General features: G+C 64.5%; 49 protein-coding genes and 1 pseudogene (1 of these 50 only partly in view). 21 read left to right on the forward strand and 29 right to left on the reverse strand.

The genetic code is table 11. From position 1 onward, the window contains the following. Together JQ592_RS13295 and JQ592_RS13300 are read right to left on the reverse strand one after the other, a co-directional pair. Positions 1-3 carry the 5' end (the start) of a hypothetical protein gene (locus JQ592_RS13295; protein WP_165405372.1) on the reverse strand. The gene continues 165 nt to the left of window position 1, outside the view, so 3 of the gene's 168 nt are visible here — the first part of the coding sequence; its start codon is at positions 1-3; its stop codon lies off the left edge, out of view. A gap of 184 nt (positions 4-187) precedes the next feature. Further along, entirely contained in the window at positions 188-418 is a 231-nt protein-coding gene (locus JQ592_RS13300; RefSeq protein ID WP_211403298.1) for a DUF6894 family protein, read from the reverse strand. Between the two features lie 196 nt (positions 419-614). Here JQ592_RS13300 and JQ592_RS13305 point away from each other — a divergent pair, with 196 nt between their 5' ends. Next, positions 615-818 carry a hypothetical protein gene (locus tag JQ592_RS13305; RefSeq protein WP_211403299.1) on the forward strand — a complete coding sequence of 68 codons (204 nt, stop codon included), beginning with the start codon at positions 615-617 and terminating at the stop codon, positions 816-818. A gap of 41 nt (positions 819-859) precedes the next feature. Here JQ592_RS13305 and JQ592_RS13310 read toward each other — a convergent pair whose 3' ends face one another. Then, positions 860-1,093: a hypothetical protein gene (locus tag JQ592_RS13310; RefSeq protein ID WP_211403354.1), complete on the reverse strand. Its 234-nt coding sequence runs from the start codon at positions 1,091-1,093 to the stop codon at positions 860-862. A gap of 177 nt (positions 1,094-1,270) precedes the next feature. Here JQ592_RS13310 and JQ592_RS13315 point away from each other — a divergent pair, with 177 nt between their 5' ends. Then, positions 1,271-1,426: a hypothetical protein gene (locus JQ592_RS13315; protein ID WP_183243145.1), complete on the forward strand. Its 156-nt coding sequence runs from the start codon at positions 1,271-1,273 to the stop codon at positions 1,424-1,426. Positions 1,427-1,441: 15 nt separating this feature from the next. Here JQ592_RS13315 and JQ592_RS13320 read toward each other — a convergent pair whose 3' ends face one another. Continuing rightward, positions 1,442-2,071 (reverse strand): ParB-like protein, encoded by a 630-nt coding sequence (locus JQ592_RS13320; RefSeq protein ID WP_211403300.1) that lies wholly within the window; start codon positions 2,069-2,071, stop codon positions 1,442-1,444. Between the two features lie 325 nt (positions 2,072-2,396). On the opposite strand from JQ592_RS13320, the gene JQ592_RS13325 reads away from it, so the two are divergent. The 6 genes from JQ592_RS13325 (at position 2,397) to JQ592_RS13350 (ending at position 7,168) form a co-directional block, all read left to right on the forward strand. After that, positions 2,397-2,738, forward strand: a complete 342-nt coding sequence (locus JQ592_RS13325) for a hypothetical protein (RefSeq protein ID WP_211403301.1) — start codon at positions 2,397-2,399, stop codon at positions 2,736-2,738. 222 nt (positions 2,739-2,960) lie between these two features. Then, on the forward strand, positions 2,961-3,248 hold the full coding sequence (locus JQ592_RS13330) for an acyl carrier protein (protein ID WP_007592476.1): 288 nt from the start codon (positions 2,961-2,963) through the stop codon (positions 3,246-3,248). A gap of 10 nt (positions 3,249-3,258) precedes the next feature. Beyond that, the gene (locus JQ592_RS13335; RefSeq protein ID WP_211403302.1) at positions 3,259-3,729 is read left to right on the forward strand and encodes a 3-hydroxyacyl-ACP dehydratase FabZ family protein; all 471 of its coding nucleotides are present in this window, start codon (positions 3,259-3,261) and stop codon (positions 3,727-3,729) included. Further along, positions 3,726-4,928, forward strand: a complete 1,203-nt coding sequence (locus JQ592_RS13340; protein WP_211403303.1) for a beta-ketoacyl-ACP synthase — start codon at positions 3,726-3,728, stop codon at positions 4,926-4,928. The genes JQ592_RS13335 and JQ592_RS13340 overlap by 4 nt, the downstream gene beginning before the upstream one ends. Before the next feature lie 21 nt (positions 4,929-4,949). Beyond that, positions 4,950-6,227 carry a beta-ketoacyl-ACP synthase gene (locus JQ592_RS13345; RefSeq protein ID WP_211403304.1) on the forward strand — a complete coding sequence of 426 codons (1,278 nt, stop codon included), beginning with the start codon at positions 4,950-4,952 and terminating at the stop codon, positions 6,225-6,227. An 8-nt stretch (positions 6,228-6,235) separates the two neighbouring features. Then, positions 6,236-7,168 carry a lipid A biosynthesis lauroyl acyltransferase gene (locus JQ592_RS13350; protein WP_211403305.1) on the forward strand — a complete coding sequence of 311 codons (933 nt, stop codon included), beginning with the start codon at positions 6,236-6,238 and terminating at the stop codon, positions 7,166-7,168. Between the two features lie 130 nt (positions 7,169-7,298). On the opposite strand, the gene JQ592_RS13355 is transcribed toward JQ592_RS13350, so the two are convergent. The 8 genes from JQ592_RS13355 to JQ592_RS13390 all read right to left on the reverse strand — a co-directional run bounded on the left by JQ592_RS13355 (position 7,299) and on the right by JQ592_RS13390 (position 17,120). Further along, complete coding sequence (locus JQ592_RS13355) at positions 7,299-8,411, reverse strand: polyamine ABC transporter substrate-binding protein (protein WP_211403306.1); 1,113 nt, start codon at positions 8,409-8,411, stop codon at positions 7,299-7,301. Positions 8,412-8,417: 6 nt separating this feature from the next. Continuing rightward, complete coding sequence (locus JQ592_RS13360; RefSeq protein WP_211403307.1) at positions 8,418-9,596, reverse strand: aminotransferase; 1,179 nt, start codon at positions 9,594-9,596, stop codon at positions 8,418-8,420. Between the two features lie 8 nt (positions 9,597-9,604). After that, a complete protein-coding gene (locus JQ592_RS13365) occupies positions 9,605-9,931 on the reverse strand; it encodes a rhodanese-like domain-containing protein (RefSeq protein ID WP_080138282.1) in 327 nt (108 codons plus the stop codon). A gap of 294 nt (positions 9,932-10,225) precedes the next feature. After that, positions 10,226-12,154 carry a potassium transporter Kup gene (locus JQ592_RS13370; protein ID WP_211403308.1) on the reverse strand — a complete coding sequence of 643 codons (1,929 nt, stop codon included), beginning with the start codon at positions 12,152-12,154 and terminating at the stop codon, positions 10,226-10,228. Positions 12,155-12,308: 154 nt separating this feature from the next. Next, positions 12,309-14,207: a potassium transporter Kup gene (locus JQ592_RS13375; protein WP_211403309.1), complete on the reverse strand. Its 1,899-nt coding sequence runs from the start codon at positions 14,205-14,207 to the stop codon at positions 12,309-12,311. Between the two features lie 255 nt (positions 14,208-14,462). Continuing rightward, positions 14,463-15,293 carry an OmpA/MotB family protein gene (locus JQ592_RS13380; RefSeq protein ID WP_211403310.1) on the reverse strand — a complete coding sequence of 277 codons (831 nt, stop codon included), beginning with the start codon at positions 15,291-15,293 and terminating at the stop codon, positions 14,463-14,465. A gap of 25 nt (positions 15,294-15,318) precedes the next feature. Beyond that, on the reverse strand, positions 15,319-16,092 hold the full coding sequence (locus JQ592_RS13385; protein ID WP_080138159.1) for a motility protein A: 774 nt from the start codon (positions 16,090-16,092) through the stop codon (positions 15,319-15,321). A gap of 203 nt (positions 16,093-16,295) precedes the next feature. Beyond that, complete coding sequence (locus JQ592_RS13390; RefSeq protein ID WP_211403311.1) at positions 16,296-17,120, reverse strand: SDR family NAD(P)-dependent oxidoreductase; 825 nt, start codon at positions 17,118-17,120, stop codon at positions 16,296-16,298. Between the two features lie 100 nt (positions 17,121-17,220). Between JQ592_RS13390 and JQ592_RS13395 the strand changes: the two genes are divergently transcribed. Continuing rightward, on the forward strand, positions 17,221-17,514 hold the full coding sequence (locus tag JQ592_RS13395) for a hypothetical protein (RefSeq protein WP_211403312.1): 294 nt from the start codon (positions 17,221-17,223) through the stop codon (positions 17,512-17,514). Between the two features lie 16 nt (positions 17,515-17,530). On the opposite strand, the gene JQ592_RS13400 is transcribed toward JQ592_RS13395, so the two are convergent. From JQ592_RS13400 to JQ592_RS13415, 4 genes and pseudogenes are all read right to left on the reverse strand, one after another. Continuing rightward, on the reverse strand, positions 17,531-18,250 hold the full coding sequence (locus tag JQ592_RS13400) for an RraA family protein (protein ID WP_018645539.1): 720 nt from the start codon (positions 18,248-18,250) through the stop codon (positions 17,531-17,533). Between the two features lie 120 nt (positions 18,251-18,370). Next, positions 18,371-19,252 carry a CDP-alcohol phosphatidyltransferase family protein gene (locus JQ592_RS13405; protein ID WP_211403313.1) on the reverse strand — a complete coding sequence of 294 codons (882 nt, stop codon included), beginning with the start codon at positions 19,250-19,252 and terminating at the stop codon, positions 18,371-18,373. Positions 19,253-19,337: 85 nt separating this feature from the next. After that, positions 19,338-20,048: pseudogene (locus JQ592_RS13410) on the reverse strand (phosphatidylserine decarboxylase); the annotation flags it as partial. Positions 20,049-20,122: 74 nt separating this feature from the next. Continuing rightward, on the reverse strand, positions 20,123-22,081 hold the full coding sequence (locus JQ592_RS13415) for an ABCB family ABC transporter ATP-binding protein/permease (protein WP_211403315.1): 1,959 nt from the start codon (positions 22,079-22,081) through the stop codon (positions 20,123-20,125). Between the two features lie 201 nt (positions 22,082-22,282). Here JQ592_RS13415 and JQ592_RS13420 point away from each other — a divergent pair, with 201 nt between their 5' ends. Then, positions 22,283-22,888 (forward strand): TIGR00730 family Rossman fold protein, encoded by a 606-nt coding sequence (locus JQ592_RS13420; protein WP_211403316.1) that lies wholly within the window; start codon positions 22,283-22,285, stop codon positions 22,886-22,888. 83 nt (positions 22,889-22,971) lie between these two features. On the opposite strand, the gene JQ592_RS13425 is transcribed toward JQ592_RS13420, so the two are convergent. The 4 genes from JQ592_RS13425 to cysS all read right to left on the reverse strand — a co-directional run bounded on the left by JQ592_RS13425 (position 22,972) and on the right by cysS (position 27,050). After that, positions 22,972-23,349 (reverse strand): VOC family protein, encoded by a 378-nt coding sequence (locus tag JQ592_RS13425; RefSeq protein WP_211403317.1) that lies wholly within the window; start codon positions 23,347-23,349, stop codon positions 22,972-22,974. Positions 23,350-23,465: 116 nt separating this feature from the next. Continuing rightward, positions 23,466-25,064: a citramalate synthase gene (gene cimA, locus JQ592_RS13430; protein WP_211403318.1), complete on the reverse strand. Its 1,599-nt coding sequence runs from the start codon at positions 25,062-25,064 to the stop codon at positions 23,466-23,468. Further along, positions 25,061-25,552 carry a GNAT family N-acetyltransferase gene (locus JQ592_RS13435; RefSeq protein ID WP_211403319.1) on the reverse strand — a complete coding sequence of 164 codons (492 nt, stop codon included), beginning with the start codon at positions 25,550-25,552 and terminating at the stop codon, positions 25,061-25,063. The genes cimA and JQ592_RS13435 overlap by 4 nt, the downstream gene beginning before the upstream one ends. 115 nt (positions 25,553-25,667) lie before the next feature. Continuing rightward, the gene (cysS, locus tag JQ592_RS13440) at positions 25,668-27,050 is read right to left on the reverse strand and encodes a cysteine--tRNA ligase (RefSeq protein WP_211403320.1); all 1,383 of its coding nucleotides are present in this window, start codon (positions 27,048-27,050) and stop codon (positions 25,668-25,670) included. 283 nt (positions 27,051-27,333) lie between these two features. Between cysS and JQ592_RS13445 the strand changes: the two genes are divergently transcribed. After that, positions 27,334-27,639 (forward strand): hypothetical protein, encoded by a 306-nt coding sequence (locus JQ592_RS13445; RefSeq protein ID WP_211403321.1) that lies wholly within the window; start codon positions 27,334-27,336, stop codon positions 27,637-27,639. A gap of 141 nt (positions 27,640-27,780) precedes the next feature. Next, entirely contained in the window at positions 27,781-28,986 is a 1,206-nt protein-coding gene (locus tag JQ592_RS13450) for a DUF2865 domain-containing protein (protein WP_211403322.1), read from the forward strand. Positions 28,987-29,039: 53 nt separating this feature from the next. Here the strand turns inward: JQ592_RS13450 and JQ592_RS13455 are convergent, their stop codons facing one another. After that, complete coding sequence (locus JQ592_RS13455) at positions 29,040-29,948, reverse strand: DUF2189 domain-containing protein (protein ID WP_211403323.1); 909 nt, start codon at positions 29,946-29,948, stop codon at positions 29,040-29,042. Between the two features lie 532 nt (positions 29,949-30,480). Between JQ592_RS13455 and JQ592_RS13460 the strand changes: the two genes are divergently transcribed. The 5 genes from JQ592_RS13460 to JQ592_RS13480 all read left to right on the forward strand — a co-directional run bounded on the left by JQ592_RS13460 (position 30,481) and on the right by JQ592_RS13480 (position 35,009). Continuing rightward, on the forward strand, positions 30,481-31,314 hold the full coding sequence (locus tag JQ592_RS13460) for a cytochrome c oxidase subunit II (RefSeq protein ID WP_211403324.1): 834 nt from the start codon (positions 30,481-30,483) through the stop codon (positions 31,312-31,314). A 66-nt stretch (positions 31,315-31,380) separates the two neighbouring features. Next, complete coding sequence (locus tag JQ592_RS13465; RefSeq protein ID WP_211403325.1) at positions 31,381-33,165, forward strand: cbb3-type cytochrome c oxidase subunit I; 1,785 nt, start codon at positions 31,381-31,383, stop codon at positions 33,163-33,165. Beyond that, the gene (locus tag JQ592_RS13470; protein WP_211403326.1) at positions 33,162-33,869 is read left to right on the forward strand and encodes a cytochrome c oxidase subunit 3; all 708 of its coding nucleotides are present in this window, start codon (positions 33,162-33,164) and stop codon (positions 33,867-33,869) included. Before JQ592_RS13465 ends, JQ592_RS13470 begins: the two co-directional genes overlap by 4 nt. 15 nt (positions 33,870-33,884) lie before the next feature. Next, a complete protein-coding gene (locus JQ592_RS13475) occupies positions 33,885-34,607 on the forward strand; it encodes a heme-copper oxidase subunit III family protein (protein WP_211403327.1) in 723 nt (240 codons plus the stop codon). Between the two features lie 9 nt (positions 34,608-34,616). After that, positions 34,617-35,009: a cytochrome C oxidase subunit IV family protein gene (locus JQ592_RS13480; protein ID WP_211403328.1), complete on the forward strand. Its 393-nt coding sequence runs from the start codon at positions 34,617-34,619 to the stop codon at positions 35,007-35,009. Positions 35,010-35,247: 238 nt separating this feature from the next. On the opposite strand, the gene JQ592_RS13485 is transcribed toward JQ592_RS13480, so the two are convergent. The 3 genes from JQ592_RS13485 to JQ592_RS13495 all read right to left on the reverse strand — a co-directional run bounded on the left by JQ592_RS13485 (position 35,248) and on the right by JQ592_RS13495 (position 38,966). Further along, positions 35,248-37,005: an NAD+ synthase gene (locus JQ592_RS13485; protein ID WP_211403329.1), complete on the reverse strand. Its 1,758-nt coding sequence runs from the start codon at positions 37,003-37,005 to the stop codon at positions 35,248-35,250. Positions 37,006-37,219: 214 nt separating this feature from the next. Then, positions 37,220-37,573, reverse strand: coding sequence for a diacylglycerol kinase (locus tag JQ592_RS13490; RefSeq protein WP_211403330.1), 354 nt, complete (start codon positions 37,571-37,573; stop codon positions 37,220-37,222). Positions 37,574-37,577: 4 nt separating this feature from the next. Next, positions 37,578-38,966, reverse strand: coding sequence for a class II 3-deoxy-7-phosphoheptulonate synthase (locus JQ592_RS13495; RefSeq protein ID WP_211403331.1), 1,389 nt, complete (start codon positions 38,964-38,966; stop codon positions 37,578-37,580). Between the two features lie 181 nt (positions 38,967-39,147). Between JQ592_RS13495 and JQ592_RS13500 the strand changes: the two genes are divergently transcribed. Further along, a complete protein-coding gene (locus tag JQ592_RS13500) occupies positions 39,148-40,044 on the forward strand; it encodes an alpha/beta hydrolase family protein (protein WP_211403332.1) in 897 nt (298 codons plus the stop codon). 4 nt (positions 40,045-40,048) lie between these two features. Here JQ592_RS13500 and JQ592_RS13505 read toward each other — a convergent pair whose 3' ends face one another. Further along, complete coding sequence (locus JQ592_RS13505) at positions 40,049-40,312, reverse strand: hypothetical protein (protein WP_211403333.1); 264 nt, start codon at positions 40,310-40,312, stop codon at positions 40,049-40,051. A gap of 186 nt (positions 40,313-40,498) precedes the next feature. Beyond that, positions 40,499-41,983 (reverse strand): aldehyde dehydrogenase family protein, encoded by a 1,485-nt coding sequence (locus JQ592_RS13510; protein ID WP_211403334.1) that lies wholly within the window; start codon positions 41,981-41,983, stop codon positions 40,499-40,501. Between the two features lie 113 nt (positions 41,984-42,096). Between JQ592_RS13510 and JQ592_RS13515 the strand changes: the two genes are divergently transcribed. Continuing rightward, complete coding sequence (locus tag JQ592_RS13515; protein ID WP_211403335.1) at positions 42,097-43,179, forward strand: substrate-binding domain-containing protein; 1,083 nt, start codon at positions 42,097-42,099, stop codon at positions 43,177-43,179. 78 nt (positions 43,180-43,257) lie between these two features. Next, the gene (locus JQ592_RS13520; RefSeq protein WP_211403352.1) at positions 43,258-43,632 is read left to right on the forward strand and encodes a winged helix-turn-helix domain-containing protein; all 375 of its coding nucleotides are present in this window, start codon (positions 43,258-43,260) and stop codon (positions 43,630-43,632) included. Between the two features lie 6 nt (positions 43,633-43,638). Here JQ592_RS13520 and JQ592_RS13525 read toward each other — a convergent pair whose 3' ends face one another. Together JQ592_RS13525 and JQ592_RS13530 are read right to left on the reverse strand one after the other, a co-directional pair. Next, positions 43,639-44,016 carry a hypothetical protein gene (locus JQ592_RS13525; RefSeq protein ID WP_211403336.1) on the reverse strand — a complete coding sequence of 126 codons (378 nt, stop codon included), beginning with the start codon at positions 44,014-44,016 and terminating at the stop codon, positions 43,639-43,641. A 101-nt stretch (positions 44,017-44,117) separates the two neighbouring features. Continuing rightward, on the reverse strand, positions 44,118-44,696 hold the full coding sequence (locus tag JQ592_RS13530; RefSeq protein ID WP_211403337.1) for a hypothetical protein: 579 nt from the start codon (positions 44,694-44,696) through the stop codon (positions 44,118-44,120). Positions 44,697-44,860: 164 nt separating this feature from the next. Here JQ592_RS13530 and JQ592_RS13535 point away from each other — a divergent pair, with 164 nt between their 5' ends. Continuing rightward, the gene (locus tag JQ592_RS13535; RefSeq protein ID WP_211403338.1) at positions 44,861-45,799 is read left to right on the forward strand and encodes a LysR family transcriptional regulator; all 939 of its coding nucleotides are present in this window, start codon (positions 44,861-44,863) and stop codon (positions 45,797-45,799) included. 12 nt (positions 45,800-45,811) lie between these two features. On the opposite strand, the gene JQ592_RS13540 is transcribed toward JQ592_RS13535, so the two are convergent. Then, positions 45,812-46,754 (reverse strand): IS630 family transposase gene (locus JQ592_RS13540; protein WP_211403339.1). Its coding sequence is split into 2 segments (ribosomal slippage): positions 45,812-46,417 and positions 46,419-46,754, totalling 942 coding nucleotides; the frame shifts between segments, so codons are not numbered across the junction. Positions 46,755-46,845: the final 91 nt, after the last annotated feature.

The raw sequence follows: 46,845 nt of genomic DNA on the forward strand, positions 1-46,845 counted from the left end.
CATCGTGGCGTCTCCAGGTCGGCATGATCCGGAGTCCATTTGCCTACGCGGGCGCGCAACGCTGGTTCGGCAGTCATGCAGGCAGACCTTAGCGGCCGCCGGCGGGGTCGCTTTGCGATACGTCAAGATTGTATGCGCCGCTCTGCCGCAGGTGCGAACCGGCCACGTTCCAGGCGACACCGCACGCCTACGCTTCGTCGACCTCGAGCGTGATCGACACCTTCAGGAACGGCGCGCCCTCCTCGCGAACGTCGACGACGACGTGCCGTGCGCTGCCCGAGACGAAGGCATCGCGGGCGATGGAAGCGCCGCTCATGACCGCCTCTTTGCGAGCGTCGTTCTCGTTCGCAAGATCCTGCCCGTCTTCGTCGGGAAACACCCGGCCGTTCTCGTGAATGTCGAAATGGAATCGCGGCATCGGGCGCGCTCAGGGCGTTGGCGACTGTTGGGTAACGGCCGTCGAAATCCGCCAGTTCCTAAACTTTCCGCTCATCGAGCACCGTGCCAGGCCCGATGCAGCTCGACGGAACGCCTGCGGTCGGTCGGCAGCCCCAACAAAAGTTAAGGACAGAGCTCGCGCGGCCATGGTTGTCTTTGCACCGGAAAGGCAATTCATGACCAGGAAACGCAACCGAACGCGACCGGCCCTCTCGCTCCAGGAGCGCTTGAACAAATTCACCCGGGAGGCCCGCGCCGCCGCGAGCAAGCTGCCGGCCGGCGCAGAGCGCCACACGTTGCTGCAAAAGGCGCGCGACGGAGAGGCCGCTGCGGAGATCGAACGGCTACTCTCTTCACCCGGCCCGCAAGATCCGGAGTGATCTCACCGCTGCACGGCCTGCGGCTGCGAAGCGCGAGGCCGCTATTGCTTCGCCATCAAGTCGAGCGCCGGGGCAAAGCGCTCGGCAAACGTCAGTGTCTTGGCGTGGTGAACTGCGGCAAACGAGGCCGAGATCCCTGCTGAGGCAACGGCGAGCAAGGCAATTGCGAAAAACAGACGGCGCATTCCTGCCTCCTGTGTGAGCTCGATACCCACATAGTTGGGACGGCTCTGTTTCAGGACGGTTTCGTCGGCGCGGAAAATGATGTCGCTCAAGCGGCTGTGATGAGAGCCGGCTTATCGGGCCGCATGCCGTAACCAACTAATAATAGTCGCCGTAGCCTTGTAGCGGACGGAATCGGGAATTTTGCACCCGTGATCGTGATCCTCAATCGCAGGGCCGCCGCGACAGGCAGCACTTGCCGGAATACGCAGTCGTCGAGGACTACTCAAATGAAAGTCGTCATTCAGAAGCTCAATGGTCTATGGCACCTCATCATCGGATCGAGCCGGATCCGAACGCCCTTCCTGGCAACCCAGGACCGCGCGCTGGTGGTCACTTATGCGCGGCGCGCTTATCCAGGCGCCAAGATCTTCCAGCGCGACTGATATGAGCGGTTGCGCTCAATCATCCTCCGCCGGCCCGCACCAGCCGGGCAGGTAGATCGCATCCTTGCTCTTGGCCGCGGCCAGGGCCTTCTCCAGTGCCATGTCGAAATTGGCGTCGACCGCCTTGCGCGACAGCTTCCGGCGCAGGAAGTCCGCCCACAGGAATTCGGAGAACGGCGTGGTGTCCTTGGCGAAGCCACCCATGCGGCGTAGCTCGCCGGCAAGGCTGCGGAAGGGATCGTCCTTGAGATCGGCGACCGATTTCGGCAGATCACGGAACGACCGCCGCTCGCCCTTGGAATCGTAAGGATAGACCCAGCGCTTGTTGTCCATCACACCCCAGAACGCCTCGCGCTCGACCATGCGGAGGTCGCCGACCACGGTCACCAGCACCTCCTTGATGCCCTCGTCGTGCAGCGCGCGGCCGAGATGATGATGGTCGATGACGTAATAGCGCTCGTCAGGCCCGCGCACGACGGGGATCATGTGGGTGCCGAGCAGATCGGCTTGCTTCTTCTTGCCGTGCTCGCGCCAGCGCTTGCGCTTCTCCTTGACCTCGCGCATGCCGACCGTCATCTGCGTCGGCCGAAGCGACAGGATCGGCACCGGATGCACTCTCGGCTCGCGCGCGTTGGTCGTGGTCATGGTCGAAGGGCCCCTCACATCGTTGCAACCGGTCGCCCGGGTTCCCCGGATTATGCCATGGGCCCCATGGCGGTAAATGCGTTCGACCTGCACGGGGAGATCACAAGCCGATGTTCACGACGCCGGACGCGGCACCATCTTTCATTGCTGCAATGCAACCCGCGTCTCCTGCCCGGGGCATCACGACCCGCCTCCGCGATCTCTGGGCGTCCGCGAGGGAGGCGTGCAATAGGCACAATGCACGTACGCGTTGAGAAGATTTTCTGCCAACGCTTTCACCACGTGTGCTATCTAAAAATCGCTGCTTCGGAGTGATCCTCGCCCCATGAAAACCCAGCGGCCCATAAGCTCGGATGACGAGCACCGGGTGCTCCAGTTCAGGCCGCGCACCTCGCCCACCCCGCCGGTCCACCGGGGCAACGGCACCGTGCAGCCTCTGCGCGTCACGCCCGCGCCGCTCGACCTGTCGCGCTACGAGCAGCCCCGCACCGAGCCCGACGATTTCCGCCACCGCATGCTCGCCAACATCGCCGCGCTCGCCTTCACCATCGCGCTGACCGCTATCGGGATCTGGCTCGCGGTCAGCATCGCCGACCTGCGCCGGACCCAGGATTGTGTGCTGATGGGCCGCCGCGACTGCGCCAAGATCACGACCCCGCACATCTAGACCCCACCTCCGGCCTGAGACCCTGCCGGCAGCGTCCCCAACCCTGTTCGTTGCTGTCCCCTTGGCCCGCCCGGCTCCATTGAACTCAGGGCGGCGCTCCGATATACGGGCTTTCGACCCGGCCAGAGGGGGGTTTGAGGGCGTCATCAGGGGCGCGATGCCCTCCCATCGCGCCACTCTGGAACATCTGACAAATATCCGCAATATATCAAAGGCTTAGTGATGTCTTCCACATTCGATCAGGTCGCCACGATCATCGCTGAAACCTGCGACATCCCGCGCGACACGATCACGCCGGATAGCCACGCCATCGATGACCTCGGCATCGACAGCCTCGATTTCCTCGATATCGCCTTTGCGATCGACAAGCAGTTCGGCATCAAGCTGCCGCTGGAGAAGTGGACCCAGGAGGTCAACGACGGTAAGGCGACCACCGAACAATATTTCGTGCTGAAGAATCTGTGCGCGCGCATCGACGAGCTGGTTGCCGCCAAGGGCGCGAGCGCCTAATCGGGCGGTCATGCAACTCGAATACTTCCACATGATCGATCGCATCGTCGACCTCAACGTCGACGAGAAGAAGATCGTCGTCGAAGCCCAGGTTCCGAAGGAAAGCACCGTCTTCGAGGGGCACTTTCCGGGCTATCCCTTGATGCCCGGCGTGCTCTTGATCGAATCGATGGCGCAGGCCTCGGGCTGGCTTCAGCTCGGTGTGTTCAAGTTCGAGCGCATGCCGATCCTGGCCGCCGTGAAGGAAGCCAAGGTGCGCGGCTCGGTCTTCCCCGGCGATCTCATGAGCATCGAGGCGAGCCTCGCCCATGAGGGCTCGGGCTACGCCATGACCGAAGCCAAGATCAGGGTCGGCGGCAAGCTGCGCGCCAATTCGGCGCTGACCTTCACGCTGATCCCCTTCCCCAATGCGGACATGCGCGGATACATGGCGAAAGTCGCCGAGCGCGTCGGCTTTCCGCAACAGGCCGTATCACCATGACTGACACCGCTTCGAAGCCCGGCCAGACGGAAGTCTGGATCACCGGCATTGGCCTTGCCACCTCGCTCGGCGAGGGCCTGGACGCCAACTGGGCCGCGCTGCAGGAGAAGCGCATCAATGTCGACGAGAAGGGCTTTGCGCCCTACGTCGTGCATCCCCTGATGCCTGTGACCTTCGACAGCCAGATTCCGAAGAAGGGCGACCAGCGCCAGATGGAAGCCTGGCAGCGCATCGGCACCTATGCGGCTGGCCTCGCGCTCGACTCCGCCGGCATCAAGGGCAACAAGGACATCCTGTCGAAGATCGACATGGTGATCGCCGCCGGCGGCGGTGAGCGCGACCTCAACGTCGACACCGGCGTGCTCACGGCCGAAGCCAAGGGGGCCAACGCGCCCGGCTTCCTCAACGAGCGCCTGATGAGCGATCTCAGGCCGACGCTGTTTCTGGCCCAGCTCTCCAACCTGCTCGCCGGCAACATCGCCATCGTGCACGGTCTTGGCGGCACCTCGCGCACCTTCATGGGCGAAGAGGTCGCCGGCGCCGACGCCGCCCGCATCGCGCTTGCGCGTATCGCCTCGGGCGAGAGCGACATTGCGCTCGTCGGCGGCTCGCACAATGGCGAGCGCAAGGACTTGCTCGTCCTCTACGAATTCGGCGACTTCAACCTCAAGGACAAGTTCGCGCCGGTATGGGCGCGCAAGGACCACGCCGGCTTCGCGCTCGGCTCGGCCGGCGCGTTCCTGGTGCTGGAATCGAAGGCCCACGCCGAAGCGCGCGGCGCAAAGCCCTATGCAAAGCTGTCGAGCGTCGTTGCCGATCTCGCCCGCCGCAAGCAGCCCGGCGACATGACCGCAACGCTGGAGAAGCTCTGGGCCAAGCTACCGAAGCGCGAGGGCAAGGGCGCGATCATCACGGGGGCAACCGGCGCGGAGCCTGCGACATCAGAGGAGCGCGGCTTCCTGAAGAGCCATGCCGACTTTCCGGTGCGCTCGACCGGCACGGTGTTCGGCCACGCCATGGAGACGCAATTCCCGCTTGGAATTGCGCTCGCCGCGCTGTCGATCTCGCGCGGTGCGCTGTTCCCGCCGAACGATTCGACCGGGACCGAGATTGAAATGCAGGGTGCGCCCACCCAGATCGTGGTGGTGGGAGCCGGACACTGGCGCGGCGAAGGCATGGCGCTGGTCGAGGCGGTTTAGTTAGCTCAAGCGGGGATCGACATGACTGCACCACGCGACAAACTCGGGCGTCCCGTCGTCGTCATCACCGGCATGGGCATCATGACCTCGCTGGGTGCCGGCAAGGCCGACAATTGGGCGAAGCTCGTCGCCGGCGAATCCGGCATCCGCACCATCACGCGCTTTCCGATCGACGGCCTGAAGACCACGATGGCCGGCACCGTCGATTTCGTCAGCGTCGATCCGTTCTCCTCCACCGCCCTGTCCGAGCGGATGGCGGAGCTCGTGACGCAGGAAGCGCTCGAGCAGGCCGGCATCGGCGCCAAGGCCGATTTCCCGGGTCCCCTTTTCCTTGCGGTTGCGCCGGTCGAGGTCGAATGGCCGCAGCGTCGCGAGCTCGGTCGCGCCGTCGGCCAGCTCGACATCACCTATGACGATTTGCTGCGCATTTCCGGCGGCGGCAAGTACAGCGCCTACCATCATCGCTTCATGTTCGGCTCGGTCGCCGCGCATCTCGCCGAGACGTTCGGCACCAAGGGCTCGCCGATCTCGCTGTCCACGGCCTGCGCCTCGGGCGCGACCTCGATCCAGCTGGGCGTCGAGGCGATCCGCCGTGGCGAGACGGATGCTGCGCTGTGCGTCGCGACCGACGGCACGGTGAACCCCGAAGCGCTGGTGCGCTTCTCGCTACTTTCGGCGCTGTCGACCCAGAACGATCCGCCGCAGGCGGCCTCCCGCCCCTTCTCGAAGAACCGCGATGGTTTTGTGATGGCCGAAGGCGCCGGCGCCCTGGTGCTCGAAAGCTACGAGGCAGCGACTGCGCGCGGCGCAAAGATCCTCGGCGTGATCGCCGGCTGCGGCGAGCTCACCGACTCCTTCCATCGCACCCGCTCCTCGCCCGACGGCAAGCCGATCATCGGCTGCATGAACAAGACGCTGGCCGATGCCGGCATGACCCCGGACCAGATCGACCACATCAACGCGCACGGCACCTCGACACCCGAAAACGACAAGATGGAGTTCAACACGACATCGGCGGTGTTCGGCGAGCTCGCGCAGAAGATTCCGGTGACGTCCAACAAGTCGATGGTCGGCCACACCATCTCGGCTGCAGGCGCGGTGGAAGCGATCTTCTCGCTGCTCACGCTCGAGCACCAGCGCATCCCGCCGACGATCAACTACGAGACCCCGGATCCCACGATCCTGTTCAACGTCGTCGGCAACAAGGCGCGCGATGCCCGCGTCACCGCTGTCATGTCGAACTCGTTCGGCTTCGGCGGCCAGAACGCCTCGTTGATCCTGACCCGCGAACCGGCCTGACCGGACGCATGGCGCTGCTGACTGCGAGCACGAAGGCCCGCGCGCGGGCGGCTGCCAAATCGATCGGCGGCAGCCTGATCGGCGCTGCCACGGTCGGCATGCTGCGCACCACGCGCTATTTCGATCCGGTCAAGACCTCGGACTTTTTCGCACGCGTCGTGAAAATGATCGGCCCGCGCCTGCGCGAGCACCGCATCGGCCGCGCCAATCTCACCGCGGCCTTTCCGGAGAAGTCCCCGGAGGAGATCGAAAGCATCCTGATGGGCGTGTGGGACAATCTCGGCCGCGTCGGCGCCGAATTCGCCCATATCGACCACGTCTGGGACTACGACCGCGATCGCCCGGAAAAGAGCCGGATCGAATTGTCGCCGCGCAGCATCGAGCTGTTCGACCAGATCAGGGACGACGGCAAGCCGGCGCTGATCTTCGCAGCGCATCTGGCCAATTGGGAATTGCCGGCGCTTGCCGCCGTCGCGCACGAGTTGGATACCGCGATCCTCTACCGCCGGCCGAACATTGCGTCTGCCGACCGCATCATCCAGGAGATGCGCCAGGTCAACATGGGCACGCTGATCCCGGCCGGCCGCGACGCGCCCTTGCGCCTTGCGCAGGCGCTGAAGGACGGCAAACACGTCGCCATGCTGATCGACCAGTATCTGACCGCCGGCGTCGAGGTCAGCTTCTTCGGCCGCAAGACCCGCGCCAATCCGATGCTGGCGCGCCTCTTGCGTCAGGTCGAATGCCCGATCCACGGCGTCCGCATCATCCGCCTGCCCGGCGGCCGCTTTCGCGGCGAGCTGACGGAAGAAGTCCAGCCGGTGCGCGACGTCGACGGCAAGATCGACATCCAGGGCACGACGCAGGCGATCACCAGCGTCGTGGAGAGCTGGGTGCGCGAGCATCCCGAGCAGTGGCTGTGGCTGCATCGCAGGTGGCGGTAGTTGCGCCTTCATTGCGAGGAGTGAAGCGACGAAGCAATTCGAGCGCCCCCGCGAAGAGATTTTGGATTGCTTCCGCCTTCGCCAAGGCTTCGCGGACAAGTCGCTTCGCTCGCAATGACGGATGCGCGCCTCACCGCCCCGTCTTCACCTTGGTCCACAGCCGGTTGATGATGCGCTGGGTCGCCGGCTCGCGCGCCGTGATGACGAACAGTTTTGCGAGCGTCGCCTCGTCCGGATAGATGTTCTTGTCGTTCAGGATTTTTGGGTCGACCAGCTTCTGGCTGGCGAGGTTGCCGTTGGCGTAGGACAGGAAGTCCGAGTTCTTGGCCGCGACATCAGGACGGTAGAGATAGTTGATCAGCTCGTAGGCTTCCTTGACGTTCTTGGCATCCGCGGGGATCGCGAGATTGTCGAAGAACATCTGCGCGCCCTCCTTCGGGATCGTGTAGCCGATCTCGACGCCGCTCTTGGCCTCCGCGGCGCGGGCGCGCGCCTGCATGATGTCGCCGGACCAGCCGACCACGAAGCAGATCTCGCCGGTGGCGAGCGCGCTCAGATATTCGGACGAGTGGAATTTGCGCACCGACGGGCGGACCCTGGCGACGGCATCGGCGGCCTTCTCGAGGTCCGCCTGCTTGGTCGAGTTCGGGTCGAGCCCGAGATAGCTCAGCGCCGCCGGGAAGATGTCGTCGGCGGAGTCGAGCATGTGCACGCCGCAGTCTTTGAATTTTGCCAGGTTCTCCGGCTTGAAGACGATGTCCCAGCTGTCGATCTTCGCGTCCGCCCCGAGGATCTGCTTCACCTTGGCGACGTTGTAGCCGACGCCCGTCGTGCCCCACATGTAGTTCGCGGCGTAGACGTTGCCGGGGTCGTAAGTCGCAAGGCGCTGCGTGACGACCGGCCAGGCATTGCCAAGGTTCGGCAGCTTCGACTTGTCGAGCTTCTGGAAGATGTTCGCCTTGATCTGGCGCTGCAGGAAATAGGCCGTGGGCACCACGACGTCATAGCCGGACTTGCCGGCCATCAGGCGCGTCTCCAGCGTCTCGTTGGCGTCGAAGGTGTCGTAGACCACCTTGATGCCGGTCTCCTTGGTAAAATTCTCAAGGACATCCGGCGCCATGTAGTTGGACCAGTTGTAGAAGTTGACGACGCGCTCCTCGGCGCCTGCGGGAGCGGAGAGCAACGTCAGCGCGGCGGCGATTGCGAAACCGAGGCCAAAGCCCGAGCGGCTGACGTTCGTCATCTCTGACTACCTCTTGCGTCCACGCACCGCGTCCGACAGCCGCTCCAGTGCGGTGTCGAGCGTCTCGTCCTTCTTGGCAAAGCAGAAGCGCACCACCGAGGTCACCGGGTCCTGCTCGTAGAACGCCGAGACCGGAATCGCCGCGACCTTGTAGTCCTTCACGATACGCCAGCAGAACTCGGTGTCGCTCTCGTTGAGCCCGAGCGGCGACAGGTCGACGGTGAGGAAGTAGGTGCCTTGCGACTTCAGCACGGGGAAGCCGAGGCTCTCCAGCCCCTTGGTCAGGCGGTCCCTGCTCCGGGTCAGGTCCTTGCGCATCGACAGAAAGTAGTCGTCGGACTTGCCGAGGCCGTAGGCGACGGCGGCCTGCAGGTTCGGCGCGGTGGTGAAGGTCAGGAACTGGTGCACCTTGGCGGCGACGCGCAAGAGCTGTGGCGCGGCGCAGACGAAGCCGATCTTCCACCCCGTCAGCGAGAAGATCTTGCCGGCCGAGCCGACCTTGATGGTGCGCTCGCGCATGCCCGGGATGGTGATCAGCGGGATGTGCTTATGCTCGTCGAAGGTGACGTGCTCCCAGACCTCGTCGCAGATCGCGATGACGTCGAACTCCTGGCAGTAGCGCGCCAGCAGCTCGAGGTCCTCGCGCGGATAGACCACCGCGGAGGGATTCAGAGGATTGTTGAATAGCACCGCCTTGGTCTTTGAATTGAAGACGCTTTTCAGCATGTCCTCATTCAGCCGCCAATGCGGCGGCTCGAGCCGGACGAGGCGCGGAATGCCGCCGGCCTGGCGGATGATCGGCAAATAGGAATCATAGACCGGCTGGAAGCAGACCACCTCGTCGCCGGGCTGGACCACCGCGAGGATCGCCGAGGTCAGCGCCTCGGTGCCGCCGGAGGTCACCATCACCTCGCTCATCGGATCGAGCTTGAGGCCGTGCCAGTGACCGTAATGGGTCGCGATCGCCTGGCGCAGCTCCGGCAGGCCCATCATCGAGGGGTACTGGTTGTAGCCGTTCAGCGAGGCCTCGGCCGCGGCACGGCGGATGTCCTCGGGGCCGGGATCGTCAGGAAAGCCCTGGCCGAGATTGATGGCATTGTTGTCGCGCGCGGCCTGCGACATTGCCTCGAAGATGGTGACGGGAAGGTCGGCGAAGACCTTGTTCAGGGACGAGCTCTTGGACATCGGGCCGATCAGCCACCGACCTTGCTGGGCAGACCCGCCGCCTTCCAGCCGAGCATGCCGCCGGCCAGATGCTTGTCGTAAGGCAGGCCCGCCGCTTGCGCCGCCAGCGAGGCCGTCACCGAGCGCTTGCCCGAGCGGCAGGCGAACACGACCTGCTTGCCCTGGGGATCGGGGATCGCCTTGGGATCGAAGGTCGAGAGCGGAACCACGACGCCGTAGGGATAGGCCTCGGCCTCGACCTCGTTCGGCTCACGGACGTCGACGAGCAGATAGCGCCCTTCCGCGACACCCTTGGAGACCTCGTCCGGGGTCAGATCCTGTACCTGGTTTGCCACTTCATCCTCCAACGTCGCAAGGCGCATGCCGGGGCGATCCCGGCGCGCGGCAACCTCGCCTCTCGGGAAACGAAAATCAAGCGCCACAAAGGCTTGAGCCGCGCGGCGCAAGTTAAAGCTAAATCGCAGCGACTTGAAGTGCAGCTTTCGGGGCCCATGCTCGATGTCATCCCCCGCGAAGGCGGGGGATCCCGTACGCCGCGGCCTCTCCGTATCCTCGCACCGTCTTTGTGATACTGGATCGCCCGCCCCAGTGCGCAATTGCGCACAAGGCGGGCGATGACAGCGGTGGGGCTAGATCGTCACCTGGGTGCCGACCTCGACCACGCGGCCAGAGGGGATCTGGAAATAGTCGGTGGCATCGTTCGCGGAGCGGCTCAGCGAGATGAACAGCCGGTCCTGCCAGCGCGGCATGCCGGAATGGGCGGCGGGCTTGAGCGCCCGGCGCGACAGGAAGAACGAGGTCGACATGATGTCGAACTGCCAGCCGAGCTTGCGGGCGATCGCGAGGGCCTTCGGCACGTTGGGCGATTCCATGAAGCCGAACTTCAGCGTCACCTTGGAGAAGGTCGGTGAGATCTGCTCCAGCCTGACGCGCTCGGCCGGATCGATCCGCGGGGTCTGCGCGGTCTCGATGGTGAGAATGACATTCTTCTCGTGCAGCACTTTGTAGTGTTTCAGACTATGCATCAGCGCCGTCGGCGCGCTGAGCGGGTCCGAGGTCAGGAACACGGCGGTGCCGGGCACCCGCTGCGGCGGCCGCTTCTCCAGCATCGCCACGAGGTCGGCGAGCGGGAACTCGAGCTTGCGCGACTTCTCGAACAGCAGCCGGCTGCCGCGTCGCCACGTGTACATCAGGATGATCATGACCGCACCGAGCGCCAGCGGCACCCAGCCGCCCTCGAATACCTTCAGGAGGTTCGCGGTCAGGAAGGTCAAATCGAGGAACAGGAACGGCGCAATCAGCGCACCAGCGGCGACCGCCGACCACCGCCACCCCTTCCAGACCACGACAAAGCCCATCATCGCCGTGACCACCATGGTCCCGGTAACGGAGATGCCGTAGGCGGACGCCAGCGCACTGGAGGAGCGGAACAGCAGCACCAGCAGCACCACCGAGACAAGCAGCAGCTGGTTGATGCGCGGGATGAAGATCTGGCCGGAATGGGCTTCAGACGTATGGCGAATTTCGAAGCGCGGCAGCAGCCCGAGCTGGATCGCCTGGCGCGTCAGCGAATAGGCGCCGGTGATGACCGCCTGGCTCGCGATCACGGTCGCCATGGTCGCCAGCACGACCATGCTGCCGCGAACAAAGCCTTGCGGGAAGAGCTGGAAGAACGGGCTCACGATCGCGCCGGGATCGCCGAGCACCAGCGCCCCCTGCCCCAGATAGTTCAATGCCAGCGACGGCAGCACGATGAACAGCCAAGCGGTCTGGATCGGCCGCTTGCCGAAATGGCCGAGGTCGGCATAGAGCGCTTCGGCGCCGGTCACGGCCAGGAACACCGCGCCAAGCGTCACGAAGCCGATGATGCCGTGGTGGAACATGAAGGACACGGCGTAAAGCGGGTTCAGCGCGTACAGCACCTGGGGCTGCTGGATGATCGGATGGATCGCCGCCACCGCGAGGACAGCGAACCAGACGCACATGATCGGACCGAAGAAGGCCGCAACGCGCGCCGTGCCGCGCGACTGCACCGCGAACAGGCAGACCAGGATCACCACGGTCAGCGGAACGATGTATGGCTCGAACGTCAGCGTGACGTCCTTCATGCCTTCGATCGCCGACAGCACCGAGAGCGCCGGCGTGATCACGGCATCGCCGTAGAACAGGGCGCCGGAAATGATGCCAAGCAGGACGATGGTCGCCCCGCCGGTTCCGACCGCGCGCTGGGCCAGCGCCATCAGCGCCAGGGTACCGCCCTCGCCGTTGTTGTCGGCGCGGAGCAGGATCACGACGTATTTGAGCGTCACCACCACGATGAGCGCCCATAGGATCAGGGAGACCACGCCGAGAACGGCTGCCGCTGTGGGCGCGCCTTCTGCCCCCGAGGCTGCCATCACCGCCTCGCGGAACGCGTAGAGCGGGCTGGTGCCGATATCGCCATAGACGACGCCGATGCTGCCGAGCGTCAGCGCGCCGAAGCCGGCCGTGGTGTGGGCGTCGCCATGCCCGTTGGCCGCCGCCGTCTCCGGGGCGGGAACTGCTACGTCGCTTGTCATGGGAGAGCCCGATGGCCTCTAAAAATGCTTCACTGCACAACGGCGGAAGAGCGCGGGGCTTATAGTCCTGCGCTACCGGCATAGCCTAGCCCGATTTTGGGCCCTCACCATGCAGAATTCGCATAGGTGGGTCAATCCGGTACAAATGGTGACCTCAGATGGTGACTTGGGTGCCGACTTCAACCACCCGCCCGGTCGGAATCTGGAAATAGTCGGTGGCGTCGTTGGCGGACCGGCTCAGCGCAATGAACAGATGGTCCTGCCAGAGCGGCATGCCCGACTGTGCCGAAGCCTTCAGCGACCTTCGCGACACGAAGAACGACGTCGACATGATGTCGAACTGCCAGCCCTGCTTGCGCGCGATCGCCAGCGCCTTGGGCACATTCGGCTGCTCCATGAAGCCGAAGCGCAACCGGACCTTGGAGAACTTGTCGCTGACCTTCTCCATGCGGAAGCGTTCGGACAGATCGACCCGCGGCGTTTGCGCGGTCTCGATGGTCAGGATCACGTTGTGCTCGTGCAGGACCTTGTTGTGCTTGAGATTGTGCAACAGCGCGGTCGGCACGAAGGCGGGATCGCTGGTCAGGAACACCGCCGTGCCCTTGACGATGTGCGGCGGCCGCTTCTCCAGGCTGCGGATCAGGTCATCCAGCGGCACCTCGATCCGGCGCGTCTTCTGGATCAGGATTCCGGTGCCCTTCCGCCAGGTCCAGATCGTCCCCGCCATGACCACGCCGAACAGCAGCGGCACCCAGGCCCCCTCCAGCAGCTTGAGCAGATTGGCGCTGAAGAAGGTCATGTCGACCATGACGAAGGGCAGGATCACGATCGAAGCGGCCGCGGCGCGCCAGTTCCACAACTTCCAGATCACGATGAAGCCCATGATGCCGTCGGCAACCATCGTGGTGGACACCGCGATGCCGTAGGCCGAGGCGAGGCCGCTGGGCGTGCGGAACAGCAGCACCAGCAGCATCACGCCGATCAGCAGCAGCCGGTTCACGCGCGGCAGATAGATCTGGCCGGCATGGGATTCGGAGGTGTAGCGCACCTCGAAACGCGGCAGGAGGCCGAGTTGCACCGCCTGATAGACAAGGGAATACGCGCCAGTGATCACCGCCTGGCTCGCGATCACGGTCGCGGCGGTTGCAAGCCCGACGAGTGGCAGCACCAGCTTCTCGGACACCATGCGGTAGAACGAGTGCTCGATCGCGCTGGGATCGGACAGCACCAGGGCGCCCTGCCCGAAATAGTTGATCAGCAGCGCGGGCAGCACGAAGAACATCCAGGCGGACTGGATCGGCTTGCGGCCGAAATGGCCGAGATCGGCGTAGAGCGCCTCGCCGCCGGTCACCGCGAGGAACACCGCTCCCAATGTCACGAGGCCGATCGTGCCGTGCGTCAGCAGGAATTGCAGGGCGTAATAGGGATTGATCGCCGCCAGCACCGACGGATCGTCGGCGATGTGGACCGCGCCCATCACCGCAAGGACCGTGAACCAGACCACCATCACCGGCCCGAAGGCGGACGCCACCAGCGCCGTGCCCTTGCTCTGCACGGCGAACAGCAGCGCCAGGATCAGGACCGTGAGCGGCACGACATAGTGCTCGAATGCAGGGGTGGCGAGCTTCAGTCCGTCGACCGCCGACAGCACCGAGATCGCCGGCGTGATCATGGAATCGCCGATGAACATGGAGGCGCCGACGACGCCAAGGGCGAGCAGGAACCAGCTCCGCCGTCCCAGCGCGCGTTGCCCGAGAGCCATCAGCGAGAGCGTGCCGCCCTCCCCGTTGTTATCGGCGCGCAAGAGCAGCAGGACGTATTTGGCCGTGACGACGATCAGGAGCGCCCACAGGATCAGCGAGAGCACGCCGAGCACGATCACGCGCGAGACCGGCTCACCGCCAGCTGCACCCCTGACAGCCTCGTGGAATGCGTAGAGCGGCGAGGTACCGATGTCGCCGAAGACAACGCCGATACTCCCGAGCGTAAGGGCCCAAAAACCCGAGGTGACCGGCCCTTCCTGGGTCTCGGTCTGTGTGATGCTCGCCGCCATGAGGGTAGAAAACGCTTCGTCCCTGAATTTGATCCGGCGCCTTTTGACGCTTCCTGCGTGTCTGTCAATCGGTACAGCATAGCAGGCATAGAGCCGGATGCTGCGACGGCGCGACGACGCTCGTCGCCGGCGCGACGAGATGCCTCAGGTAAGATGGTAACGCAAGGGGGCTTATCGTTTGGGCATGATCTCCGCGCAAACGCGTCCCGCGTTTGTCGCGAGGGAGAACCGGTGCCCACTTCTCCGGATCATGCCCTAAGGCTTCAAATTCGGCGGCAGTGGCGGATCTTCGCGCATCAGCGTGATGGTCACGCGCCGGTTGGCCGCGAGCGAGGGATCGTCGGGAAACAGCGGCTGGGTGTCCGCCTTGCCGGAGACCGCGAAGATGTGGGAGGCCGGCAGGCCCTCGCGCTCGAGGATCTGGCGCACGGCATTGGCGCGATCGGCCGACAGATCGAAGGCGCCGTAATCGCTGCGTCTCGGCACGAATCCGGCCGCGGTGTGACCGGCGATAGAGACGCGCAGCGGCGTGGCCTTGAGCGGTACAGCGAGCTTCTCGACCAGCCGGCGCGTGCGGTCGTAGGGCACCTTGGAGCCGTCGGCGAACATCGAGCGTCCGTCCTGGTCGACGATCTCCAGATTGAGGCCCTGCTTGGTCTCCTCGAACATGATGTGCTTGGACATCTCGGTCAGTTCCGGCATGTCCTGCAGGGCCTGCCGCAGCGAGGCCGCAGCGAGCGCGAAATTGCGGTCGATCTTCATCTTGGCGCCCGACGTGCGGTCGCGATCCTCCTGGTCCGGCGTCGGCGTATTGGAGGCATCCTCGGGCTGGATGTGATCGACGTTCTTCAGCCGCGGGCGTGTCGGCAGGCCGTCGGACTCGACGATGCCGGCGTAGCGCGCCTCGCTCTGCACGCCGAAGGCATCGCGCATCGAGCCGGCGACGATCTTCAGCTTGTTGGCGTCCTGCGTCGAGAACGCGACGAGCATCACGAAGAAGCTCATCATCAGGCCCATCAGATCGGCGAAGGTCACGAACCAGCCGTGACCGCCGCCGTGAGCATCGCCGCGCTTCTTCTTGGCCATCTCTGCTGATCCCGGGGAGCGGCCTTTAAGCCGGCACCGGCTCGCCCTCGGCGTGGCGATGCTTCTCCGGCAGATAGGCCAGCAGCATTTCGCGCACCAAGGTCGGGCTCTTGGAGTCGCGGATCATCAGGATGCCGTCGATGATGAGGGTGCGGTTGGTCTCTTCGTCCAGCAGCTTGCCGTGCAGCTTGTCGGCGATCGGCAGACAGAACAGGTTGGCGACGAGCGCGCCGTAAAGCGTGGCGAGCAGCGCGGTCGCCATGAACGGGCCGAGCTTGGAAGGATCGGTCATGTTGGCGAACATCTGCACCATGCCGATCAGGGTGCCGATCATGCCGAAGGCCGGGGCGCAGTCGCCGATGGCGCGGTAGATCTTGCTGCCCTCGTCGAGGTGCATCAGGAAGTTGTCGCGGTCACGCTCGAGATTGTCGCGGATGAAGTCGAGGTCATAGCCGTCGGCGACGTAGCGGATGCCCTTGGCGAGGAAGGGCTCGTCGGTCTCGACCTTTTCGAGACCCACCGGGCCCTGCTTGCGGGCGATCTCGGCGATGCGGGCGAGCTCGTCGACGAGGTCGTGGGCCGACAGCCGGCTCATGGTGAAGGCGAACTTGGCGCCGAGCGGAAGGCCGTGCAGGAGCGCCGAGAGCGGAAAGCGGATCATGGTCGCGGAGATCGAGCCGCCGAAGATGATGATCATCGCATGTTCGGAGATGAACATGTGCAGGTCGCCGCCCATGAGGATCATCGCCGTGATGACGATGATGCCCGCCGTGAGCCCAACGCCCGTCATGATATCCATGGGAGACTCCAACGCGTCCGCAACAACGGCCGTCCTGGCCGCTGGCGCGGCCCAACCCCGAACCGCATCGGAAACCCTAGAGCGCCGCCCTTAAAGCCGCGTAAAGGTTAAGTCTGGACAGTGCGGCAGGCCGTGTCGCAGCCGGTTGTGATCGCCGTCCAGCGACACGAATCTCAATACTTCGGTAACCATAACCGGGCGCGCTAGGACGACAGGCGCGTCAGCTCCAGGCTGAGCGCGCGCAGGCGCTTGCGCGCGTCGGCATCGTAGGCCTGCGGATTTGCGCGCGCCTCGTTCATGCCGTTGAAGAACAATCCGCTCTTATCAGCGACGTCGGCGCCCTCGACGAGGTGCAGGATCGCCGCACCGCCTTGCTCCACCGTGGACATCGGCGTGATGCCACCGGCGCGCACCATCGTGGTGTTCATATAGGTCGCGGGATGCAGCGCGTTCACGGTGATGCCGGCGCCCTTCAATTGCTGCGCCAGATCGATCGTGAACATGATCTGCGCGAGTTTGCTCTGCGCATAGGCCCGCGAACCGCTGTAGCCGCTGGTAATCATGACGTCGTCGAAATCGATCGGATGCTGGCCGAGCGAGGCGACGTTGACGATGCGCGAAGGCGCTGCGGTCTTCAGCAACGGCAGAAGCAGATGGACGAGCAGGAAACCGGCGAGATAGTTCACGGCAAATCGGAGCTCGTGACCATCGACGCTGACCTGCCGCTGCGGCCCGTCATTCTGCGAGCCGATGCCGGCATTGCTGACCAGAACGTCGAGGCGCTGGTGATCCCGCTTCACGGACTCCGCGAGCGCTCGCGTGCCCGACATCGACGACAGGTCGGCCTGGTAGAAAGTCGGCGCGATACCGCCGGCCTTCAGGATCTCGTCGCTCAGCGTCTCCGCACGTGCCGCATCGCGGCCGTGGATCAGGACCCTCGCACCTTCTTCAGCCAGCCGGCGCGCGACGTAGCGGCCGACGCCGTCAGTGGAACCGGTTATCAGGATCGTTCTGTTCTTCATCGTCATTGTGCGTCCTCGGACTGCGGCCCTGCGTCACATCCGTGACGAGGGATCATGCGGTATTCTACGACGGTACGGCATGCTCCATCACAGGAGCCGATTTGCCATGTTGACGCTGTTCAGTTTTCTCACCGCGCTGCCTGCGGTGCTGGCGTTCCATCTGCTCGAGCCGGAACTCGTGCTGCCTGCGTTCAGCGTGCTGCTCTTTGTCGAGGCTGCCTTCGCCGTGATCGCAGCGCGGTTGATTCACTCTCCCGACAGCGCAGACGACATTACCCTGTGGGATCTCGCCGGCGGCTTCACCCTGATCGGATGCGCCGCCGCCGTGCTCGGCGAGCCGGATCAGGCTGCCTTGTTTCTGACCGAGCAAGGCGATCTACGGCCGGCGTCGCGGCCGTAGATCGCCCCATCACCCGTCAGTGGATCTCCGCCGAACGCTTCAGCGCGGCCTTCAGCTTCTCCAGCGAGAAGTCGGGGCTGCGGGCGATCTCCAAAATCGGCGTCTCGCGGCGGCCGCAGAGCTCGGCAGCCTCCGGCAGCTTCGCCGCGACGTCGAGCGGGATCACGATGGCGCCGTGCTGGTCGGCATGGATGAGATCGTCCGACTTCACAGTCATGCCGGCGACCCGTACCTCGCCGCCAAAGCTTTCCGCATGCACCCAGGCATGCGACGGGCCGATCGAGCCGGCCAGCGCCTGGAAGCCAGGGGCCCATTGCGGGATGTCGCGGATCGAGCCGTCGGTGATGACGCCGAGGCAGCCGAGCGCCTTGTGGACGTTGCTCTGCACCTCGCCCCAGAACGCGCCGTAGCCGACGTCGGGACCATCGATGTCCTGGATCACCGAGATGCGCGGACCGTGACCGGTGCCGACATATTCGTAATATTCGATGCGGCGCTTCGACTGCTCTTCGGGTGCAAGCGAGGATTTCAGCACCGAGCGGATCGCGACGGTGCGGGCATAGCCGACGATCGGCGGCAGGTCGGGAAACGGGCAGACCAGTTGCTTGGTGGTGTAGCCGATCAGCCGGCGCTCGGGCGCCACGATCTCCATGGCGTTGCAGATCGTCGGGGTGTCGTAGCGGCCCAGCGCTTCGAGGACGGAAGCGGGCAGCGGCCCGGTCGCTTTATCAGTCACGGCGTTCTCTCCCAGATTGGCGGCTGATTGACGCGATGCCGCCGGCACAGGGCGATATAGCCGAGATCAGGCCTCAACCCAACTCAGAGGGCTTCATGGCAGATATCCGCGCGGGGCCGCTCAGTGCAGCCGTCCGGGCCGGTCGTCGTCGTGCGGCGGCTCCGACAAATTCGCCAGCGTCGGCGCCGACGGCGGCGACGGGACCTCGCCTCCCACAGGCGCGGTGGCTTCCACCGCGCGCGCCTGGTCGCGATAGGATTTGTAGCCGAGCGGCAACGCGAGAAGATACAGCACCGTGCCGATCGACAGCACGTGCCAGGGATAGGCGATCAGGAGCGCGATGAAGACGATCACCGCGACGAAGGCCGGCAGCACCAGCTCGGGCGGCACGCGCATGCGCTTGGTCTTGCCGGAGAACACCGGCAGGCGCGACACCATCAGGAAGGCAATCAGCAGCGTATAGGCCGCCGTCACCGCCGCGGGCAACCGGCCGAGATCGAGGAACGCGACATAGATCGGCAGCAGCACCGTGATCGCGCCGGCGGGCGCCGGCACGCCAGTGAAGAAATTGGCGGCGAACGCCGGCTTGTTCGGATCGTCCATGGTGGCATTAAAGCGCGCCAGACGCAGGCCGCCGGAGATCGCGAACACCATGGCGGCGATCCAGCCGGCATTGCCGAGCTCGTGCAGCTGCCAGAAATACAGCATCAGGCCGGGCGCAACGCCGAAATTGACGAAGTCGGCGAGGCTGTCGAGCTCGGCGCCGAACTTGGACTGGCCCTTGATCATACGCGCGATGCGACCGTCGATACCATCCAGCGCGGCCGCGAACACGATGGCGTAGACGGCGAGCGACATCCGCCCCTCGATCGACAGGCGGATCGAGGTCAGGCCGGCGCAGATCGCCAGCAGCGTGATGACGTTGGGCACCAGCATCCGCACCGGAATGGGGCGGAACCGCCGGCGGCGTACATCGGGATCTCTCACGTCATAGGGCGTCATGGCTTGTCCTTATCTCAAGGCGAGATATAGCAAGCCCCGTTCCCCTCCGCCATCGTGGCGGAAGGCCCGCAAGGACCGACTTTGGTTAATTGGCGCGGAAGGCTCGGCTGGGGTCCTCGCCGGCAAGGTCGGCCAAAATGGTCTCGCCGGCAATCGCGGTCTGCCCTTCCGAGACCAGCGCCTTGGTGCCGACAGGCAGGTAGACATCGAGCCGCGAGCCGAAGCGGATCAGGCCGAAGCGCTCGCCGGCGCCGATCGCCTGCCCCTCCTTGACGAAGCAGACGATACGCTTGGCGACGAGGCCTGCGATCTGGACCACGCCGATCCGCGCATTGGGCGTCGAGATCACCAGCGAGTTGCGCTCATTGTCCTCGCTCGCCTTGTCGAGTTCGGCATTGATGAACAGGCCGGGCCGGTAGGCGATGCGGTCCACCCTGCCCGCGATCGGGCTGCGGTTCACGTGGCAGTTGAACACGCTCATGAACACCGAGATGCGCGGCAGCGGCCGGTCGCCGAGCCCGAGTTCGGCTGGCGGCAGCGCCATGGTGATCATCGAGACGCGGCCGTCCGCCGGCGACACCACGAGACCCTCGCGCACCGGCGTCACCCGCACGGGGTCGCGGAAAAACAGCGCGCACCACACGGTCAGGATCGTGCCGATCCATCCCAAAGGCGACCACAGCCAGAACAGGATCAGGCTCGCCAGCGCAAAGCCGCCAATGAAGGGATAGCCCTCCTTGTGGATCGGCGGGATCTGACGCTGGATCGAATCGAGAATGGACATCGCTATCTGCCGCCTGGAGTTGTTGGCACGCGGGGCGTCCCCGCGCGGTGGGCTTGTTTAGGCCAGAGTTGGGACCGGAGACAAGGTCACTCCGCGGCCGCAGGCGTCGTCAGGACGTCGGCAACCGGCGGCGGCTCCCGGTTGGGCGCCTCGCTGGTATCGGCCATCTTGGCCAGTTTCTCGCGCGCCGCCTCCGCCTCGCGCTGCCTGTTCCACATGCTGGCGTAGAGGCCGCCCAGCGCGAGCAGTCTGGCGTGGGTGCCGCGCTCGGCGATGCGGCCCTGGTCGAGCACGATGATCTCGTCGGCACCGACGATGGTCGAGAGCCGGTGCGCGATCACCAGCGAGGTGCGGTTCTTGGCGACGCGGTCGAGCGCACCCTGGATCTCGTGCTCGGTATGGGTGTCGAGCGCCGAGGTCGCCTCGTCGAGCGCCAGGATCGGCGGCGCCTTCAACACCGTACGCGCGATCGCGACGCGCTGCTTCTCGCCGCCCGACAATTTCAGGCCGCGCTCGCCGACCTGGGTCTCGTATCCCTTCGGCGCCATGCGGATGAAATGATCGATCTGCGCGAGGCGCGCCGCCTCCTCGACCTCGGCATCGCTGGCGTCCCAACGGCCATAGCGGATGTTATAGTGGATGGTGTCGTTGAACAGCACGGTATCCTGCGGCACCATGCCGATGGCGGCGCGCAAGCTGGCCTGCGTGACCTCGCGGATGTCCTGGCCGTCGATCAGGATCCTGCCGCCGGAAACGTCATAGAGGCGGAACAGCAGCCGCGAGATGGTCGATTTACCTGCGCCGGAGGGACCGACGATCGCAACGGTCTTGCCGGCCGGCACCTCGAAGCTGATGCCTTTCAGGATCGGCCGCGTCGGCTCATAGGCAAAGCGCACGTCCTCGAACCGCACCGTGCCGGCGGAAACGACCAGCGGTTGCGCGTCCGGCGCGTCCTTGATCTCGGCCTCGCGCCCCAGCACATTGAACATCTTCTCGATGTCGATGATCGCCTGCTTGATCTCGCGATACACCATGCCCATGAAATTCAGGGGCTGGTAGAGCTGGATCATCATGGCGTTGACCAGCACGAAATCGCCGACCGTGTTGGTGCCGTTGCGCACGCCGATCGCGCACATCAGCATGGTCGCCGTCAGTCCCATCGTGAAGATCACGGCCTGGCCGGTATTGAGCACGGCGAGCGAGGTATAGGTGCGGACGCTGGCTTCTTCATAACGCTCCACCGACCTGTCGTAGCGCTGCGCCTCGCGCGCCTCGGCGCCGAAATATTTCACGGTCTCGTAGTTGAGCAGCGAGTCGATCGCCTTGGTGTTCGCCTCGGTGTCGGAATCGTTCATCTTGCGGCGGATGCCGATCCGCCACTCGGTCGCGATGTAGGTGTAGTACATGTAGACCGCGACCGTGATCAGGGTCGCAACCACGTAGCGCCAGTCGAATTGCCAGAGCAGCACGGCCATCAGCAGCGAGACCTCGATGATGGTCGGGATCAGCTGCAGGATCACCATGCGCACGATGACCTCGATGCCCTCACGGCCGCGCTCCAGCACGCGCGTCAGGCCGCCGGTCTTGCGCTCCAGGTGAAAGCGCAGCGACAGCTCGTGCATGTGGATGAAGGTGATGGTGGCGAGCTTGCGCACCGCATGCATGGCGACGCGGGCGAAGATGCCGTCGCGCCACTGCGTCAGCACCGCCATCAGGATGCGCATGATGCCGTAGCTCGCGGTCAGCAGCAGCGGCGATGCGATCACCCAGAGCTGCCAATTGTCCGCCGCCAGAGGCGCGGTGTTGGCGCCGGTCAGCGCATCGGTGGCCCATTTGAAGCTGAACGGCACCGCGAGCGTGATCAGCTTGGCGGCGAGCAGCAGCACCAGCGACCAGACCACGCGCATCTTCAGGTCGAAACGGTCGCCCGGCCAGATATAGGGCCACAGATGCGCGAGCGTGCCCATCAGCGTGGCCCGCTCCAGCGGTCCCCCGGCGGGAGGATCAGGAACGTCGGCGCCGTCGAACGATTGGGGTTGGTCCATCAACAAACCTGAAAGCCCGCCGGATGCGGGCGTCGCTGCGATTAACGAATTTCGCTTGTCATATAGAGCCTTCCCGATGCCCGTGCACCCCGCCAGATGGCGAATCTTCGATTGTTTCTCGTCATTTACCGGTAGATTTCCGGACAGTCCGAATCACCGATTGGGCTTGACGCCTCTTCGCTGCAATGCATCATGGCACCAATGAGCACTATCAAAACCGTCTGTGTCTATTGCGGCTCCGGCCCCGGAACCAATCCCCGCTTCACCGAAGGCGCCAAGGCGTTCGGCAAAGCCCTCGCCGAAAACAACATCCGCCTCGTCTATGGCGGCGGTTCGCTCGGCCTGATGGGCTCGGTCGCGACCTCCGTGCTGGATCACGGCGGCACCGTCACCGGCATCATTCCCGAATTCCTGCGACTGCGCGAGAATGCGCTGACCCGCGTGCAGGAGATGATCGTCACCCCCGACATGCACGAGCGCAAGCGGCTGATGTTCGAACGCTCCGATGCCTTCGTGGCGCTGCCGGGCGGCGTCGGCACGCTGGAGGAGCTGGTGGAGCAGCTGACCTGGAAGCAGCTCGGCCGTCACGCCAAGCCGGTGCTGCTCGCCAATATCGACAATTTCTGGGAGCCGCTGTTCTCGCTCTTGTCGCACATGCGCCAGACCGAGTTCATCCGCGCCGGCCTGTCGGTCGACATCATCAAGGCCGATCGCGTCGAGGAGATCCTGCCGAAGCTGAAGGCGGCGGCAGCACAGATCGCCGAGTCGGAAAAGGAGCTCGCCCCGGAAGTCGCGCGCAAGCTGTAAGAGCTTTTTTGCTAGCGCATGATCTTTTCGGAAAACCGCTGCACACTTTGCGCTAACGCGGCCCTTCGGGTCCGGATCATGCGCTACTCGTTCGGAAACGTCACCGCCTCGATCCGGTTACCATCGGGGTCGAAGACGAAGGCGGCGTAGTAGCGCACACGATCGTGCGGGCGGATGCCCGGCGCCCCATCGGATGCGCCGCCGTTTGCGAGCGCGGCGGCGTGAAACGCATCGATCTCGGCCGTGGTCTTCGCCCGCAGGCAGATGTGCACGCCGCTCTCCGGCCCGACGCGCGGCATACCTTCGCGCAAGTTGATCCAGAACTCGGGATAGGCCTTGCCGAAGCCGACCGTCCGTGGCCGCGTGACGAGGCGCGCGAGGCCGAGGGTGGCGAGCGTCGCCTCGTAGAATTTTGCGGCGCGATCAAGATCGCTGACGCCGACGGAGATGTGGTCGATCATGTCTGCCCCTCCTCGATCTCCCGTAGCCCGGATGAGCGAAGCGACATCCCGGGAAAGCTATCTCAGCAACGCACACTGTCCCGGATATCGCTTCGCTCATCCGGGCTACATTTCTCCTACGCCGGCGCGCCCGATTTCACGAGCTTGTAGATCACCGAATCCATCAGCGCCTGGAACGAGGCGTCGATGATGTTCGGGGAGACGCCGACCGTGGTCCAGCTGTCGCCGTTCTCGTCCTCGCTCTCGATCAGGACGCGCGTGACCGCGCCGGTGCCGCCGTTGAGGATACGGACGCGGTAGTCGATCAGCTTCAACCCCTCGATGTATTTCTGGTACTTGCCGAGATCCTTGCGCAAGGCAACGTCGAGCGCGTTGACGGGGCCGTTGCCTTCGGCCGCCGAGATCAGGTGCTCGCCGGCGACGTCGACCTTGACCACGGCCAGTGCCACCGTGACGCGCTCGCCGAGCGCGTTGTAGCGCTGCTCGACATTGACGTCGAACTGCTCGACCTCGAAATAATGCGGCACCTTGCCGAGCGTGCGGCGCGCCAGGAGATCGAACGAGGCGTTGGCGGATTCATAGGCGTAGCCCTGTGCCTCGCGCTCCTTCAACTCCTCGACGAGGCGTGTCAGCTTCGGATCGCTCTTTTCATAGGCAATGCCAGCGCGGTCGAGCTCGGCGATGACGTTGGACCGGCCGGCCTGGTCGGACACCAGCACCTTGCGATGGTTGCCGACCAGCTCCGGCAGCACATGCTCGTAGGTCTGCGGGTCCTTCAGCACGGCGGAGGCGTGGATGCCGGTCTTGGTGACGAAGGCGCTCTCGCCGACATAGGCCGCATGCCGGTTCGGCACGCGGTTGAGCATGTCGTCGAGCGTGCGCGACACCTTCACCAGCGTCGCGAGCTTCTCCGCGGTGACGCCGATCTCGAAGGCGTCGGCAAAGTCCTTCTTCAATTTCAGCGTCGGGATCAGCGAGCAGAGATTGGCGTTGCCGCAGCGCTCGCCGAGACCGTTCAGCGTACCCTGAATCTGCCGCGCGCCGGCGCGCACCGCGGCGAGCGAATTGGCCACTGCCTGCTCGGTGTCGTTATGGGCGTGGATGCCGACGTGGTCACCGGGAATGTGCTTGGTCACCTCGGTGACGATGGCCTCGACCTCATTCGGCATGGTGCCGCCATTGGTGTCGCACAGCACCACCCAGCGCGCGCCGGCTTCATAAGCAGCCTTGGCGCAGGCAAGCGCGAAGCTCGCATCTTCCTTGTAGCCGTCGAAGAAGTGCTCGCAGTCGAGCATGACCTCGCGGCCGACCGCCTTCGCCGCCGCGACGCTGTCGCGGATCGAAGCGAGGTTCTCCTCCTTGGTCGTCTCCAGCGCAACGCGCACCTGATAGGCCGACGACTTCGCCACGAAGCAGATCGCATCCGCCTTCGCTTCCAAGAGGCCCGCGACGCCGGGGTCGTTGGAGACCGAGCGCCCTGCCCGCCGCGTCATACCGAAGGCGGTGAAGCGCGCATGTGCGAGCTTGGGCTTGGTCGCAAAGAATTCGCTGTCGAGCGGATTGGCGCCGGGATAGCCGCCCTCGACATAGTCGATGCCGAGGTCGTCGAGCATCGCCGCGATGACTTGCTTGTCGGTCAGTGTGAAATCGACACCGTTGGTCTGCGCCCCATCGCGCAGCGTGGTATCGAACAAATAGAGACGCTGCTTGCTCATGGCGCCGCTCCAAGCGTCTTCTTCATGGTGGTGTTGGCGAGCCACTCGTCGTTGATGGTGACGCTGTTGCGCTGCTGGGCGGTGTAGCCGCGCTTGGCGAAGAAGCCCTTCGCGGTGTCGCTGGCATCGACCGTCAGACTCTTGGCGCCGCGGCCACCGGCGAGCTTCTCCAGCGCATCGACCAGCATGGTCGCGATGCCCTGCCCGCTGACGGCCGGATGCACGTAGAGCATCCGGATGTGATCGGTGCCGCGCAGCGAGGCGAAGCCGACGGGCGAGCCCTCGAGCGTCGCGATCAGCGTCAGGTCAGAGGCGAGGTGCTTGCCGAACTCCTCGTCCTCCGCCGCCTCCATCCAGGCCTGCTGCTGCGCTTCGCTGTAGTCATCGCCGGTCAGTTGCTCGATGCTGGCGGTGAAGATCGCGGCGAGCACCGGCGCGTCATCAGGCAGGAAGGGCCTAAGTGCGGGCTTTGGCAAAGTCTGTCCCATCGTCCTCACCACATCCCATAGAGTTTCAGCACGATCGCCACGGCGGCGCCGAGCAGCAGGATTTTTAGCGCGATATAGTAGAGCCAGTGTCGCGGGAACGGCGTGTCGGGTCGCTTCATCGCGCGATCTCCCAGGTCGTCCCGTCCTTGGAGTCCTTGATCGCAACGCCCATCGCTGCGAGCAGATCGCGGATGCGGTCGGATTCCTTGAAATCTTTCCGCGCACGCGCGGCTGTCCGCTCCGCAAGCAGACGCTCGACTTCCCCGGCATCGACGCCGCTCGCCTGCTGCTTGCGGCTTTCCCACTGCGCGGCACTCTCCGAGAGGAAACCGAGCAGCCGCAACGAGCCCGCAAGACCAGCGATATCGTTACTGCGCAGGCCGTGCAGCGCCGCGATCGCCTGCGGCGTATTGAGGTCGTCGAGCAGCGGCTCGACCACGGACGCGGCGGGCGCGGCGGGCGCGACATCGGCCGCGACGCGATACCAGTCGTCGAGCGTCTTGGCGCTCTCCTCCAGCGACTTCATGGTCCAGTCGATCGGCGAGCGATAATGCGTCTTCAGCATGTTGAGGCGCAGCACCTCACCCGGCCAGTCCTTGAGCAGCTCGTGGATCGTGATGAAGTTGCCGAGGCTCTTCGACATCTTCTCGCTCTCGACCTGCAGGAAGCCGTTGTGCATCCAGTAGTTCGCCATCCGCTCCTGGTGAAACGCGCAGCAGGTCTGCGCGACCTCGTTCTCGTGATGCGGAAACACGAGATCGATGCCGCCGCCATGAATGTCGAAATGCTCGCCGAGATGCTTCCAGGCCATGGCCGAGCACTCGATGTGCCAGCCAGGACGGCCCTCGGCCTTGATGCCGGCCGGCGACGGCCATGACGGCTCGCCCGGCTTGGACGGCTTCCACAGCACAAAGTCGGTGTTGCCCTTCTTGTAAGGCGCGACATCGACGCGGGCGCCGGCGATCATCTCGTCCAGCGAGCGATTGGACAGCGCGCCATAGCGCGGCAGCGTGGAATTCGCCGCGTTCATCGCCTGCGGCGAGAACAGCACATGGTCCTCGGCGGCATAGGCAAAGCCGCGGGCGACCAGCTTCTCGATGATCTCGCGCATTTCGGCGATATGCTCGGTCGCGCGCGGCTCGACGCTCGGCCGCAGCGCACCGAGCGCATCGACGTCGGCATGAAACTGCCTGCCGGTCTGCTCGGTGACTTTGCGGATCGCCTCGTTCAGGGGCAGGCCGGGAAAGTCGCGCTCGGCGCGGTCGTTGATCTTGTCGTCGACGTCGGTGATGTTGCGGACATATTTGACGTGGGCTTCGCCATAGAGATGGCGCAGCAGCCGAAACAGCACGTCGAACACGATCACCGGCCGCGCATTGCCGATATGGGCGAAGTCATAGACCGTCGGTCCGCAGACATACATGCGGACGTTCTTCGCATCGAGCGGCACGAAGGGACGCTTTTCCCGGCTCAGCGTATCGTGAAGGCGTAATTCCATATGGATACCCGTCGGCTGTTGGCCGGGCGTCCAGTGCTCTCAATGTGTTTGAGAAAAGACGGCTCCAGCCAGCGAATCGCTAGCTCGTAATCTCGCAAATGATGCAAATGGCGAGGAGACCGTTCATGCGGGAACATATGGGCTATGAGGTGCCCTGACGTCAAGAGAGCCGCGAAAATGCCGTCTTCTGCCCGCAATGCGCGCCGGACCGCCGCAATGGTTCCATTCCCCTTAACCTTTTGAGTTTATTAAGCGCGGGCGGTCTCCAGCCCCCGGTGCCCCCATGCGATCCCTGCTCGCGCTCGTCTCCTTTGCCACCCTCGTCGCGGCCTCCGGCGCATTTGCCGAGACCCGCGTCTTCATCATCGCCAACCAGGCGGACGGCTACGGCGTCGACCAGTGCCTGGCCAGGGGCGACAAATGCGGCGCGCAGGTCGCACGCACCTACTGCCAGTCACGGGATTTTGCCCAGGCATCAAGCTATCGCCGGGTCGATCCCGACGAAATTACCGGCTCTGTCCCCAAAACCGGCGCAAACTGCTCCCATGGCCATTGCAACGAATATGTCGCAATCACCTGCCAGCGCTGAATTCCCTCGGAGCTGGCGGACCTTAGGACCAGTCTTCGGCCCCTGAAACGACGTGACGATGCCGCAGGAAGCGGCTATGGGAGGGCGCGCTTCGGCCCCCAAGTTACTTGGAAAGTCACGCTGGGCCGTGACCTCGCTAGAATGGCGGATATGCCTGAACTTTTGTCTCTCTCCCGTGCCCGCTCCCTTCTTGCCTGCACCGTGCTCCTCGGCACCGTCGTGCTCGCCAATGGCGCTTTCGCGCAGGCCGGCCCGCCCGGCGGCCCGCCGCCTCAGCCCGGCCAGAACGGGCTCGGCCCCAATCCGATGTGCGCGCGGCTGGAAGGCCAGCTCGTCGCGCTCGATCGTGGCGGCGGCGGCGGCGATCCCGCGCGCGAGGACCAGATCCGCCGTTACCAGGATTCCCAGGCCAAGCAGCAGGCCGAGCTCGACCGCGTCACCATGCAGGCCAAGCGCATGGGCTGCGATTCCTCCGGCTTCTTCTCGCTGTTCAACGGCCAATCCGCGCAGTGCGGGCCGGTCAACACCCAGATCCAGCAGATGCGCGCCAATCTGGATCAGATCACCGGCAATCTCGAGAGGCTGCGAGGCGGCGCCGGTGGCTTCAGCCCGGAGCGCGACAATCAGCGCCGCTCGGTGCTGATGGCGCTGGCGCAGAACAATTGCGGCCCGCAATATGCCAATGCCGCGCAATCGCAAGGCGGCGGCAACTTCCTGAGCAATCTGTTCGGCGGCAACAACAACCCGAACAATCCGCAGAGCGTGCCGCCCTCCGACCTCGGCCCGCAATCCGGCACCTTCCGCACCGTGTGCGTGCGCACCTGCGACGGCGCCTATTTCCCGATCTCTTTTGCCACCGTGCCGGCGCGCTTCCCCGACGACGAGAAGACCTGCAAGGCGCTGTGCCCGGCCGCGGAAGCCGTGCTCTACACCCATCGCAATCCCGGCGAGGACATGAACTCGGCAGTCTCCATCGGCGGCCAGCCCTACACGGCGCTGCCGACCGCGTTCAAATTCCGCAGCGAGTTCAACCCGTCCTGCTCCTGCAAGGCGGCCGGACAGACCTGGGCCGATGCGCTCAAATCGGCCGACGATAAGGCCGCCGCCGAGCAGCAGGGTGACATCATCGTCACCGAGGAGAGCGCCAGGAAGATGCAGCAGCAGCGGCTCAACAAGGGCGCACCGCAGCCTGCCAATGCCAAGAAGGGCGCGACTCCGGCGGCGCCGACGACGGCCACCGCACCGGCCGCGACACCGCCGGCGGATACCACCCCGGCTGCGCCGAGCTCAGAGAACAAGGCGATCCGTTCGGTCGGCCCGACCTTCCTGCCGCAGCAGCAGAAGTAGGCCCTAACCGTCATGCCCTGTGAAGGCGGCCGCCAGGTGCGGCCGTTTCACTGTTACTGCTCGCCCTCACGACTCCAGGGGAAGAGGTTGGCCGGAAAGTCCGCCGCATAGCGCCTTCCCTTCGGTGGGGGCGGCGGCGCGTCCGGTGGATTCGGATTGGGCTCGACCACCCTCCGGTAGAGGTGCCATGTGGCATGACCGAGTACCGGCAGAACGACGGCGAGACCGACGAACAGCGGCAGCGAGCCGATCACCAGCAGCGCCGCGACGATCAGCCCCCACCCCGCCATCGCGACCGGATTGGCGGCCACCACCCGCAGCGATGTACGGATCGCGTCGATCGCGGTGGAATGCCGGTCGAGCATCAACGGGAACGACACGACACTGACGCACAGGGCAACGACCGCGAACAGGAAGCCGACGCCGCATCCGATGACAATCAGCGACCATCCTTCCGGCGTGGTCAGGACTCGCGTTGCGAAGTCGGGAATGCTGGCAGCCGGCGCGTGACCGAAGATCGTGACGTAGATCGCGTTGGCGACGCCGATCCAGGCCCCGAACAGGACCAGCAGCAGCACGCCGAGCTCGACCATTGCGCCGAGCGAGGGCGCGCGCAGCACCTTGATCGCGTCCCACGCTTCGACCTCCTCGCCTCGTTCGCGGCGACGACTGAGCTCGTAAAGGCCGATCGCAGCAAACGGGCCGATCAGGGCAAATCCCGCAGCCAGCGGAAAAAGCAGCGGCAGGACGGAATGGCCAAGGACCATCCTGAACAGGACGAGGCCGAGGACGGGATAAATCGCGCACACGACGATTGCGTGACTTGGCATCGCCTTGAAATCTTCCCAGCCCAGGCGCAGCGCCTCGCCGAGGTCAGACAGGCTGATCTTGCGAATGGGATAGGAGACCGCTTCGCCGAAGATGTGCCGTCTTACGATGTTGTCGGAATACAGAGTGGCCATGGACGCACCCTCCCGTGCTGAAAGTCGCGGTTTCCTCACACGCGCTTTCCAGCCACGCGTGTCCGCCTGACGAGCAGGAAACGCGATGGGTCGGGTACGGCAACCCAGGTTCAGCGAACGAGCCTGGCCGGACGGAACCCGTCGCGACCTGCCTCGTAAGCTTAGCGCGCGCGGAGCACGGCTGCACTCACGGTTGGGTGAATTGTGCACCAGCGCAGATTTGTGCGTTGCATCAGCCAGGCCCAATATGCGCACCTGATGCCTTGTCGACTTGCCGCGCGATGGCGACGACGCCACGTCGGTGCACCTACATTGCTCTATTGACGCCGGATTGGGCTGGTATCATTTTAGACGCAGACGCCCTTGGAGTTGATGGTCGCGAGCGTTCTCTCGATATCGCGACCAGCGGAATGGGCGAGGCAACAGGCCGGCGATGGCAAAGATGCCAACCAAGAAAGGCCAGCCATCGCGACAGACATGAGCTCCGCCCTGGATTCGTATCCGCAGCCTTTGATGGCAAGGATGGATCAGGATGGCTGTCGCTCTGATACTGCTCTTGGTCGCAATCGGCTCGGTGCTGTTTCACCTCTACAGCCCGTGGTGGTGGACGCCAATCGCCACCGACTGGAGCTACATCGACCACACGATCAACATCACGTTCTGGATCACCGGGTTCGTCTTTACCGCGGTCATCGCCTTCATGGCCTATTGCGTCTTCCGCTTCCACCACAAGGAAGGAAGACGGGCGGACTACAATCCGGAAAACAAAAGGCTTGAATGGTGGCTCAGTGTCGGGACCGGCATCGGCGTCGCCGCCATGCTGGCACCCGGCCTGGTCGTCTGGCACCAGTTCGTGACGGTTCCGGCAGACGCGACCGAGATCGAGGTCATGGGCCAGCAATGGCAATGGAGCTTCCGCTTGCCTGGCAAGGACAGCAGGCTGGGCACGTCAGACGTCCGTAACATCAGCCCCGAAAACCCGATGGGCCTCAATCGCGACGATCCGCATGGGCAGGACGACGTCGTGATCGAAAATGGCGACCTGCATCTTCCGATCGGCAAGCCGGTCAAGGTCCTGCTCCGCTCCGTCGATGTCCTGCACGATTTCTACGTGCCGGAGTTCCGGGCCAAGATGGACATGGTGCCGGGCATGGTCACCTACTTCTGGATCAAGCCGATCCGGACCGGGACCTTTGACGTTCTCTGCGCAGAGCTTTGCGGTGCCGCTCATTATCAGATGCGGGCCAAAGTCATCGTCGAGGAAGAGAGCGACTATCACGCCTGGCTCGGCCAGCAGAAGACGTTTGCCGAATTGTCGGGCCGAAACGCGGTCGTGAGGGCGACGTACCAATCCGGCGGCAAGTAGGGAAGAAAATGCCGCCGCGGACGTGGATCGGACGCGTAATCGCGCCGAGGAAACGGAGAGTGTTCTATGGTCGATGTTCCATATGATGGGATCGCCGGCACTGCCATTCCGCCTGCCGAAGTGCCTGATGTCGAGCTCTACCACCCGAAGAGCTGGCTGACGCGGTATGTGTTTTCGCAGGACGCCAAGATCATCGCCATTCAGTACTCGCTGACCGCATCGGCCATTGGGCTCGTGGCCCTGGTGCTGTCGTGGCTGATGCGACTGCAACTGGGATTTCCCGGCACATTCTCCTTTATCGATGCCAACCAATATCTCCAGTTCATCACCATGCACGGCATGATCATGGTGATCTACCTGCTCACCGCACTGTTCCTTGGAGGCTTCGGCAACTACCTGATCCCGCTGATGGTCGGTGCGCGGGACATGGTCTTTCCCTATGTGAACATGCTGAGCTATTGGGTCTACCTGCTCGCAGTTCTGGTGCTGGCGTCGACCTTCTTCGTGCCCGGCGGCCCCACCGGCGCCGGCTGGACGCTGTATCCGCCACAGGCAATCCTTTCAGGAACGCCCGGACAGGATTGGGGCATCGTTCTGATGCTGGCCTCCTTGATCCTGTTCATCATCGGCTTCACGATGGGCGGACTGAACTATGTGGTGACCGTGCTCCAGGCACGCACCCGTGGCATGACCTTGATGCGTCTGCCCCTGACCGTTTGGGGCATCTTCACGGCGACCGTCATGGCGCTGCTGGCATTCCCTGCACTGTTCGTCGGCTCGGTGATGTTGCTGCTCGACCGTCTCTTGGGAACCAGTTTCTTCATGCCCGCCCTCATCGAGATGGGCCAGCTCAGCAAATACGGCGGCGGCAGTCCGCTCCTGTTTCAGCACCTGTTCTGGTTCTTCGGTCACCCTGAGGTCTACATCGTCGCCTTGCCGGCCTTCGGAATCGTCTCCGACCTGATCAGCACGCATGCGCGAAAGAACATCTTCGGCTATCGCATGATGGTCTGGGCGATCGTCGCGATCGGTGCACTCAGCTTCGTCGTGTGGGCGCACCACATGTATGTGAGCGGCATGTATCCTTATTTCGGGTACTTCTTCGCCACCACGACGCTCATCATCGCGATCCCCACTGCCATCAAGGTCTATAACTGGGTACTCACCCTGTGGCGTGGCGATATCCATCTCACCGTGCCGATGCTGTTCGCGCTCGGCTTCATCATCACCTTCGTGAACGGCGGACTGACCGGCCTGTTCCTCGGCAACGTCGTCGTGGATGTGCCCCTGTCCGACACCATGTTCGTCGTCGCGCATTTCCATATGGTGATGGGCGTTGCGCCAATCATGGTGGTGCTCGGGGCGATCTATCATTGGTATCCAAAGGTCACGGGGCGAATGCTGAACGCCGGCCTGGGGAAGTTTCATTTCTGGGTTACGTTCCTCGGCGCCTATCTGATCTTCTTCCCCATGCACTATCTCGGGCTGCTCGGCGTTCCACGCCGGTACTTCGAACTCGGCGACGCCGCGTTCATTCCGCCTTCGGCGCACTCGCTGAACGCCTTCATCACCGTGGTGGCCCTCACCGTGGGCTTCGCCCAGATGACGTTCCTGTTCAATTTGGTCTGGAGCCTGTTCGAGGGCGAGCCGTCGGGCGGTAATCCATGGCGAGCGACTTCGCTGGAATGGCAGACACCCGAGACGCCGCCAGGACACGGCAACTGGGGCAAGGAGCTCCCGATCGTCTATCGCTGGGCCTATGACTACAGCGTGCCGGGAGCCGCGCAGGACTTCATTCCGCAGAACCAGCCGCCCACGAACACGGGGGCCGTTCAAGGAGCCGCTTCGTGAGCGCCGTCATCCTGTTTCTCGGCGTGATCGCTGTCATCGCCGGATGGTGGCTCTCGCAGCAGAGGCTGACGTCGAAACCGTGGCTGGAGGAAGGTTCGATCCATGACTTCCCCGGCACGGGCGCAGTGACCTGGCCGGCGGCGAAGGTTGGACTTGGCGTGTTTCTCGCTGTCGCCGGCTGCCTGTTCACACTCTTCGTCAGCGCCTACTCCATGCGCATGACCCTGGTGGACTGGCGGGCAATGCCCGTGCCGAAAGTGCTGTGGTTCAACACGGGCGTGCTGGTCCTGAGTAGCGTCGCGCTGCACTGGGCGTACATCGCCGCGCGCCGAGGCGACATGGACGGCGTCATCGTCGGCCTGCTCGCCGGTGGCACGTCGGCGATCACCTTCCTCGCGGGGCAGCTGCTGGCGTGGCAACAACTTGGTGCCGCCGGCTATTTCGTGGCGTCCAATCCGGCCAATTCCTTCTTCTACATGATCACCGCGGTGCACGGGCTGCATCTGACCGGCGGCCTGGTGGCGCTCGGCCGGACCACGGCCAAGGTATGGCGACAAGACGCTATGACGGCAGAGATGCGTCTGAGCGTGGAGCTGTGCACCATCTACTGGCACTTCCTGCTGCTGGTCTGGCTGGTCCTGCTCGGCCTTCTGACGGGTTGGACCAACGATTTCGTCGACATCTGTCGTCAGTTGCTGAGCTAGGGAGGGCGAAACCGGATGGCGGAGACCATGCTGACCAATACAGCGCAAGGCGCTGGGCGACTTCCGGGCTGGCGGGGCATCGCCGCAGACTGGGCCTCGGATCAGCGCGCTTTCAAGAATGTGTCCTGGGGCAAGGCCATGATGTGGATCTTCCTCCTCAGCGACACCTTCATCTTCAGTTGCTTCCTGTTGTCCTACATGACCGCGCGCATGTCGACGACCGTGCCGTGGCCGAATCCCAGTGAAGTCTTCGCCCTCAATATCGGGGGCAAGCACATCCCGCTCATCCTGATCGCAATCATGACCTTCATCCTGATCAGCAGCAGCGGAACGATGGCGATGGCCGTTAATTTCGGCTACCGCCGCGATCGCGTGAGAACCGCAATCCTGATGCTGGTCACGGCGGCATTTGGCGCAACGTTCGTCGGCATGCAGGCCTTCGAATGGACCAAGCTGATCATGGAGGGCGTCCGTCCCTGGGGCAATCCGTGGGGCGCGGCGCAGTTCGGTTCGAGCTTCTTCATGATCACGGGCTTCCACGGCACCCACGTGACGATCGGCGTGATCTTCCTGATCGCGATCGCGCGAAAGGTCTGGCGGGGAGACTTCGATGTCGAGAGGCGTGGTTTTTTCACCAGCCGCAAGGGCTATTACGAGATCGTCGAGATCATGGGCCTGTACTGGCACTTCGTCGACCTCGTGTGGGTATTCATCTTCGCATTCTTCTATCTTTGGTGAGGTTGGCGCATGACAAACGCGACGGTACACATGGAAGGACAGCTCCACGCTCCGGCGCATGGCGCAGTCGCAACGGGAGCCGTTCACGCCAAGGGCCAACAGCACCCGATCAAGCTCTACCTCGTGGTCTGGGGCTGGTTGTTCGTCCTCAGCACGTGCTCCTACCTCGTCGACTATTTTGGCCTGCATGGCTATCTGAGGTGGTCGCTGATCCTGCTGTTCATGATGTTGAAGGCCGGCCTGATCGTCGCCGTCTTCATGCACATGGCCTGGGAGCGGCTGGCCCTGGCTTATGCCATCCTGGTGCCCCCGGTCGCCGTGCTGGTATTTGTGGCCATCATGATGCTCGAGTCCGAATATACGCACTTGCTTCGCGTGCTGTTCTTCGCGACTCCATCGTAGCACTCATGTGAATTCGCACCTCGCTCCACTGTCATGCCCCGCGAAGGCGGGGCATCCAGTACTCCGCGGCAGGAGTCGGTTTCTATAACATCCGCCGCGGAGTACTGGATCATCCGCCTGCCGCCTACGCTGAAGCTTCGGCGTGCCTGGGACTCAGCCCCGGCGAAGCCTTGGCGTAGCCGGGTCGCGGATGATGACAGCTAGACGTGTGGCAAGACCGGCCGTCTCTCCCCCGGTGCTACCCCTCGAACGCATCGATCGACGCCGTGCTCCCCCGCGAGACCAGCGTCTCGTCGTGCGTCGGCAACTGCTCGCCCTTGTCGCGGAAGCGGTTAGTGATGGGGTAGCGGCGGTCGCGGCCGAAATTCCTGGCCGTCACCTTCACGCCGGGCGCGGCCTGGCGGCGCTTGTATTCGGCGACGTTGAGCAGATGGTCGATGCGGATGACCGTGTCGCGGTCGAAGCCGGCGGCGATGATCCGGTCGAGCGGCTCCTCGCGTTCAACCAATCGCTCGAGGATCGCATCGAGCACGTCGTAGGGCGGCAGCGAGTCCTGATCGGTCTGGTTCTCGCGCAGCTCCGCCGTCGGCGGACGCGTGATGATATCAGGGGGGATGACCTCGCCCGCCGGCCCGAGCGCGCCGTCGGGCTTCCAGCTGTTGCGCAGCGCCGCCAAGCGAAACACCTGCGTCTTGTAGATGTCCTTGATCGGGTTGAAGCCGCCGTTCATGTCGCCGTAGAGCGTGGCGTAGCCGACCGACATCTCCGACTTGTTGCCCGTCGTCACCACCATCAGGCCGGTCTTGTTGGAGATCGCCATCAGCAGCGTGCCGCGGGTGCGGGCCTGAAGGTTTTCCTCGGTGATGTCAGGCGGCAGGTTCTTGAAGATGCCGGACAAGATGGTCTCGAACCCGGTCACAGCTTCCGCGATCGGCAAGACCTCGTAGCGGATGCCGAGATGGCCGGCGAGCTCGCCGGCGTCGGCGATCGAGTGTGCGGCGGTGTAGCGATAAGGCAGCATCACGCCGTGCACCTGGTCGGCGCCGAGCGCGTCAACCGCGATCGCGGCGCAGAGCGCGGAATCTATGCCGCCGGAAATGCCGAGCAGCACGCCGGGAAAGCCGTTCTTGGCGACGTAGTCGCGCAGACCCAGCACGCAGGCGGCGTAATCGGCCTTGTCGCCCTCGGGCTGCTCGGCGATCGGCCCCGTGCAGCGCCAGTCGTCGCCGTTTCTGGTGAAGCGGAGCGTGGTGACGTTTTCCTCGAACGCCGGCAGTTGCGCTGCGAGCGAGAGGTCGCCATTGAGCGCGAAGGACGCACCGTCGAACACCAGTTCGTCCTGGCCGCAAGTTTGGTTCAGATAGACCAGCGGCAGCCCGCTCTCGGTGACGCGCGCGACCGCGACCGACAGGCGTACGTCGTTCTTGTCGCGGGCGTAGGGCGAACCGTTCGGCACCAGGATGATCTCTGCGCCGGTCTCGGCCAGCGTCTCGACTACGTTCTCATAGTCCTCGGACTCCTCCAGCCAGATGTCCTCGCAGATCGGCACGCCGATGCGAACGCCCCGCACCGTGACGGGGCCGGCCGCAGGTCCCCGCGCAAACAACCGCTTCTCGTCGAACACGCCGTAGTTCGGCAGATTGCACTTGAAGCGAAGTGCGGCGATGCGGCCGCCGTCGAGCAGCGCGCAGGCATTGTAGAGCCTGCCGTCCTCGACCCAGGGCGTGCCGACCAGCATGGCCGGCCCGCCATCGGCGGTCTCACGGGCGAGCGCCTCGATCGCGGCGCGGCAGGCGGCCTGGAAGGCCGGCTTCTGCACGAGGTCCTCCGGCGGATAGCCGGAAATGAACAATTCCGGAAACAGCATGAGATCGGCGCCGTCGGCGGCCGCTTGGGCGCGCGCAGTGCGCACCTTCGCGGCATTGCCCTCGATGTCGCCCACGGTCGGATTGAGCTGGGCGAGCGTGACCGCGAATGCGTTGAGACGTTCGGTCATCGAGCGCTCGCTTTCACCTCTCCCGAAGGGAGAGGTCGAATTGCATCAGAGATGCAATTCGGGTGAGGGGTTAAGGTCTCTCGTGGGACCTCAGCCCCCTCACCCGATTTGCGCTCGACGATGCTGCGCATCGCGAGGCACAAATCGACCTCTCCCCGTTGGGGAGAGGTGAAGGAGCCTCGAACACCCACACTCAATGGATATTCTCCGAAGGCTAGACGAAACCCAGCCGCTCGACGATGGCGAAGATCCAGAACGCACCCGCCATCAGCAGCGCCACACCGACGGCAGCCGAGCCCATGTCCTTGACCCGGCCGATCTGCTTGTCGTGATCCATGGTCAGGCGGTCGGCGAGCTTCTCGATCGCGGTGTTGAGCAGCTCGACCGTCAGCACGAACGCGACCGCACAGACCAGCTCGACCGCGCGCATCGCCGTCGCGCCGATGAACCAGGCCAGCGGCAGCGACGCAAGGAGCGCAAAGATCTCCTCGCGGATGGCCTGCTCCGAGCGGAACGCAAAAGCCAGACCGTTGCGAGAATTGATCGTGGCCTTCCAGATTCGCAGCAAGGTCCTAGAGCCCCGCTGCGGCCGGCATCGGCTTGGTCTTGCCGGCGCGTTCCTGCTTCAGCAGCTCGGCGACCAGGAAGGCCATGTCGATGGATTGCTCGGCGTTGAGGCGGGGATCGCAGACCGTGTGGTAGCGGTCGTTGAGGTCCTCGTCCGTGATGGCGCGGGCGCCGCCGAGGCATTCGGTGACGTCCTTGCCGGTCATCTCCAGATGCACGCCGCCGGCATGGGTGCCTTCGGCGGCGTGGATCGCGAAAAACGACTTCACCTCGGACAGGATGCGGTCGAAGGGGCGCGTCTTGTAGCCCGACGTCGAAGTGATGGTGTTGCCGTGCATGGGGTCGCACGACCAGACCACCACCCTGCCCTCGCGCTGCACGGCGCGGATCATGTTCGGCAGATGCTCGCCGACCTTGTCGGAGCCGAAGCGGCCGATCAGCGTCAGCCGGCCCGGCTCGTTGTCGGGGTTGAGCACGTCGATCAGCTTCAGGAGCTCGTCGGGCTTCAGCGACGGGCCGCACTTCAGCCCGATCGGGTTCTTGATGCCCCGGAAATATTCGACATGGCCGTGATCGAGCTGACGGGTGCGATCGCCGATCCAGATCATGTGGCCCGAGGTCGCGTACCAGTCGCCGGTGGTGGAATCGACGCGGGTCATGGCCTGCTCGTAGCCGAGCAGCAGCGCCTCGTGGCTGGTGTAGAAATCGGTCGAGCGGAGTTCGGGATGGGCCTCGAGATCGAGGCCGCAGGCGCGCATGAAATTGAGCGCGTCCGAAATGCGGTCGGCCAATTCCTTGTAGCGGCGGGACTGCGGACTATCCTTGAGGAAGCCGAGCATCCATTGATGCACGCTGCCGAGATTGGCGTAGCCGCCGGTCGCGAACGCGCGCAGCAGGTTCAGCGTCGCGGCCGACTGGCGATAGGCCATCAGCTGGCGCTGCGGATCCGGCACGCGCGCTTCCTTGGTGAAGGCAATGTCGTTGACGATGTCGCCGCGATAGCTCGGCAGCTCGACACCGTTCAGCTTCTCGGTCGGCGACGAGCGCGGTTTTGCAAATTGGCCGGCGATGCGGCCGACCTTCACCACCGGCACCGCGCCGGCATAGGTCAAGACGACCGCCATCTGCAGCAGCACGCGGAAGAAGTCGCGGATGTTGTTGGCCCCGTGCTCGGCAAAGCTCTCAGCGCAGTCGCCGCCCTGGAGCAGGAAGGCCTCGCCGGCCGCAACGCGGGCGAGCGCTTTCTTCAGATTGCGCGCCTCGCCGGCGAACACCAGCGGCGGAAAGGTCGCAAGCTGCGCCTCGACGTCGGCCAGAGCCTTGGCGTCGGGATATTCGGGCACCTGTAGCACCGGCTTGCTGCGCCAGGACTCGGGCGTCCACCGCTCGGACATCGCAATCTCTCCGTGAAGCAAAAAGCACAACCTGATCTGTGGGTTGCGAGGGCCGCCTTATACACAGGCTGGCAAAGGACCGCCAGTTGTAAATCCGTTTCGCACTGCAAACCCTTGCGGGGAAAGCCAAATTCGCATTTGCTGGGGATGGCTAAGAAAACTGGCAGGACAGCTTCTGCCCATGGACGCGGCGCGCGACGACGTTTTCATCGACGAGATCAGCTTCCCGGCGACCGACGGGTATGCGCTGGCCGGCACCCTGTTCCTGCCGCGCGGCGCCAAGCGCCACGCCGTCCTGATCAATTCGGCCACCGCCGTGCCGCGAAAGATCTATCGCGGCTTTGCTTCCTATCTCGCCCATCGCGGCTGCGCGGTGCTCACTTACGACTATCGCGGCATCGGCGACTCCCGGCTGCCGGCGATGGTCGGCTACAACCAGCCGAAATCGCTGGTCGGCTTCAAGGCCTCGATGTCGGACTGGGCCGCGCTCGACGTCACCGCCGCCGTGCGCTGGATGCGCGAGCGTTACAACACCCTGCCCCTTGCCTATGTCGGCCATTCCTACGGCGGCCAGGCACTCGGGCTGATCGAGAACAACAGCGAGATCTCCCGCGCCGCCTTCGTCGCCTCGCAGGCCGCGACCTGGCGGCTGATGACCTCGCCGGAGAAATACCGCGTCTACGCCTTCATGAATTTTGTCGGCGTGCCGCTGGCCCATGCGTTCGGTTACGCGCCGGGCTGGGCCGGCATCGGCGAGGATTTGCCCAAGGGCGTCTTCCTGCAGTGGGCCGAGTGGGTCCGGAGCCCGCGCTATCTGTTCGATTCAAAGCTGCCGGCGCTGGATAATTTCGCGAAATTCAGGGGCGAGCTGCGCGCGCTCTGCTTCTCCGACGATCCCTGGGCGACGCGGCCTGCCGTCGAGCTGCTCACGGGCGGCTTCACCGCGATCAAGCCGGAGGTGTTGACGGTGAAGCCGTCCGACGTCGGCGCCAAGGCCATCGGCCATTTCGGCTTCTTCCGCCCCGAGCACCGCGACACGCTGTGGCGCGGCGTCGCGGAATGGATCCAGGGGGAGTGAGGCGCTAGCGAATGATCGTCGTGAGCGACGAGTAGCGCCTGTTCGGCCTGGCGTCGCCCGGGGCAAACTGTGCGAAGGCGTCGCTGACGCGGACCGCCGGCGGCGTGTCGCTCGCGAACCGAAACTCCTTCGGCCGCGGCGCGTAGAAGCTGGCGCGGTAATAGGCGTCGTCGAAGCGCGCCTCGCCGACGCCGAACACTGCGTCGCAGACGAACAGGAGCGCGTAGACTCCCGCAACCGCCACGACGATCTCCCTGAAGATTGACACGATGATGCCCTGCCCTATTGCGGGCAGGATGCAGGTCGGTTCCAAAGCTCTGGTTTAAGGCGCCGTGCTTCTTGTCGGGAGGGTTTGCGGCCGCTGAGCCGGATACAGACAATTTTATCGATCTCGAAAAAGAGCCCGCCTGACCGGACGATCAGGCGGGCCCAGGATTGGCCGATCGGGAGGTTATCAGACGGCCAGGTTCATCCACACCGCCTTGGGCTCGGTGAAATTGTCGATCGCGGCGGTGCCGTGCTCGCGGCCGAGGCCGGAGTCGCGCTCGCCGCCCCAGGGCAGGCGCACGTCGGTATAGCCATAGGTGTTCATCCAGACCGTGCCTGCCCGGGCCCGCTTGGCGAAGCGCTGAAGCTTGCCGATGTCGCGGCTCCAGACGCCGGCGGCGAGGCTGTAGGCCGTGCCATTGGCGATCCGCAGCGCGTCGGCCTCGTCCTTGAACTTGATGACGCTGACGACGGGGCCGAAGATCTCCTCCTGCGAGATCCGCATCTCGTGCTCAACATCCGCGAACACAGCGGGGCTGATGAAGTAACCGCGCTCGCCGACCCGCGTCCCGCCGGTGACGAGGCTCGCGCCCTCCTTCCGGCCGATATCGACATAGTCGAGGATCGACTTCATCTGCTTCTCGGAGATGACGGGTCCGAGCGCCGTCTTGCGATCGAGCGGATCGCCGATCCTGAGCGATTTCGCGCGGGCAGCCAGTCGCTCGACGACCTCGTCATAGGCCTTCTCCTGCACCAGCACCCGCGAGCCGGCCGAGCACACCTGGCCGGCATTGAAGAAGATGCCGGAGGCCGCGGCCTTGCTTGCGGCTTCGAGATCGGCATCGTCGAAAATGACATTGGCCGACTTGCCGCCAAGCTCGAGTGAGACGCGCTTGAAGTTGCCGGCCGCGCCCTTCATGATTCCGCGCCCCACGCCGGGCGAGCCGGTGAAGGTGACCTTGTCGACATCGGGGTGATTGACCAGCGCGTCGCCGACGACGCGCCCCGGACCCGTCACGACGTTAAAGACACCCGCCGGAAGTCCGGCTTCGAGCGCGAGCTCGGCGATGCGCAGCGCCGACAGCGAGGTCAGCTCGGCCGGCTTCATCACGACCGTGCAGCCGCAGGCGAGCGCCGGCGCGAGCTTCCACATCCCGATCATCAGCGGGAAATTCCACGGCACGATCGCCGCGACCACGCCGACCGGCTCGCGGACGGTGTAGGTCAGGGCATCGTCGCGCACCGGCACGACGTCGCCGCTGATCTTGTCGGCCCAGCCGGCGTAGTAGATCAGCGTGTCGACGGCGGCCGGAAAATCCTGGCGCATTGTTGCGGCGATGGGCTTGCCGGCATCGATCGACTCGAGCTCGATGATTTCTTCTGCGTTACGTTTGAGCAGATCCGCCCAGCGCAGCAGGATCTGGCCGCGCTCAGATGCCCGCATCGTCCGCCATGGGCCTTCGAACGCCCGGCGGGCAGCCGCGACGGCATGCTCGACATCGGCCTCGCCACCCTCGGCGACGGTGGCAATGACCTGCCCGGTGGCGGGATTGAGGGATTTGAAGGTGCGGCCGGAGCTGGCGGGAACGCGGCGGCCGTCGATGAGCAGATGCTGCGGCCGGGCCATGAACTCGGTCGCCGGCGAATGCGCAAAGTCATATGCAACTGACATCATATTTCCTCCTGTTCTGGTATACCAGACTAGGCGCCTATTGGCCGGAGTAAATATGATATGATCTGCAAATGGATGCCAAACATATGAAGCGTAGTTCATAAGGAAGGCCAATGCTTCAGATCGAGATCGAGGCCGTCTGGCGGTTTCGCCGCGAGGGCAGCCCGCGCACCGTCGCCGTCATGCTCGGCGTGCTCAACGAAATCCGGAAGACCGGGAAGATCACCAGCGCGGCCAGCGACGCGCACCTCTCCTATCGCCATGTCTGGAATCTGATCGAGCAATGGTCCGAGTTCTTCGGAACACCCCTTGTCGAGACCCAGCGCGGCAAGGGCTCGAAGCTCACCCCGTTCGGCGAGCGGCTGGTGTGGGCGGGCGAGCGCATGCAGGCGCGGCTCGGGCCGCAGCTCGAAAACCTGGCGCAGGAGCTCGCCAGCGAGATCAAGCCGTTCCTCGAGCAGCGCCCCGCGGTGATCCGCGTGCATGCGAGCCACGGTTTTGCGGTGGCAAAACTCCGCGAATTCCTCGACCGCGAGCCCGGCATCGGCGTCGATCTGCGCTACGTCAGCAACCAGCATTCGCTGGTCTCGCTGGCGCAGGGCGCCTGCGACCTCTCCGGCCTGCATCTGCCGCACGGCGCACTGCGCGCCCAGGGCATCAAGGCGGCGCGCGAATGGCTCGATCCGCGCGAGGACCGCATCATCAGTTTTGTGACGCGCGAGATGGGGCTGATGGTCGCGCGCGGCAATCCGCTGCGCATCGCCTCGCTTCACGACCTCACCAAACCAAAGGTCCGCTTCGTCAACCGCGACCATGATTCCGGTACGCGCCTGCTGTTCGATCAGTTGCTCGCCGCAAACAGCATCGACGAGAGCAGGATCAACGGCGCGCAGCAGATCGAGTTCACCCACGCCGCGGTCGCGGCCTATGTCGCAAGCGGCATGGCCGACGCGTGCTTCGGCGTCGAGGCCGCCGCGCGCCAGTTCGGCCTCGACTTCATCCGCATCCTCACCGAGGATTATTTCTTCGTCTGCAAGCGCGCCTTCCTCGATACCGCCCCGATGCAGCGCATCCTCGAAATCATCCGCAGCGCCGATTTTCGCGCCGCCGTCGCCACCCTGCCCGGCTACGTGCCGTCGGATACGGGCACCGTGACCGGCGTGAAAGCGTTCCTGGAGATGCATGCCGTGCGATGATGAAGGACTGCGCGCTCACCTTGTCCGCGGTGGGCAAGAGTGGCAATGTCATCAGGCAAAGTCCACGAGATCCCCGTCATGCCGCGCGCGAGCGCCAAACCGCTTCCCCAGTTGAGCCTTCGCATCGACCTCGACGGCGAGGACCGGATCGGACCTGGCAAGATCGAGCTGCTGGAGCAGATCCGCGAGCACGGCTCGATCTCGGCGGCCGGCCGGGCCATGGACATGTCCTACAAGCGGGCCTGGGATCTCGTCGACGAGATCAAGCGCATCTGCGGGCATGCCGTGGTCGAGCCGCAGGCCGGCGGCAAGAACGGCGGCGGCGCGATGCTGACTCCATTCGGCGAAAAACTCGTCGCGCGCTATCGCAAGATCGAACGCGACGCCGCGCGCGCCGTGCACAAGGAGCTGGAGGCGCTCAGGAGCGACATCGCCCGATCGCGCAAGTCGTGACGGCAGTTAATTCGGCCGCACCGCCACCTCGGGCATCGGCTGCGTCAAGGCTTCGCCGAGCAGGCTCTGCTCGGCCTCCGGGATCGAGAAGCGCACCTTGAAGCCGTCCTCGGTCTGCAGCGTGATGATGCGCTGGGACGTGTCGGTCGACTGCTCGATCGCCCAGGACGCCAGCGGATAGGCGTAGCGCAGGCTCTGGTCGCCGTAACGGGCCTTCAGCGCCGTCTCGAGCAGTCCGGGCAGCGTCATGATGAGGGCACCGACCTGGTTGAGCGAGACGCTGACGGCCGCGGGATTGCCCGTCACGTCCTCGAAGCCGAGCGAGATCGCGCCGCCGTCGGCCGCCACCTCGCAGGTCGTGAGCGATCTGACTTTGATTTCCATCGAGAACTCCGGACCGCAGTTCCGCTATATCCTATAAAATATAACGATACGTGCGATCGGGTCCAGCCGGTTCTTTTGGAACATCTCGAACCAGCGGCCACTCAGACCAGCGGCTCGTCCTTCAGCGCCGATACCACCTGCTCGCCGCGCTCGGTCAGGCGATAGGTCACCAGCGGCCGGCTCGATGGCGGCTTGCGGTCGATCTCGACGATGTAGCCGCGCACCATCAGCGCTTCGAAGCTGCCGTAATAGCCGAACATGCTGATCCGGTTCTGCCTGAGCAGCTTGAACTCGCGCAGGAGGCGGATCTCGTTGCCCGAGAGCAGCGAGCGGCGCACGCGCTGCACGAAGCGTGCGCGCTCCTCGAACCAGGCCTGATCGGGCAATTCGCGCGAAGCCGGCGCCGGGTCGCGCTCGCAGGGGCGAGCTTCCGGCTTGGCCTCGGCCATCACCCGCGGCAGGCACGGCATGCTGCCGATAACCGCTTCCCTGGCGACATCGAGCAAGGCGATCGGCCAGCGCCGCTTGTTGTCCACCATGACCGGCGGCGGCACGACGTTGTCGCGCACCAATTGCTCGAAGCGCCCGGCGGTCACGCCGACATAGGCGGCCGCCCGTCGGCGATCGACCAGACGGGTGTCCGGCCCGTGCTCAAGCTCGCAAGCGATGTTCTCGTTCACCCCGAAATCCCCTGGCGCCTCGTTGCGCACGGCATGGCGTCTTCCCGGCAGGGCCGGCCAAGCCGGCGGCGAACCTAGGGATGAGCAGCGCTCTCGAAAAGCAGAGAATTTCGTACATGTTGCTGCCGTTTCGGCAACGGCTATAGTCCCTCTCAAGGGGACCCATGCGATTTCATTCACCCGCCATCCAGTACTTCCACGCGGTCCGCCGCACCGGCTCGATCCGGGCCGCGGCGCGCGTCCTGAACGTTGCCTCCTCGGCCGTCAGCCGCCAGATTCTCAAGCTAGAGCAAGAGGTTGGATCACCCCTGTTCGAGCGCAACGCGCGCGGGCTGACGCTGACGACGGTCGGCGAGATGCTGGCCCGGCATGTCATGAACGTGCTCCAGGACCTCGACCGCTTCCGCTCGGACGTCGCCTCCCTCTCCGGCGCTTGGAGCGGCACCGTCAGCATCGCCTGCATCGAATCGCTGACGGAATCCGTGCTGCCTGACCTGATCGCGTCCCATCGCGGCCGCGCCCGTCGCGTCAGCTTCACCACCGAGGTGAAGGGATCGTCGGACGTGCTGGAGGCGCTGAGCCGGGGCGAAGCCGACATCGGCATTGCCATGGCGCTCCGCCATCCGCCGGACCTGCGGCAGGTCGCCTTGAAGCGGTTTCGCCTCGGCGCCGTGGTCGCCCGCGAGCATCCGCTGGCGCGCCGCAAGACGGTGACGCTGGAGCAATGCCTCGCCTTCCCCGTCATCAACGCGCTGCCGGAGCTGTCGATCTATCATCTGCTGCAGCCGCTGATCGCACAGCTCTCGGAGACGCCGGAGCCGGCGATCCAGGCCAACTCGATCGACTTGATGCGCGAGCTCGCCGCGCGCGGCGTCGGCGTCGCCTTCCAGACCCAGCTCGGCATCGGCCGGCTGTCGCGCGACAGCCAGCTCGTCTTCCTGCCGCTCGACAATGCAGGCAGCCCGGTCTGGTCCGATCTCGGCATCTATGTCCGCGCCGAGCGCACCCTGCCCGCCTACACCGAATCCTTCCTCCAGGAGCTGGTGCGCGAACTGGGCGAGCGCGAGCGGCGCGAGAACGCGGCCTATCCTCCGACGTCCTAGAGCATGATGTTTTTACACGGAAACATAGCCTGAGTTTTTGAAGTAGTTGGTGCACTCCTGCTCGGAGAAGAGATCGAGGAGTTCACCGACCTTTCGCCAGGTTGCTTCCACGTCACGAGGCTCTGCAGCTCGCATGAGGTGTTTGAGTTTGGCGAAGACCTGCTCGATCGGATTGAGGTCGGGGCTATATGGCGGCAAGAAGATGCGGTGGGCGCCTCTGGCGCGGATGGCTTGGCGAGCCGCTTTGCCCTTGTGGCTGCCAAGATTATCGAGGATGACGATCTCGCCCGGTGCGAGGGTGGGTGCCAACACCTTCTCGACGTATAGGGTGAAGAGCTCCCCGTTGATGGGGCCATCAATCACCCAAGGCGCGCTGATCCGATCGTGACGCAGCGCCGCGATGAAGGTCATGGTCTTCCAATGGCCGAAAGGTGCAGATGCTTGGAGGCGCTGCCCACAGGGTCCCCAGCCGCGCAGCGGTGCCATATTGGTTTTGATCCACGTCTCGTCGATAAAAACCAGCCGCGCGACGTCGATCCTGCCTTGATGTGCTTTCCAGCGGGTCCGCTTACGGGCGACGTCGGGGCGGTCCTGCTCGGCTGGTATAAGCGTTTTTTTTGAAGCTGAGCCCCTCGGTGTGAACAAAAGTCCACACCGCCCGCACGTCTGTCTTGATCCCGCGTGCAGCCAGCTCCTGCGTCAGCTTGCGCAAGGTGAATGGCCCCGAGCGAATGCGTTTGCGCAGCCAGTCGGCGTTGGCATCCGACAGAACCCGCTTCTTGTGGCCGCCGATTTGGCCAGGCGACAGGCCCCCGGTATCCCGTCTCAGATTCTTCCACTTCGTCACGCAGGAGGGGCTGATCTGTAGCGCCTCTGCAATCGAACGAACCGTTTCGCCCGCGTCAGCTCGCGCTAAAGCCCGCTCCCGGATGTCTTCCGAATAGGGTCGCGTCATCCATGCTGGCCTCCGCCCTCCAGCATGGAGGTTGAATCAGAAATCGCTCCCGGTGGGAATCCCGATTCCAGTCAAAAACAACATGCTCTAG

The sequence above is a fragment of the Bradyrhizobium iriomotense genome (genome assembly GCF_018129405.1).
Taxonomy (GTDB): Bacteria; Pseudomonadota; Alphaproteobacteria; order Rhizobiales; family Xanthobacteraceae; genus Bradyrhizobium; species Bradyrhizobium iriomotense_B.

Excerpts from the sequence above, each read along its gene's own strand:
- JQ592_RS13385 (WP_080138159.1), bottom strand. The coding sequence starts at position 16,092 with ATGGATATCATGACGGGCGTTGGGCTCACGGCGGGCATCATCGTCATC.
- cysS (WP_211403320.1), bottom strand. The coding sequence starts at position 27,050 with ATGGAATTACGCCTTCACGATACGCTGAGCCGGGAAAAGCGTCCCTTC.
- JQ592_RS13525 (WP_211403336.1), bottom strand. The coding sequence starts at position 44,016 with ATGGAAATCAAAGTCAGATCGCTCACGACCTGCGAGGTGGCGGCCGAC.
- JQ592_RS13535 (WP_211403338.1), top strand. The coding sequence starts at position 44,861 with ATGCGATTTCATTCACCCGCCATCCAGTACTTCCACGCGGTCCGCCGC.
- JQ592_RS13370 (WP_211403308.1), bottom strand. The coding sequence starts at position 12,154 with ATGACAAGCGACGTAGCAGTTCCCGCCCCGGAGACGGCGGCGGCCAAC.
- JQ592_RS13350 (WP_211403305.1), top strand. The coding sequence starts at position 6,236 with ATGGCGCTGCTGACTGCGAGCACGAAGGCCCGCGCGCGGGCGGCTGCC.
- JQ592_RS13455 (WP_211403323.1), bottom strand. The coding sequence starts at position 29,948 with ATGGCCACTCTGTATTCCGACAACATCGTAAGACGGCACATCTTCGGC.
- JQ592_RS13405 (WP_211403313.1), bottom strand. The coding sequence starts at position 19,252 with ATGACGCCCTATGACGTGAGAGATCCCGATGTACGCCGCCGGCGGTTC.
- cimA (WP_211403318.1), bottom strand. The coding sequence starts at position 25,064 with ATGAGCAAGCAGCGTCTCTATTTGTTCGATACCACGCTGCGCGATGGG.
- JQ592_RS13335 (WP_211403302.1), top strand. The coding sequence starts at position 3,259 with ATGCAACTCGAATACTTCCACATGATCGATCGCATCGTCGACCTCAAC.
- JQ592_RS13465 (WP_211403325.1), top strand. The coding sequence starts at position 31,381 with ATGGTCGATGTTCCATATGATGGGATCGCCGGCACTGCCATTCCGCCT.
- JQ592_RS13315 (WP_183243145.1), top strand. The coding sequence starts at position 1,271 with ATGAAAGTCGTCATTCAGAAGCTCAATGGTCTATGGCACCTCATCATC.
- JQ592_RS13515 (WP_211403335.1), top strand. The coding sequence starts at position 42,097 with ATGCTTCAGATCGAGATCGAGGCCGTCTGGCGGTTTCGCCGCGAGGGC.
- JQ592_RS13390 (WP_211403311.1), bottom strand. The coding sequence starts at position 17,120 with ATGACGATGAAGAACAGAACGATCCTGATAACCGGTTCCACTGACGGC.
- JQ592_RS13325 (WP_211403301.1), top strand. The coding sequence starts at position 2,397 with ATGAAAACCCAGCGGCCCATAAGCTCGGATGACGAGCACCGGGTGCTC.
- JQ592_RS13320 (WP_211403300.1), bottom strand. The coding sequence starts at position 2,071 with ATGACCACGACCAACGCGCGCGAGCCGAGAGTGCATCCGGTGCCGATC.
- JQ592_RS13420 (WP_211403316.1), top strand. The coding sequence starts at position 22,283 with ATGAGCACTATCAAAACCGTCTGTGTCTATTGCGGCTCCGGCCCCGGA.
- JQ592_RS13495 (WP_211403331.1), bottom strand. The coding sequence starts at position 38,966 with ATGTCCGAGCGGTGGACGCCCGAGTCCTGGCGCAGCAAGCCGGTGCTA.
- JQ592_RS13360 (WP_211403307.1), bottom strand. The coding sequence starts at position 9,596 with ATGTCCAAGAGCTCGTCCCTGAACAAGGTCTTCGCCGACCTTCCCGTC.
- JQ592_RS13355 (WP_211403306.1), bottom strand. The coding sequence starts at position 8,411 with ATGACGAACGTCAGCCGCTCGGGCTTTGGCCTCGGTTTCGCAATCGCC.
- JQ592_RS13330 (WP_007592476.1), top strand. The coding sequence starts at position 2,961 with ATGTCTTCCACATTCGATCAGGTCGCCACGATCATCGCTGAAACCTGC.
- JQ592_RS13380 (WP_211403310.1), bottom strand. The coding sequence starts at position 15,293 with ATGGCCAAGAAGAAGCGCGGCGATGCTCACGGCGGCGGTCACGGCTGG.
- JQ592_RS13415 (WP_211403315.1), bottom strand. The coding sequence starts at position 22,081 with ATGGACCAACCCCAATCGTTCGACGGCGCCGACGTTCCTGATCCTCCC.
- JQ592_RS13340 (WP_211403303.1), top strand. The coding sequence starts at position 3,726 with ATGACTGACACCGCTTCGAAGCCCGGCCAGACGGAAGTCTGGATCACC.
- JQ592_RS13485 (WP_211403329.1), bottom strand. The coding sequence starts at position 37,005 with ATGACCGAACGTCTCAACGCATTCGCGGTCACGCTCGCCCAGCTCAAT.
- JQ592_RS13425 (WP_211403317.1), bottom strand. The coding sequence starts at position 23,349 with ATGATCGACCACATCTCCGTCGGCGTCAGCGATCTTGATCGCGCCGCA.
- JQ592_RS13460 (WP_211403324.1), top strand. The coding sequence starts at position 30,481 with ATGGCTGTCGCTCTGATACTGCTCTTGGTCGCAATCGGCTCGGTGCTG.
- JQ592_RS13450 (WP_211403322.1), top strand. The coding sequence starts at position 27,781 with ATGGCGGATATGCCTGAACTTTTGTCTCTCTCCCGTGCCCGCTCCCTT.
- JQ592_RS13305 (WP_211403299.1), top strand. The coding sequence starts at position 615 with ATGACCAGGAAACGCAACCGAACGCGACCGGCCCTCTCGCTCCAGGAG.
- JQ592_RS13345 (WP_211403304.1), top strand. The coding sequence starts at position 4,950 with ATGACTGCACCACGCGACAAACTCGGGCGTCCCGTCGTCGTCATCACC.
- JQ592_RS13500 (WP_211403332.1), top strand. The coding sequence starts at position 39,148 with ATGGACGCGGCGCGCGACGACGTTTTCATCGACGAGATCAGCTTCCCG.
- JQ592_RS13480 (WP_211403328.1), top strand. The coding sequence starts at position 34,617 with ATGACAAACGCGACGGTACACATGGAAGGACAGCTCCACGCTCCGGCG.
- JQ592_RS13475 (WP_211403327.1), top strand. The coding sequence starts at position 33,885 with ATGGCGGAGACCATGCTGACCAATACAGCGCAAGGCGCTGGGCGACTT.
- JQ592_RS13300 (WP_211403298.1), bottom strand. The coding sequence starts at position 418 with ATGCCGCGATTCCATTTCGACATTCACGAGAACGGCCGGGTGTTTCCC.
- JQ592_RS13435 (WP_211403319.1), bottom strand. The coding sequence starts at position 25,552 with ATGGGACAGACTTTGCCAAAGCCCGCACTTAGGCCCTTCCTGCCTGAT.
- JQ592_RS13510 (WP_211403334.1), bottom strand. The coding sequence starts at position 41,983 with ATGTCAGTTGCATATGACTTTGCGCATTCGCCGGCGACCGAGTTCATG.
- JQ592_RS13520 (WP_211403352.1), top strand. The coding sequence starts at position 43,258 with ATGCCGCGCGCGAGCGCCAAACCGCTTCCCCAGTTGAGCCTTCGCATC.
- JQ592_RS13375 (WP_211403309.1), bottom strand. The coding sequence starts at position 14,207 with ATGGCGGCGAGCATCACACAGACCGAGACCCAGGAAGGGCCGGTCACC.
- JQ592_RS13395 (WP_211403312.1), top strand. The coding sequence starts at position 17,221 with ATGTTGACGCTGTTCAGTTTTCTCACCGCGCTGCCTGCGGTGCTGGCG.
- JQ592_RS13445 (WP_211403321.1), top strand. The coding sequence starts at position 27,334 with ATGCGATCCCTGCTCGCGCTCGTCTCCTTTGCCACCCTCGTCGCGGCC.